The following is a 56,014-nucleotide window of genomic DNA, read 5'->3' as shown; positions in this document are numbered from 1 at the left end:
GAAGAGCCGGTCGACCTCGCGGCACAGGAAGCCGAGGCGAACATGCCCGAAAACCTGCCGCTCAACGGAGACGACGTCGCCGCTGAACCGACTGCGAAGTCGGAAGAGCGTGTTGCGCAAGCGCCGCAGACCGATCAGCCCGATGCCAGCACCGAGACGGCTGCCGTCGCTCCGCGCAAGGTTCGCACCATGGTGGTGAGGCCGGATGGCACGCTGGTGCCGCGCGAAGAACCGGCTCCGGCCGTTGTAGCTGCTGCCGAGCCCACCGATCCGGCACCGCAGCGCGTTGCCGAGCCGGCAAGCGAAGCCACTGGCACCGTACCGGCCCAGCCGGCGCTTGCGCCTGTCGCCAAGCCTGCCCAGTCGGCCAACACGCCGTCGACGGCTCCGATTGCGCCACAGCGCCCATCCGAGCAGCCGGTCGATGTCGTCGGCGAGGTCAAGCCTGATCAGGTCGCGGCTGTCGCACCGACGGCACCGACAACGGCTGCCGCTTCCGGTGCCTGGGCTATGCAGATCGCCTCGCAGCCGAGCGAAGCAGCCGCGAAGTCGACTTATGCCGATCTTGCCCGCCGCTACGGCAGCGTGCTGAACGGCCGCGAAGTCAGCATCGTCAAGGCTGAGATCGCGGGCAAGGGCACGTTCTGGCGCGTTCGCGTGCCGGCCGGCACCCGCAACGATGCGGTCAGCCTCTGCGAAAGCTACAAGGCCGCCGGCGGCAACTGCTTCGTCTCGAAGTAAGCCAATCACACCAAGATCAGAAAACGGCGCAGCCTGGCTGCGCCGTTTTTGTTTTCGGGCCTTCGCAGCGGGCACGATTCTATCGCCGGCCAAAAGGCGCTAAGCTGTCGGCATGACCGAATCACCGCCTGACACGTTGGCGACGCGGCTTTCTGGGGATTACCGGGCAAACACCGCGGCAATCCTTGCGGCGGGAGCCGATCTTGTCCTTCACTGCAAAATCGCCGCCACGTTGCATGCGCTCGCTGAAGACGTGCCGCAGGCGGAATTCGGACATTATTTCGAGGCAGTTGCATAGCCTCGCAAGGAGAAGGCACGGATTTGGCGGAAGCATTGGAAAGCAAGGCGCAAAAGCCAGCACCGATGGACCGTCTGTGGGCTCAGAACGCTGACGACCGCATGACCGACGATCCGTCGCTGGTCGTCGACGTCGCCGGTTTCGAAGGCCCGCTCGATCTCCTGTTGCATCTGGCGCGCAGCCAGCGTGTCGACCTCTCCCGCATTTCGATCCTGGCGCTTGTCGAGCAGTACCTGACCTTCGTCTCGCAGGCGCGGGCGCTTCGGCTGGAGCTTGCCGCGGACTATCTGGTCATGGCGGCCTGGCTCGCTTTCCTCAAGTCTAAGCTGCTGATCCCCAAGCTGCCCGGCGACGAGGGTGAGAGCGGCGAAGAATTGGCCGCCGTCCTGCAGTTCCGGCTGAAGCGTCTGGAAGCCATGCGCGATGCCGCTGCCCGGCTGGTCAACCGCAACCGGCTCGGCCGCGACGTTTTCCAGCGCGGTGCGCCAGAACTGGTGATCGTCGACAAGCGCAACGAATACTCGGCCTCGCTGTTCGACCTGCTGAGCGCCTATGCCGGCCAGCGCCAGCGCCAGGCGATCACCAACGTGCAGATCGCCAAGCGCGGTGTCTGGTCGCTGAAGGCGGCGCGCGAGATACTGACCCGCATGGTCGGCGAACTGAAGGACTGGACGGCGCTCGATCATTTCCTGCTGCGTTACATGACCAGTCCGGAAGAGCGCGCAACGGCGATCGCCAGCTCATTTGCCGCAAGCCTGGAAATGGTCCGCGACGGAACCGTCGAAATCCGTCAGCACGAGCCGTTTGCGCCGATCTACCTGCGCGAGCGCCAGCCGGCGGCACCGCAGACCGAAGGTGCGTCATGACCGAAGGATCAAATGTGGTTCCGTTCAGCCTCGAAGATGAGGACGGCGACACCGTGGAGCACAACCCGGCGGCGCGCTTGCATCTGGCCGAAGCCGTGCGCATGGCGGAAGCCATCGTTTTTGCCAGCGCCGAGCCCGTGAGCGAGCGGCAACTGGTCGCGCGGCTGCCGGAAGGCATAGACGTTCCCGCCGCCATGGCAGAGTTGCAGCGCATCTATGAGCGTCGCGGCGTCAATCTGGTGAAAGTCGCCGATTCCTGGGCATTCCGCACGGCTGGCGACCTTGCCTTCCTGATGAGCCGCGACACCATCCAGCAGAAGAAGCTGTCGCGCGCCGCCCTCGAAGTGCTGTCGGTGATCGCCTACCACCAGCCGGTGACCCGCGCCGAGATCGAGGATATCCGCGGTGTCGAAACGTCGAAGGGCACGCTCGACACGCTGATGGAAACCGAATGGGTGCGCATGCGCGGCCGCCGCAAGACACCGGGCCGGCCCGTGACCTACGGCACGACCGACAAGTTTCTCGACCATTTCGGCCTCGAGGAGATACGCGACCTGCCCGGCATGGAAGAGCTCAAGGGGGCAGGGCTGTTGTCGTCGCGCATGCCGCCCGGCTTCTCGGTCCCGCTGCCGCCATCCGATCCGGACCTGCTCACCGACGACGAGGACCCGTTCACCGACATCGATCTCGAAGAGCTTGGCCTGTTGACACCCCGCGTCACAGATGATTGACCCGCGCCGGTGTGGAACCGGCAGCAGGAGGCCCATCCTGTGACGACAAATCAGGCCCAGACGGCATCGCGTGTTACCGCGGGTGTGACCTTTGCCGCGAGGTTGGCCTTCGAAGAGATTCGCCATTCCTTCGCCAATGGCTCCGAGACGCTGCGCGAGGTCAGCCTCGCCGCCGAGCCGGGCGAGGTGTTGTGCCTGCTCGGACCGTCCGGCTCAGGCAAGACAACGTTGCTTCGGATCGCCGCCGGCATCGAGGCACAGAGCTCGGGGCGTGTGCTGCTGAACGGCAAGGAGATTGCTGGTCCTCAGGTGTTTTTGCCGCCGGAACAGCGCTCGATTGGCCTGGTGTTCCAGGATTTCGCGTTGTTTCCGCATCTGACCATTCTCGACAACGTGCGCTTCGGACTGACCGCCTTGTCACGCGAGGAGAGCCGGAAGGAAGCGCTGATCGCGCTCGCCCGCGTCGGGCTCGAACATTACTCCGACAACTATCCGCATGCGCTCTCCGGTGGCGAACAGCAGCGCGTGGCGCTTGCCCGCGCGCTGGCGCCGCGACCGGCGGTTCTGCTGATGGACGAGCCGTTTTCCGGTCTTGATTCGCGGCTCAAGGATTCGGTGCGTGCCGAAACCCTGGCGATCCTGCGCGAAAGCCGCGCAACGGCCATCGTCGTTACCCATGACGCCGAAGAAGCCATGCGCATGGGCGACCGCATCGCGCTGCTGAAGGATGGCAAGCTGGTGCAGGCGGGCAGGGCGGAGGATCTCTACCTCAGGCCGGCAAATCTTTTCGTTGCCGGCTTCTTCTCCGAGCTCAACGTCTTTCCCGCCAAGGCTGTCGACGGTTATGCGATGACACCGGTGGGCGAGGTCGAAACCGACGCTTCGGAAGGCGCCGACGTGCTCGTGGCTGTGCGCCTGACCGGCATCGACGTCAGCGAGACATCAGGTGAAACCCAGGCCCGCATCATTTCCCGGCGCTATCTCGGCGTGGTCGAATTGCTCGAACTTGCGGTGCCAGGGGCCGAGACGCCGGTGAGGGCGCGCATACGCTGCGGCGCTTTGTCCGCAAAAGCACGTGATATATGGCTGTCGCTTCGGAAAGCGGATGTTCTAGTGTTTGAATCCGGAAGCGAAAGAGCCTAGATCAATCGCAGGGAAACTGTTCAAGAGAGAGTTCAATGGGTTCGTTTTCAATCTGGCACTGGCTGATCGTACTGGTCGTCGTGCTGCTGCTGTTTGGTCGTGGCAAGATCCCTGAGCTGATGGGCGACATGGCCAAGGGCATCAAGAGCTTCAAGAAGGGGATGTCGGACGACGAAGCCGATGACTCCAAGACGGTCGAGCATCGCAACGACGAGACTGTGAACTCGACCAAGGAAAAGGCCAGCAAGAGCTGACCCGCACCTCTTGCTAGCCGGATCGCACCGACATGTTTGAAATCGGCTGGACCGAAATGCTGGTGATCGCGGTCGTCATGATCGTGGTCGTCGGCCCTAAGGATTTGCCCAAGATGCTCCGCACCATGGGGCGGATGACGGCCAAGGCACGTTCCATGGCGGGCGATTTTCAGCGCCAGTTCAATGAGGCGCTGAAGGAAGCCGAGCTCGACGACGTCAAGAAGTCCGTCGACGAGTTGCGCGGCCTCAACCCCGCGCAGCAGATCAGGAAGCAGCTCAATCCCTTCGAGCAGGCCGCCTCCGATGTGCGCGCCGGGCTCGATGCTGCGATGAAGCCTTCGCAGCCGGCACCGCCGGCTGATCCCGCTTCGGACACTGCGCATCCCGCCGTACCGCTGAAGAATGGTGCAACCGTTATGCCAGGCGTTGCCGGTCCGGACGCAATGCCCGCGGCAACACCGGTGTTCCCGGCTGCCGAGGTCAATGCCACGCCGGTTCCCGTGTCGGCAGAGGCAGCAAAGGCCGAAAAGCCGAAAGCGGCGGCCAAGCCGAAGTCAGTAGCCGAAGCCAAGCCTGTCGCAAAGGCCAAGGCGCCGGCCGCAACGGCCAAGGCGCCTTTGACCAAGGCTGCGGTTGTGAAGGCGGCGCCGGCGAAAGCGCCTGTTGCAAAGGCTGCGCCGGCCAAGGCGGCTGTGCCCAAAAAGACCACCAAGACGACCAAAGCAGGAAAAGCCTCGTGAGCGCCGAAGACGACGAAATCGAGAAGTCATCGGCACCGCTGATCGAACATCTGATCGAACTGCGCACCCGGCTGATGTGGTCCATCGGCGGGTTCTTCATCGCCTTCCTCGTCTGCTTCTTCTTTGCCAAGCAGCTTTTCAACCTGCTGGTCATCCCGTTCAAATGGGCGACCAACTGGGCTGGCCTCGACCCGCACAAGGTCGAGCTGATCTACACCGCGCCGCAGGAATTCTTCTTCACCCAGATCAAGCTCGCCATGTTCGGCGGTCTGGTGATCGCGTTTCCTGTGATCGCCTCGCAGATCTACAAGTTCGTTGCACCGGGCCTCTACAAGAACGAGCGCGCGGCCTTCCTGCCGTTCCTGATTGCCTCGCCGGTGCTCTTTCTCATGGGCGCGTCGCTGGTCTACTTCTTCTTCACGCCGATGGTGATGTGGTTCTTCCTCGCCATGCAGCAGGCCGGCACCGACGACCAGGTGCAGATTTCGCTGTTGCCCAAGGTATCGGAATATCTCAGCCTGATCATGACGCTGATCTTCTCCTTCGGCCTGGTGTTCCAGCTGCCGGTCGTGACGACGCTGATGGCGCGGGTGGGCATGGTCACTTCGCAGGGGTTGGCCGACAAGCGCAAATGGGCGATCGTCATTGCCTTCGTGGTGGCAGCCGTACTGACCCCACCCGATCCGGTGAGCCAGATCGGCCTTGCCCTTCCCACGATCCTTCTTTACGAGATTTCCATCTGGACCGCCCGGATGATCGAAAAGAAGCGCGAGCAGGAACGCGTGGCGCGCGAAAAGCAGGATGCGGACGACAGCGCCGCCGACCCGCAATCGCAAGCAGCATCCACTTCGCTCGAAGGCACAGGCAGCGCCGACAAGGCCGGCTGACAGCCCGATCCGCCGGCGCGGTCGTTTCGACAACTGCCGCGACCGGAACCTTTTAAATGCTTGATATCAAATGGATTCGCGAGAACCCTGAAACTCTGATCGAAGCGCTGATGAAGCGCAGTCAGTCAGCGGATGCGGCGAAGTCGACGGTCGAGGATCTGATCGCCAAGGACGAGGCGCGTCGCGCCCACGTCTCGAAGCTGCAGGAGGCGCAAGAGCGCCGCAACGCCGCATCCAAAGAGATCGGCAATGCTATGCGCAACGGTGATTCCGCCCTTGCTGAGAAGCTGAAAGCCGAAGTCGCCGAGATCAAGGGCTTCATCCAGGACGGAGAAGGCCGCGAACGCGAGCTCGACAAGGCGCTCGACGCCGCGCTTGCCGTGATACCGAACGTGCCGCTGGAAGACGTGCCCGTCGGCAAGGACGAAACCGGCAATGTCGTTCTGCGCACTGTCGGCAAGGTGCTGCCGCGCCCGAACTGGGTTAAGGAGCATTTCGAGATCGGCGAGGCGCTCGGCCTGATGGACTTCGAGCGCGCCGCCAAGCTGTCAGGTGCGCGCTTCACCGTACTCAAGGGCCAGCTTGCCCGCCTTGAACGCGCGCTCGGCCAGTTCATGCTTGACCTGCACACGTCGGAACACGGCTACACCGAGGTGCAGCCGCCGCTTCTCGTGCGCGACGAGGTGCTGTTCGGCACCAACCAGTTGCCGAAGTTCGAGGAAGACCTGTTCTTCGTGCCGCATGGCGAGAGCCGGCTCGGCCTGATCCCGACCGCCGAGGTGCCGCTGACAAATCTGGTGCGCGAGGAAATCCTGGCCATTGAGCAACTGCCGCTGCGCATGACCGCGCTGACGCCTTGCTTCCGTTCGGAAGCTGGCTCGGCCGGCCGTGACACACGCGGCATGCTGCGCCAGCACCAGTTCTACAAGGTCGAGCTGGTCTCGATCACCGATGCCGACAGCGCGCTGGCCGAGCACGACCGCATGACCGAATGCGCCGAAGAGGTGCTGAAGCGCCTCGGCCTGCCGTTCCGCACCATGGTTCTGTGCACCGGTGACATGGGCTTCGGCGCGCGCAAGACACACGACATCGAGGTCTGGCTTCCCGGCCAGAACACCTACCGTGAAATCTCGTCCTGCTCGGTCTGCGGCGACTTCCAGGCGCGCCGCATGGATGCCCGCTACCGTCCGAAGGAAGAGAAGGGCACGCGTTTCGTGCACACGCTCAATGGTTCGGGCGTCGCCGTAGGCCGCGCGCTGATCGCCGTCATCGAGAATTACCAGAACGAGGATGGCAGCGTAACGATTCCTGAAGCGCTGCTGCCTTACATGGGTGGCCTGACCAAGATCGAAGCGAAGTGACATGCGCATTCTGCTGACCAACGACGACGGCATCCACGCTGAAGGCCTGGCTGTGCTGGAGCGGATCGCCAACCAGCTGTCGGACGACGTCTGGGTGGTGGCGCCGGAGACCGACCAGTCGGGTTATGCGCATTCGCTGTCGATCTCGGAGCCGCTCAGACTGCGCAAGATCAGCGACAAGCACTACGCGGTGAACGGAACGCCGACCGACTGCGTCATCATGGGCGCACGCAAGATCCTGCCTGGGCCGCCGGATCTGATTCTTTCGGGCATCAATTCGGGACTCAACGTTGCCGACGACGTGACCTATTCGGGCACGGTGGCGGGCGCCATGGAAGGCGCGCTGATCGGCATCCGCTCGATCGCGCTGAGCCAGGCCTACATCTATGAGAACGACGAGCGCATCGTGCCTTACGAGACGGCCGAGGCGCTGGCGCCTGCACTTCTGCGCAAGCTGATCGCAACCGAACTGCCGATCGGCGTGCTGCTCAACGTCAACTTTCCGAATTGCCCGCCAGATGAAGTCACCGGCCCCGTCGTCGCCAGCCAGGGCAAACTTGCCTATGGCATTTGGGTCGAGGAGCGCCGCGACGGTCGCAGCCTGCCATATTACTGGCTGCGCTTCGGTCGCGACGAGCCGGAAGTGAAGCCGGGGACCGACCTGCACGCCGTGCGCAACAAGCAGGTTTCGGTCACGCCGCTCAAGCTCGACATGACGGCGCATGAACTGCGCGATCAATTGGCCAAGGCTATTGCATGAACATGATGCCGGACGACCGTGAGGGCTTCGCTGCCTTTCTTCTTCGCCTGCGCGGCCGCGGTATCGTTCCGAAAAACCTGATCGCGGCGTTCGAGGCAACGCCTCGTCGCGACTTCCTTGCCGGCCAGTTCCATTCCATCGCCTGGTCGGACCGTATGCTGCCGATCGAATGCGGCGAGGCGATCGAGGGCGCCGATCTCCAGGCAGCGGTCATCTCCGCGCTCAACATCGAGCAGGGAAATCGTGTGCTCGAAGTCGGCACGGGTTCCGGCTATACGGCGGCCGTCATGGCGCGGCTTGCCGGTCGTGTCGTCACCGTCGAGCGATTCAAGACCCTGACCGAATTGGCGCGCCAGCGCTTCGAGATGCTCGGCCTTGGCAATGCCCTCGTTCGCCAGGCCGACGGTTCGAATGGTCTGCCGGGCGAGGGGCCGTTTGACCGCATCGTCGTATGGGCTGCTTTCGACAGCCATCCGCGCATGTTCGTCGACCAATTGTCGAGCGGCGGCACCATGATTGCGCCGATCGGCCCGGAAGAGGGCGAGCAGGTGCTATGCAAGCTGACCAAGATCGGAAGCCGCTTCGAGCGCGAAGATCTCGGTGTCGTCCGCCTGCAGCCGCTGGCCCGCGGCGTCGCCGCCGTCATCTAGGTCAACCCCGCCGACATCCAGAGCATTTTGCGTCCGCGCCGGGGGCTCCCATCCTGCCTGTGCGGGCGTCTCGTCGTCAGCTCGCGAAGCTTTTGATTTATTTGATCCTCTTAACCGACCAGTAACATTAACACGCTTTAATCAAGCCTAGTTGGTATCGGGTAAAGCGCGGGTCAGTGCGATGCGTTTCAGTATTTTGAAGGCGAATAAACGCTCTCTGGCGCGCGGTGGCGCCGTTCTGCTGGTTGCCGGCATGGCGGCGGGCTGCAGTTCCGGAGTGTCGCGATTTGGCGGCGGTGGTGTCGACGACATCTTCACCGCATCGACGCCGAACCAGCGTTCGATCATCAATCAGCAGCCGCAGCAGCAGCCATTCCCGGGTGATGCCCAGATGGCGACGCCGGTCGCGTCGGCCAGTGCCGGCTCCGTCAGCCGTGGTAGCCTCCAACCGGTATCATCGCAGCCTCTGCCCGCGCCTGTCGCCCAGGCTCCGGCGCTCGCGCCGGCCCCTGCTCGCATGGCCCAGGCTCCGGCCCAAGCCCCAGCATTGGCGCCCGCGCTGGATAATACGTCCACCGGCACGATAGCGCAGCCGCAGACGGCCCAGGAAAATACGCTCAAGGTACCGGGCAAAAATCCGCAGCCGGCTACCTTGCCGAGTAACAAGGTCGCAGTGCTGCCGCAGCAGCCCAAGACCAAGGAAACGGCAACTGCGCAGCTCGGCTCGCCGACCGACAGCAATGCCAAGCCGGTAGGTGCCGGCGGCGGCTACAAGGTCGTCGAAGGTGACACGCTCAATCGCATCGCCAAGAAGCTCGGCGTGACGACGACGGCGCTCAAGGAAGCCAACAGCCTTCAAGACGGCCGCATCCGCATCGGCCAGACGCTGAAGGTGCCGGCTGGCGGCGCGGCCTCGACCGTTGCCAAGGCCGCACCCGCCGTCGATCCGGTGGTGACCGCAACTGCCGCGACAGCCGCCCCGAAGCCGGCCGTTGCCGCAGCCAAGCCTGCGGCCGAGGCTCCGGCCGTTGCTGCCTACACACCGCCGAAGAAGGACAAGCTGGTGCAGCAGGCCGAGGAATCGGCTGAGGCAGCGCCGAATGCCACCGGCATCGACCGCATGCGTTGGCCGGTGCGTGGCCGGGTCGTTTCCAACTACGGCAAGGGCGGCGGCAAGTCGAATGACGGCATCGACATCTCCGTGCCGGAAGGCACGCCGGTGAAGGCAGCCGAAAATGGCGTCGTCATTTATGCCGGCGACGGGCTCAAGGAATTCGGCAACACCGTTCTGGTGCGTCACGAGAACGGTCTCGTCACCGTCTACGGTCACGCAAGCTCGCTGAAGGTCCAACGCGGCCAGAAGGTCAAGCGTGGCGACGAGATCGCGCTATCGGGCATGAGCGGCTCGACCGATGCGCCGAAGCTGCACTTCGAGGTTCGCAAGAATTCCACGCCGGTCGATCCGAGCGGCTACCTCGAATAGCCTAAAGTTTGCGCATCTTGCTTTCCGAAAATCGAACGTGATTTTCGGGCCCATGCGGTAGCGGGTCGCCTGACCTCCATCAGTCCCGCCAGATCAGCCCGTCCCGACAAGGGGCGGGCTTTTTCGTTTTGAGGCTTCAGTCTTTGAGCGGCCTGCCGAGGCGGCCGGCGAGATCCTGGATGAACTGCCATGCAACGCGCCCCGAGCGGCTGCCGCGGGTCGTCGCCCATTCCAGCGCCTCGGCGCGCAGCGTCTCCGGATCGTTGTCGAAGCCGTGGTAGCTGGCATAGCCGTTGACCATCTCGAGATATTCGTCCTGCGAGCATTTGTGGAAGCCGAGCCACAGGCCGAAGCGGTCGGACAAGGAGACCTTTTCCTCGACGGCTTCCGACGGATTGATCGCTGTCGAGCGCTCGTTGTCGATCATGTCGCGCGGCAGGAGGTGCCTGCGGTTCGACGTGGCGTAGAAGATGACATTCGCTGGCCTTCCTTCGACGCCGCCTTCGAGTGCTGCCTTGAGCGACTTGTAGGAGGTGTCATCATGGTCGAACGACAGGTCGTCGCAAAACAGGATGAAGCGAAAGGGGGCGGCCTTGAGCAGGCTCATCAGCTTTGGCAGCGTGTCGATGTCTTCGCGGTGGATCTCGATCAGCTTGAGCGGCGCCGCCGTCTTGCCCGAGGCATTGATCGTGGCATGGACCGCCTTGACCAGTGATGACTTGCCCATGCCGCGCGCGCCCCACAGAAGCACGTTGTTGGCGGGCAGGCCGGCAGCGAAGCGCTCGGTGTTGTCGACGAGGATGTCGCGCACACGGTCTACGCCCTTGATCAGGCCGATGTCGACGCGGTTGACCCGCTGTACGGGTTCGAGAAAGCCCGGATCGGCCGCCCAGACATAACAGTCGGCGGTGCCAATGTCGGTTTCGGGAACGGACGGAGGCGCAAGCCTGGATACCGCAGCGATCAAAAGATCCAGCTTGGAGTTGAGCGCTTCGATGGTCTTTTCCATGGCCAATCCCGTCAGTCTCTAGATAATACCTGTGCGCGACGCTGTAACACGCTCAAATTGCGCGGAAAAGCGCCGCTGCTTGGGCCAAGCGTAGTTGCATTGGTGGCATGAGCGACTATATTCCGCGCACATTTCCGGGGTCCCGATGTGCGGTATCCCGATACTTTCTCAGGAGACATTCATGTTCGTCACGCCGGCATACGCACAGGCCGCCACCGCAGGAGCGCCCGACGTTCTCGTCAGCATCTTGCCGTTTGTGCTGATCTTCGTGGTCATGTATTTTCTGATCATCCGCCCGCAGCGCACCCAGCTGAAGAAGCGTGGCGAGATGCTCTCGGCGATCCGTCGCGGCGATACCGTCGTCACCGGCGGTGGCTTCGTCGGCAAGGTGAGCAAGGTCATCGACGATCATGAGCTCGAGATCGATCTGGGCAATGGTCTCAAGGTGACGGCGCTGCGCGCGACGATTTCCGACGTTCGGGTCAAGGGCGAGCCGATCGCCAACCAGAACGCCAAGAAATAACCGCAGGCGGGGTGATACCCACCGCTTCCAAGCCTTAACGGACGAGGCCAAATGCTCTATTTCTCGCGCTGGAAGACCATCTCGATCTGGGCCGTCGTGCTCCTCGGGGTGCTCTTCACCATCCCGAACATGCTGACCCAGTCTCAGGTCAATTCCCTTCCGGGGTGGTTTCCCAAGCGCGCGCTGACGCTTGGCCTCGACTTGCAGGGCGGCTCGCACATCCTGCTTTCGATCGACAGGCAGGATCTTGTCGACGAACGCCTGCAGGCGACGCGCGACGACATCCGCACGCTGCTGCGCGATGCCAAGATCGGTTATACCGGTCTCACTGGTACCGGCACCACCGTCCAGGTGCGTATCAGCGATGTCAACGAGATCGATGCGGCAAAAACGGCGCTGGCAGCATTGGTTGCACCGATGTCGTCGAGCATGTTCGGCACCGGCACGGTCAGCGAACTGTCACTTGAGGAACCTGAGCCCGGGCTTCTGCGCTACACGCTGACCGAAGGCGGTATCGACTACCGCGTCAACAATGCCGTGACCCAGTCGATCGAGGTCATTGGCCGCCGTGTCAATGAGCTCGGCACCACCGAACCGATCATCCAGCGCGCAGGCGCCGACCGCATCCTGGTCCAGGTTCCGGGTCTTCAGGACCCGACCCGCCTCAAGGAAATTCTCGGCAAGACCGCCAAGCTGACCTTCCAGATGGTCGACCAGTCGATGTCGCCGCAGGATGCCCTGCAGGGTCGCCCGCCGGCAGGCTCGACTGTGATGTACTCGCAGGACGATCCGCCGGTTCCTTACCTGATCGAAAACCGCGTCATCGTCTCGGGTGAAAACTTGACTGACGCCCAGGCAACCTTCGACCAGCGTACTTCGGAAGCGGTTGTTTCCTTCCGCTTCGACGGCAAGGGCGCGTCGCGCTTCGGCCAGGCCACCCAGCAGAATGTCGGCCGCCTGTTTGCCATCATCCTCGACAACCAGGTGATCTCGGCACCACGTATCAACGAACCGATCCTTGGCGGTTCGGGTCAGATTTCAGGTAGCTTCACCGCCGAAAGCGCCAATGATCTCGCTGTGCTGCTGCGCGCCGGCGCGCTGCCCGCAGATCTCACCATCGTCGAGGAACGCACCGTCGGCCCGAGCCTTGGCGCCGACTCGATCGCTGCAGGCAAGTTCGCCTCGGTGATCGCCGGCATCCTCGTCGTCGGCTTCATGCTGGTCGCCTACGGCACGCTCGGCATCATCGCCAACATCGCCCTTGCCGCCAACGTGGCGCTGATCATCGCGATCCTGTCCATCCTGGGTGCTACGCTGACCATGCCCGGAATCGCCGGCATCGTGCTCACCGTGGGCATGGCCGTGGACTCTAACGTCATCATCTACGAGCGCGTGCGCGAGGAACGGCAACTCGGCCGCTCGCTCGTACAGTCGCTCGATTCAGGTTTTGCACGCGCGCTTGCGACGATCGTCGACGCCAATTTCACCACCTTTATCGCCGCCCTGATCCTGTTCTACCTGGGTTCGGGCCCGGTTCGCGGTTTCGCCGTCACGCTCGCCATCGGTATCGTGACGACTGTGTTCACCGCCTTCACCCTGACCCGCTGGCTGGTTTCGATCTGGCTGCGCCGCGTCAAGCCCAAGGAACTGCCGAAGGGCGTCCGCTTCGTGCCCGACAACACCAGCGCTCCGTTCATGTCGTGGCGGCGCTATGCCTTCACGCTGTCGGCGGCGGCATCGATCCTTGCAACCGTGCTGTTTTTCTCGGTGGAGATGAACTACGGCATCGACTTCCGCGGCGGTACCAGCATCGAGGTGCAGGCAAAGACCGGAACAGCCGATTCGGCCGCCGTTCGCGCACGGCTGAGCGAACTCAACCTGGGCGACGTCCAGGTGCAGGAGTTCGGTGCCAACAATACGCTGCTTATCCGCGTCGAAGGCCAGAACGCCGGCGACAATGCCGAGCAGAGCGTTGTCGAGAAGGTGCGCGGAGAGCTTTCAAGCGAGTATGATTTCCGGCGTGTTGAATCGGTCGGACCGACGGTATCGAGCGAACTTGCCTGGTCGGGAACGTTGGGCGTGCTCGCCGCCATGCTGGCGATGCTGATCTACATCTGGTTCCGCTTCGAATGGCAGTTCGCGCTCGGCGCGATCCTGGCAACGGTGCACGACGTGACGATGATGGTCGGGCTCTATGTCGTCACCGGGATCGAGTTCAATCTGACCAGTATCGCCGCCATCCTGACGGTCGTAGGCTATTCGATCAACGACACCGTCGTCGTCTACGATCGCGTGCGTGAAAACCTGCGCAAATACAAGAAGATGCCGATCGAGCAACTGCTTGACCTGTCGATGAACCAGACGCTGTCGCGTACTGTGCTGACTGGCGTTACGACACTGCTGGCGCTGATTTCGCTCTACCTGTTCGGCGGCGAGGTCATCCAGTCGTTCACACTGGCCATGATCTTCGGCATTCTGGTCGGCACCTACTCGTCGATCTTTATCGCAGGTCCGCTGCTCATCCTGTTCAGGTTGCGGCCGGAGGGCGTCGACGACAAGGACAAGCCGGCAGTTCCGGCCGGCGCGCAGCCGACCAAGTCGTAAGTTATGGCAGGTCTGGTCATCCGCGAGGCGCATTTTCCGGGACGGGCGCCCGTCGACGCTTACGGCGACGGCGGCTTCCGTTTCGCCGATATGTCGCATCGCGGCTCGATCCTGTGCCTGCCGTCTGGCATCTATGGCTGGCAGCCTGTCGATCCGCAGGCGCTGCAGCCGTCCGATTTCGACAGGCTGTTCGCCGAGGCCGGGCAGGTGGAAATCCTGCTTGTCGGCATGGGCAAGGAATTGCGCCGCCTGCCGGAAGGATTGCGTGCGGCGCTGAAGGCCGCCGGGATTTCGGCTGACCCGATGTCGACGGGTGCAGCGGTGCGTACCTACAACGTGCTGCTTGCCGAAGATCGCGCTGTCGCCGCAGCCTTCATTGCTGTCGACTGACGTGCCCGGGGCAAACGACCCTAAGAAAGCCCTGTTGGATGCGGTTCGCGCTGCCGATCGCGACCGTTATCTCGCTGCCCTCTACGCGCCCGAGGACAAGCGCGCGGCGGTTCTGGCGCTCTACGCCTTCAACGCCGAGATTGCGGCCATCCGCGACCGCGTCAGCGAGCCGATGCCCGGCGAGATCAGGCTGCAATGGTGGCGCGACGTCATTGCGTCAGGCAACCGCGAGGCTGGACACCCAGTCGCCACAGCCCTGATCGCAGCGATCGAAACCTATCGTCTGCCTGTAGCTGCCTTCGACAACTATCTCGAAGCTCGCATCTTCGACCTCTATGACGACCCGATGCCGTCGCGGACTGATCTCGAAGGCTATTGCGGCGACACAGCCTCGGCGCTGATCCAACTGGCCGCACTGGTGCTCGATGCCGACGAGGCTCCGAAGCATGCGGAGCTTTCCGGCCATGCGGGTTGCGCTCAGTCGATTGCTGGATTGCTGCGCCTGCTGCCGGTGCATCGCGCGCGCGGGCAATGCTATGTGCCCCGAGACTTACTGGCTGCTGCTGGCCTGACGCCAGCAGAATTCGTCGCCGGCGACGATGCGAAATCGTCCGTTGCGATCCAGGCCATGATCGCCCTGGCACGTGAACATCTCCGAGCCTTCGAGCGTGGTGCCAAGGCGCTGCCGCAGACATTGCGGCCAGCCTTCCTGCCGGTGGCGCTCACGCCTGCCTATCTGGACCGCGTCGAGCGGGGTAAGGACGGCATGTCGGCGCTGCGCAAGCATCTCACCATGGTCGCCACCGCCTCCCGCGGGTGGCGTTAGACTATCGTTGACGTAAACGTCAACGATGCTAGTCTGCCACCGAAATAGCCCCAGAGGGCGGTTTCGGGAGGACATTTGTTATCATGAGTTTGCCAGTTCTGGTGGCGATGGTCGTCGTCGGCATATCAGCCGTGGTCGCCGCCGTGCATCTCAGCGGCGGTAGCGCCATGGCGCGATTGACGGGCACGGATCAGGCGCTCCAGCGATTTGTCGCGGACTTCCCTGATGTCACGGCCCGAGCGGTGGTCCTGACCGAGGATAGCGGCACGGCCTTCCTGCTGCTCGACAGCGGCTCTGTCGGCATCGTTCGCGGTATCGGCGACAAGTTCCTCACCCGCGTGGTGACCGCGGCCGATGTGGCTGACGTGATCACCCGAGATGACAGGATTATCTCGCTCCGCTTGCGCGACTTTACCTGGAAGGGGGGCGATTTCCGATTCGTGGATGCCGAGGCCGCTGACGCCATAACCGCTACACTTTCGGGAAAATCAGGCGCACTTGGCACCAGGGTAAAGGCGTGATGGAGAGCTACGATTTTCCCAAGGTCACCGAGCTTGCGATCCCGTTCTTCGTGGTCGCGATCCTGATCGAGCTCTGGCTGGTGCGCACCGGCAGGGCGAAGGGCGCCTTCGAAACGCGCGACACACTCACCAGCCTGATGATGGGCACCGGCAACGTGGTCGCCGGCCTGCTGCTCGGCGTCGTGTCCTACTGGGCGCTGCTCTGGGTCTGGCAATTCAGGGTCTTCGACCTTGGCCTGTCGCTATGGGTGTTCATCGCCGCCTTCCTGCTCGATGACCTCAGATACTACTGGTACCACCGCATTGCCCACCGCGTGCGCTGGGTCTGGGCCGAGCATGTGAACCACCATTCGAGCCAGCACTACAATCTGTCCACCGCGCTGAGGCAAAGCTGGACGGGGCTGTTCACCGGCATGTTTATGCTGCAGGTGCCGCTGGTGCTGCTCGGCTTTCACCCGGCGGTCATCGCCTTCGTCTTTGGCTTTAACCTCGTCTGGCAGTTCTGGATCCATACGGAGGCCATCGGCAGGATGTGGGCGTGGTTCGAATTCATCTTCAACACGCCGTCGCATCATCGGGTGCACCACGCCACCAACCCACGCTACCTCGACGCCAATTTTGCCGGCACGCTGATCATCTGGGACCGCATGTTCGGCACCTTCGTCGAGGAGCGGGAGGAGGATCTGCCGCGCTACGGCATCGTCCATAACATCGGCACCTTCAATCCGGTCCGCGTCGCCTTCCATGAATGGATCGGCATGTTCAAGGATGCGGCCGCACCCGGGCTCAACCTGCGCCAGCGCCTTGGCTACCTGTTCATGCCGCCGGGCTGGAGCCATGACGGTTCGCGCGAAACCTCGCAGAGCCTGAAAGCCGCCTATGTCAGGCGCAACCCCGAAGAAGCGGGCAAACCCGGATTGCCCGCGGCGCGGCCAATGCCCGGTGAGTGAGTTGGGTTCTATGCCGAGACGTGCTGCTCGCGTCGCGTGAAGAACAGGAAGCGATCAAGCCCGCGGGCGTTGACGTAAGAGCGGACGTCCTGGTGCAGTCGCCGGGCAACGCTTGCCGATGACGCATTGTCGGTGGCGACGATCGAGCCGATCAGGGGCTCGTTGGTCTCCGCGAAGCCGAAGGCCATGGCGGCACGGCCGGCTTCCAGCGCATAGCCGCGTCCGCGCGATTGCGGCGCTATGTGATAGCCGATTTCCAGCACGCGCATGCCGCCGGCATCCTGCCAGGTCGGGCCGCAGTCGCCGATCAGCGCGCCGCTTGCCTTGTCGATGACTGCCCACAGGCCAAAACCGTCGCTCGCGTAGCGAGCGCGGTTGCGCTCGATCCATTCGGCCGCCGCGACCTCGCTCGTCATCTCCGGATAAAATCGGCGGGCATAGTCGTCATCGAAGACCGCAAGGAGCGCGGCTGCGTCGCCGCGTTCCATTTCCCTGAGGACCAGCCGTGGCGTTTCCACAAGCGCCATGGCTGGATGCCTACTCCGCTGCCTGGGCTGCGGGAGCCATGCCAAGCCAGGCGCGACAATCGACGAGCGCGCGCGCCGTCATCGCCTTCTTCTTGGCAACCGTCTTTTCCTTGCCGCGCAGGCGCTTGCCTTCGACTTTCGGGGCTTCCATTACGGGGAACAGGCCGAAATTGACGTTCATCGGCTGGAACGAGCGCTTGCCTGGCTCATCGTCCGAGACGATATGGCCGCCGGTAATGTGATTGAGCAGCGCTCCGAAGGCGGTGGTGACAGGCGGCGCGCTGATCGCCTGGCCGAGGCGCTCGGCAGCGGCAAAGCGGCCGGCCAGCAGGCCTATGGCAGCACTTTCGACATATCCTTCGCAGCCGGTGATCTGGCCGGCGAAACGCAGGCCGGGTCGAGACTTGAGCTGTAGCGTCGAGTCGAGCAGGGTCGGCGAGTTAAGATAGGTGTTGCGGTGCAGGCCGCCAAGACGGGCGAACTCGGCGTTTTCCAGGCCCGGGATCATGCGCAGCACATTGACCTGCTCGCCATGCTTCAGTTTGGTCTGGAAACCGACCATGTTGTAGAGCGTGCCCAGCGCATTGTCCTGACGCAACTGGACAACCGCATAGGCCTTGACCGTCGGGTTATGCGCGTTGGTCAGGCCCATCGGCTTCATCGGACCATGGCGCAAGGTTTCGCGGCCGCGTTCCGCCATCACCTCGATCGGCAGGCAGCCATCGAAATAGGGCGTGCCTTCCCACTCCTTGAATTCGGTCTTCTGGCCGTCGAGCAGCGCCTGGACAAAGGCGTCGTACTGCTCCTTGTCCATCGGGCAGTTGATGTAGTCCTTGCCGGTGCCGCCGGGACCGACCTTGTCGTAGCGCGACTGGAACCAGCAGACACTCATGTCGATGCTGTCGAAATGGACGATCGGCGCAATTGCATCGAAGAAGGCGAGCGCGTCGGCGCCGGTGCTGGCGGCGATCGCCTCGGCGAGCGAAGGTGCTGTCAGCGGGCCGGTGGCGATGATCGTCTTGTCCCAGTCCTCAGGCGGCAGGCCGGTGATTTCCTCTCGGACGATTGATATCAGCGGATGCGCCTCGAGCCGTGCGGTGACGGCATTGGAGAAGCCGTCGCGATCAACGGCGAGCGCGCCGCCTGCAGGAACCTGGTTGGCGTCGCCGGCGCTCATGATCAGCGAACCTGCAAGCCGCATCTCTGCGTGCAGCAGGCCGACGGCGTTGGTTTCGGCATCGTCCGATCGGAACGAGTTGGAGCAGACCAGTTCGGCCAGGCCGTCGGTCTTGTGCGCGTCTGTGCCGCGCACGCCGCGCATTTCATGCAGGATGACAGGTACGCCGGCCGAAGCCACCTGCCATGCCGCTTCCGACCCGGCGAGACCGCCGCCGATGATGTGAATAGGTTTTGTGCTCATGGCGCCGGAATAATCCCTTGGCCGGGGGAATGCAACGATTGGGCGGCTTGCGAGTTGCGCCCGATGCGGGACAGTCACTAGGATATCGCCATGACGAGACGTACGATCATCCTTTTTGCTGGCCTCGTATCGATCATGGCCGGCGGTCCGGTCACGGAGGCCGTGGCCGCGCCGGCAAGAACCATCGACATCTGCCATGGTTATGGCTGCGCGTTTCGTTCGCGCCTCGTTCTTGGCACCAGTGACGACCGGAAGTTTGCAGCGATCATGGCCGCCGGCCGAGCCTCGCCGGAAGCCGAGCGCAAGGCGATCGCCCGGGCGGTCGGCTATTTCGAGAAGCGGGCGCAGCAGGTGACCGGCGTGCGCGACCAGCCACAGTCGGAGTTCGGCGCTTCGAAAATTCGCGGACAGATGGATTGCGTCGATGAGTCGACCAATACCGACGCGCTGCTGCGTTATCTCGCGCGTCGCGGCCTGCTCAAGCATCACAAGGTCGAAGCTAGGGATTCCAGGGGCTTCCTGCTCGACGGCCGCTATCCGCACTGGACGGCGGTGATCCGCGCACCCGACGCCGTCAAATGGGTTGTCGATTCCTGGTATGCGCCGATGGGCGGTGCGCCCGATATCATTCGGCTCGCCGACTGGAAGTCGCGTGGCGTGCTGGAGAGCGGCGCGCTGAACTAGGCGGCTATCTCACGAGATCGAAGGATGGCGCCCAAAACGACAACACCCGCCGGGGGAGGACCGGCGGGTGTTGGTTTTGGTGGTCAGCCTCAGGGAGGAAGAAGCTGACCTATTCGCCTTTGCCGGGGAGGAGGTCGGCGCAGGCTGAATTCTGTTCGCCAATCGAAGAGGGCGAAGCTCTCGGGGTAACAACACCTGCCGGGGGAGGAGGTCCGGCAGGTGTCGTTTTTGGTGGTCAGCTCATCGGGAGGAAGAAGCTGACCTATTCGCCTTTGCCGGGGAGGAGGTCGGCGCAGGCTGAATTCCGTTCGCCAATCGACGAGGGCGAAACTCTTGGGCTAACGACACCCGCCGGGGGAGGAGATCCGGCGGGTGTGTTAAGGTGGTCAGCTCAATGGGAGGAGAAAGCTGACCTGATCCATCTGGGTCGGGGAGGAGGTCGACCCGGACGGAAAGCTTGAATTAGATTGCGCGGCGGGCGATCGACTGGATCTCGCCACGATTGATGCCGAGATCGGCAAGCTGGCGGTTCGACAGACGGCCAAGCTCGTTCACCGTCTCGCGATATGCACGCCAGTTGCGGTAAGTGCGGAGCAAGTTCATTTCAGTTCTCTTTTCGGTTCGGACAGGTAGTTTGGGTAGATCGGCTTCGGTCAGATCGCCTTGCGAGCGACGAAGTGGATGTCGCTGCGGGTGATGCCGAGGTCGGTCAGTTCACGGTTCGACAGGCGGCTCAGCTCGGAGACAGTGTCACGGTAGCGGCGCCAGTTGCGGTAATTGCGGATCAGGTTCATCTTCGTTTTCCGTTCGTCTTCTTTTCTCTTCTGTGTACGGGGCGTAGATAGGACGCCCTTGCCTAAAATTGAAGCGCTATGCTCGCATGGCAGCAATGCGTTTTGTGCATTGCAACATTAATGAGCATTAAGCCTTCGGTCATAATTGTGACCGAATCTGAAATCCGCCATGATGACAACGGCTTGGCCCTGATGTGGTCGGCTCGGGCAGGGGGAAGCGACATATGGCGAGCTATGCCACAAAGGTGAAGAACGACATTGGCCGATGGGTCGCCAGCGGGCTCGTCGACCGCGCGACCGGCGATGCGCTGATCCGCGATGTCGAGGCCAACGAACGAAACGGGCTGAATTTCGGTTCGATCCTCGCCATGATGGCGGCACTGTTGTTCGCTGCGGCGATCCTGATCCTCATCGCCGCCAATTGGGAAGCGATACCGCGCGCGGGGCGCGTTGGTGCGCTGTTTGCCGTGATATTTGCGAGCTATGTCGGCGGAGCCCTGCTCAAGCAGCGTGACCATGGTGGCTTCGCCGAAGCCTTGTGGCTGATCGGGGCCGCGGCCTTCGGCGGCTCCATTGCGCTGATCGGCCAGATGTATCACTTCTCCGGTGACGAGGCGGCGGCGATCGTCACCTGGTCGATAGGCACAGCCATCGCCGCGGCAGCGCTGCGCTCGAATGCACTGACGGTCGCAGCAGTCGGCATCGCCGATGCGTGGCTGGTGACGAAGGGCTTCGAGCTGTTCCGCCGCTCGGAGTTCCCGCATCTCTTCATTGCATTCATGGCCGCGTATTGGGCGCTGTCGTTCTGGACGCAGAGCCGCTCTGCCCGGCATCTGATCGCGCTGTCGGTCATTCTTTATGCAGTGCTGCTCGGCTTTCACTACGAGTCGCTGGAGGTCGGGGTTGTGCTGGCGCTGGTCTCGGCAGCCCTGCTCGCCGTTGCAGCGCTCGCGCCGGCGGCTTCGGAACGTGTTGCCCAGCTTGGCGGGCGATTGTCGCTGCATGCACTGATCGGCTTCCTCTCCGGCATCGGCATGGTTCAACTCGACCAGATCGATGACGGAGGCTTTGTCATCGTTGCCGCCGTGGCGCTGGCGGTTATTGCGGCCGTGATCGTCTTCCTTGGCCGCGAGAGCCGCGGCTTGCGCTGGATCGCCTATATCGGCTTCGCCTTCGAGCTGGCCATCGTCTATATGGTGACGGTCGGCTCCATGCTGGGCACGGCGGGCTTCTTCTTCGCTGCTGCAATAATTCTCGCTGGCCTCGCTTATGCGATCATCCGCATCGAGCGAGGCATGAAATCACAGCCAGTGCAGGGAGCAGCATGATGGCCCGCTACAAGCTCGTTGTCGCCGCCATCGTTCTGGCACTGGCGCAGATCGGTTTTCTAGGCTCGATGATCGTGGGACGCGCAGCGATCCTGCGTGACGGCAAGGAAGTCCTGCTCAAGGTCGAACCCGTCGATCCGCGCGACCTGTTGCGCGGCGATTATGTCAGGTTGGGCTATGACATTTCACGCATAGAGGTGGAGAAGATCGCCAATTTGCCCCAGGGCGAACTGACGAGTGTGGAAGGACCTGTGGTCGTGCGCCTGAAGAAGGATCCCGACGGCTACTGGCGGGCGACATCGGCCTGGCTGGGGTCTGCGGAGACGCCTGCGCCGGGTGACGAGGTCGATATCCTCGGCCACATCTCCAATGGCTGGAGCCTGACGCCGGGCTCGACCGTCAGCGTCGACTATGGCATCGAGCGCTTCTACGTGCCCGAGGGCGAGGGGCTGGCAATCGAGGAGGAGATGCGCAAGCGCAACGCCGATGCCGAGCCCGAATTGCGCAGTTTTGGCATCAAGGTTGCGGTCGACAGCAGCGGCACCGGCCAGATCAAGGCACTGATGGATGGCGACACCATGCTGTTCGAGGAGCCGCTCTATTAGAACAGGACAGCGGTCCCACTGCATTACCAGGGGACGTGCAGCACCTCGATCTTGGGCAACCCGAGCGGCACGACGCCGAGATCGTTGGCAAGGGCGGCAAAGCCCTCGGTTTCGAGCAGGAACTTGTAGGGTATCTCCGGAAAGTTGAGGCCGCCGCGATGCAGCGCTGCGTCGACGAGCAGCATCGTCCCACCGACGCCGTCTAGATTGACGCTGTCGAGGTGACGCAGGTCGCTGAGGTAGAGCCTGGTGTTTTCCTTTGCCGGAGGCTGGTAGAGCCCGCCGCGCAGCGCGCGGTAGTAGCGGTAATCCTTCGGCTTGCGGAGGGTGGCAAAGCTGTTCATGTCGAAGCTGCCGCCGCCCGGCGCCACCGCGCAGTTGGGAACGACGATCCTGCCGCCTGAAGCGATCAGGCGCGAGATGGCGTCTGAGGGATAACGCCAGACGTCGATGTCGATCCACAGCGCCCAGTCGTCGCTGGCATCGAGCCCGTGGCGGATAAGATGGTTACGCACGGCCGCAATCGCTGCGCGGCGCTTGCGTTGAAGCTTGGGCTTCCAGCGCTTCGACCTTTCCATCTTGATGCCAAGGTCTTTCTTGAGCAGCACGACGTCGCGATAGGTACCCTTGAGCGTCGCGGTCGCCTGCGTCAGTCTTTGCCAGCTGTCGTCGCTGCTGTCGCCCTCGCAGAACACCAATTTAATGTGCTTCTTTGGATGATCGATCCGGGCGAGGGCGGCGAGGAATGGTGCGATGTGGTCGGCGGCATCGCGCAGCGGAACAAGTATCGCGATGTTGTTTCCCTGGGGGGGCGGACGTTTGAGGGCAGCAGGATCGACTGCCGCCTGCGCAGTAGTAACATCGAGTTGCTCGCCCTTGGTCAGGATATGCAGTGTTTGGTAATAGCTGTGCCGCAGACGTGCCAGCAGTGACGGTGGCCTGGGCTTGATCCACCATGTGCCGGCCCAGTGATGAACGGACAGTGTCGCGGGCGTCGCGACTTCCATCGAGCTGCCGCCACTGTCTGCCGGGCTGAAAAGTTCATGCGGATGGATCGCAAAGGCTGACTGGTCGGCGAAGCTGAGTTGCGCCGCCGTCAACAGGCACGGGCCGGTGGCATCGAGAACGTCCCGCGCATCCTTGACCAATGGCAAATAGGCGAGCAGGTGCGGCCAGAACGGGTGCCCCTTTGGGCTCGCCATCGTCCCATTGAAGAGAAGATGAGGCAGATTACGCAGGCGTGTCTGTGCGTCCGACTGACTTTTGGGTTCCTTGCACAGGATGACGCGGTTTTCGTCCAGCAGGCCATCGAACGGCGCGACGCATTCGCAATCGAGGTCGGCATAAACCCCGCCGAAATGGTGCAGCAGCATGTATCGTGCGGCATCGGCGCGTTGGACCCCGACACGGTAGCCGCAATAGGTATCGAGATATTCAGGATAATTTTCGGCGACGAAGTCGAGCAGCATTCTGTCGCTCCACAAGATGTGCCGCCAGCCCGGATTGTATTTCGTCCAACTCTTCGACCAGCCGAGGAATTCCTCGGGAATGCTGTCAGTCTTCCAGGTCTGATGAAGAATTTTGGGAATTGTCATGCAATGCCAATCAAACTCGTCTTTCAGTCATCCTGCGAGTCATGGCATTATTAGGCGAGGCTTATCAAGCCGTTATCGAGGGTTTCTCAGCTTACAAGAGGCTGGACCTTACGGCGCTTGCGATGGCTTCTGGACCGTAGCGGCTCGTGACCGTTTCGCGGGCACGAAGCCGCCGCGCCTGGAACCAGCCGGCGTCGTTGCATAGTGCTGCTGCACGCGCGGCGAGATCGTCGTCGGTTTCGGCAAAGTCGATGTCGACGCCGTCGACCAGGCCGAGACCTTCGGCGGCGAGCCTGGTGGCCACGACCGGCAGGCCCCAGGCCATCGCTTCCAGTATCTTCAGCCGCGTGCCGCCGCCGCTGACCAGCGGCACGATCGCCAGATGTGCGTGGCGGTAGAGCACCCCCAGATCGTCGGGATTTGCGATCAGTTCGACATCGGGCAGGGCAGCCACATCAGCCAGGCTGCGGTGGGGGCTGCGTCCGGCGATGATCAGCTTGGCGCCGCCGAGTGCCGTCTGCAGCTGTGGCAGGATCCGGGTGGCCAGCCGCCGCGCCGCTTCGAGGTTCGGGGGATAGTTGAGGTGGCCGACGAACAGTAGTGTCGGCTGGCCCTTGCTCATCGCGGGCTGGTCGGCCAATTGTTCTGGAATGAGGTCAAAGCGGGGGACGCCATTTGGGATGACGTCGGCGAGGGCCCGGCCGCCGGATAGGCTGTGCAGCCTGTCTCGATCCTGTTCCGAACAGACCCAGACCTTGTCCACCATGCGCAGCGACTGCAACTCCATGTCGCGCATGCGTCTGACATGGCGGGTCTTCTTTGAAAACAGCCCGGCCAGCCAGCCGGTTTTCGGCATCATCTGCCTGGCAAGGTCGGACTCGATGTTGTGCATGTCGAGCACGAGCGTCGGCGCCAGTGGGCGCAGGTGCTCGAGGAGAGGAAACAGCGGAATGCCCTCGACGACGATGGCATCGGGCTTGAAGTCGCGTGCCGCCGCCAGGAGGCGTGAAAGTGCTATTTGCGGGATGCGTGTGTCGATCGGGGTCCGGCGCTTGGCGAGACGCGGCGAGGTCGCGGCCTCGGCTGCATTGGCAAGGGCCAGTGTCGTTATCCTGTCGTCGTCGAGCGTCGCGGGTGCCGCCGGTGCATGAACCGATGCCGCCAGCACATCGCCCAGCCTGGCAAGCGCCTGGACATTCTGCCAGTTGCGCAGATCTCCACCCGAAACGGGTGGCCACACCGCATCGGAGGCAACGAGCAGGCTGCGTCGCGACCGGGCCGCGCCATTGCTGTCGGCCGTGGAGGTGGTACCTGAGGCATTTGTCGTTGCGTGCACGGCTGGATCACTCTCGATCAGAGGTTTCAGGTCCGCCGGGCAGAGCGTTTATGGTGCGGATGATAGGAGTCGAACCTACACGCCTCTCGGCACTGGAACCTAAATCCAGGGCGTCTACCAGTTCCGCCACATCCGCATGCGACCGCCAATCACATGTCGCCATCATTCTGTCAATCTCGGAGCGGAATTGACCTCGGCCGGGAGAAACCGCGAAGATAGTTGAAAATTGGCCACGCCTGTGACAAAAGGCCTGTCAAATAGGATGGGACGCAAAGGACCGTCTCTGAAAGATACGATAAGAAGTCGGAAAAACAATAACTTATCGGACTTTCGGAAGATGGCGGAGCCAAATGGGCCGCAACGGCGGGCCGGGATGCCGATTTGCGAACTTGAAGCCACCCCCGGCAAACGAATTCCGGCAGGCTGAACGGCAGGACGCCGTCCAAGCCGCGCCATACGTGAAAACAAAGGTTTGATGATGCAGGTCACCGAAACGCTCAACTCCGGCCTCAAGCGCGAGATCAAGGTCTCGGTCCCTGCCGGCGACATGGAAGCCCGTCTCGAGAAGCGGCTTTCGGCTGCCAAGGACAAGGTCCGCATCAACGGTTTCCGTCCTGGCAAGGTGCCGATGCAGCATATGCGCAAGATGTACGGCAAGTCCTTCATGGCTGAAGTGGTCAACGAGATCCTGACCGACTCGACCCGCACGATCATCGCCGAGCGCGGTGAAAAGGCCGCGATGCAGCCCGACGTCGTGATGACCGAGGACGAGAAGGAAGCCGAGAAGATCCTCGCCGGCGGCGCCGATTTCGAGTTCTCGCTGAGCTACGAAGTCATTCCGGCAATCGAGATCAAGGACTTCACCGACATCAAGGTGTTGCGCCCGGTCTACGACGTTCCGGAAAGCGAGATCGACGAGCAGGTCAACCGCGTCGCCGAATCGGCGCGCACCTATGAGCCGAAGACCGGCAAGGCCAGTGAAGGTGACCGCGTCACCATCGACTATGTCGGCAAGATCGACGGCGTTGCCTTCGACGGCGGTACGGGCGGCGACCAGCCGCTGGTGCTCGGCTCGAAGGAGTTCATCCCCGGCTTCGAGGACCAGCTGATTGGTGCCAAGGCCGGCGACGAGAAGCTCGTCACCGTGACCTTCCCGGAGAACTACCAGGCCGGACATCTGGCCGGCAAGGAAGCCACCTTCGACGTCACCGTCAAGGAAGTTGCTGCCCCCGGCAAGCTTGAGGTCAACGACGAGACCGCGAAGAACCTCGGCCTCGAGTCGCTCGAGAAGCTGCGTGACATCGTTCGCGGCCAGATCGAGAACCAGTTCGGCGCCATGACGCGCCAGAAGGTCAAGCGTCAGCTGCTCGACCAGCTCGATGGCGCCTACCAGTTCGAGGCTCCCTCCAAGCTCGTCGAAGCCGAGTTCGGCAACATCTGGAGCCAGGTGACCCGCGACCTCGAGATCGCCGGCCGCACCTTTGCCGACGAAGAGACGACGGAAGAAGAAGCCCGCGCCGAATACCAGCGCCTCGCCGAGCGCCGCGTGCGCCTCGGCCTGGTTCTCGCCGAGATCGGCGAGAAGTCCGGCGTGACGGTTTCCGACGAGGAGTTGCAGCGCGGCCTGTTCGACACGGTTCGCCGCTACCCGGCCAACCAGCAGCAGGAAGTGTTCGACTTCTATCGCAACAACCCGTCCGCGCTGGTCAACCTGCGCGCGCCGCTGTTCGAGGAAAAGGTCGTCGATCACCTGCTGTCGCAGATCTCCGTCACCGACAAGAAGGTGACCAAGGAAGAACTGCTCGCCGACGACGAGGACGAGACTTCTGCAAAGCCGGCCAAGAAGGCTTCGGCCAAGAAGGCAGACAAGGCTGAGAAGGCAGAGGGCGAAGAGCCCAAGAAGAAGGCCGCTCCGAAGAAGAAGGCCAAGGAAGCCGACGCCGAATAAGGCACTGCTCCTGGAATGAAATTCAAAAGGCCGTCGGCAATCCGGCGGCCTTTTCGATTCTCTCGTCCTTCGGGTGCAGTTCGGGCAGTGTAATTCGAGTCCAGCTGCTGCGCTGTCTAGATCAGCAGCAGGCCCTTCATGCTGGCAAAACCCTTCTTGCCGATGATGACGTGGTCGTGCACGGCGATGCCCAGCGGCTTGGCCGTGTCGATGATCGTCCTGGTCATGTCGATGTCGGCGCGCGACGGCGCGGGATCGCCCGACGGGTGATTGTGCACGAGGATGATTGCGGTGGCTGACAGTTCCAGCGCACGCTTGATCACCTCGCGTGGATAGACCGGCGTGTGATCGACGGTGCCCGTCTGCTGTACCTCGTCGGCAATAAGCACGTTCTTCTTGTCGAGGAACAGGATGCGGAACTGCTCGCGCTCTTCAAAGGCCATGGCCGCCCGGCAATAGTCGAGCACCTGGTTCCACGATGACAGCACCTCGCGACCGCTGATCTCGCCGCGCGTCATGCGTTTTGCCGCAGCTGCAACGATCTTGAGGTCCAGCGCGACCGCTGGTCCTATGCCCTTGACCTCTTGCAGCAGGTTGACAGGTGCGCCCAGCACTTCGGCGAAGGTGCCAAAACGGGCAAGCAGCGCCTTGGCTGCCGGCTTGGTGTCGGCGCGCGGGATCAGCCTGAACAGCAAAAGTTCGAGCAACTCGTAGTCGGCGAATGTGTCGCCGCCGGCTGTCGAGAAACGCTCGCGCAGCCGGTCGCGATGGCCGAGATAATGGGGTTTTTCCTGTGCGGTTTCGCGCTTGGGTTTCGGTAGCGACCGCTCGCCAAAGAAATCGCGCTCGTCGTGTTCTTCGGTCGCCATGCCCGGTATGCCGCCCCCGCCGGCCTCACAGCGCCGCGCGTTCGAACGAACGCACAAGATACGCTCTGACTCCCGGAATCGACACATCGTGCGTTCCGGCAATCGTTGCCGGTTTTCGCGCCGATGTTCGAGCCCGGTATGGCGATACTAAGCGGGCAGGCCCGGACGGTCGAGCCCCTTGGGCGACAGCGTGAAGATCTCGCAGCCGGTGGCCGTGACGCCGACAGTGTGCTCGTATTGGGCTGACAGCGAGCGGTCGCGGGTGACCGCCGTCCAGCCGTCTGACAACACCTTCACATGCGGCCGGCCAAGATTGATCATCGGCTCGATGGTAAAGATCATGCCCTGGCGCATCTCGACGCCTTCATTGGCGTTGCCATAGTGCAGGATGTTGGGCGCGTCGTGGAACAGCGCGCCGACGCCGTGGCCGCAGAAGTCGCGCACCACCGAGCAGCGCTCGGCTTCGGCAAAGGTCTGGATGGCCGCACCAATGGCGCCGGTACGCGCGCCCGGACGGACGGCGGCGATGCCGCGCATCAGGCACTCATGGGTGACTTCGAGCAGCCGCTCGGCGGCGCGCTTGATGGTGCCGACCGGATACATCCGGCTCGAATCGCCGTGCCAGCCGTCCAGAATATAGGTGACGTCGATGTTGACGACGTCGCCGTCCTTGAGCGGCTTGTTGTCGGGAATGCCGTGGCAGACGACGTGATTGATCGAGGTGCAGGACGACTTGGTGTAGCCACGATAGTTCAGCGTCGCCGGCAGCGCGCCGTGGTCCATGCCGTATTCGAAGACGAAGCGGTCGATGGCGTCGGTCGTAACCCCTGGTGCGACGCGGTCTACCAGCTCGTCGAGGCAACTGGCTGTGAGCTGGCATGCCTTGCGCATGCCTTCGAAAGCCTCGGCGCCGTAAAGACGAATCTGGCCGGTGTTCCTGAGGGGCGCCGTGGCGGCGTCGAGATAGCTGACCATTGACCTCTACCGGGTAACCTCTGTGTGCCCGCAACATCTGCGAGCCGAGCCGCAGATTTGGCACCGGACGCGTCCGGTTTCAACCGGCAAAGCCCCGTCAGGCGCGATATTGGTTGTTTAGGTAGCGAATTTGGGCGAGGTCAGCCGGGCGTGGTGGTGTTGGCGGTGTGGCCGAGGGTCTGTTTCGGGCGCGGAGCGGCAGGGTCTGCCGGCCGCAGCAACTCGCCATGCACCCAGCCCTTGCGCCCGGAGGCCGAGACCAGCGTCCATTTGCCGTCACGCGCGAACACTCGGACGCTCTCACCCTGCTTGAGGCTCGAAGTGACGGGGGCGGAAACGCTTGGACGCTGGCGCAGATAGACCGCGGTGCTGGTGTAGAGCACGTTGAGGGCGGCCGCACCGGCGCTCGCGGATTTGGGTGCTGCTTCGGCAGCGGTTGATTTCGGCCGTGGCAACGGCGTAGGCGGACGTGTGATCGAGGCGGTCTCGATCTCGCCGGCCGGCTTGCGCGGAGCACGTTCTCTGGCCGCAGGTGTTGCAGCTGCCACCTTTCGGGCCGGAATGTCGGCTTTGGGCTTCGGTACGGCAGCCAGCTTGCGCGGCGCGACATCAGCCTTCGGACGTGCCACGTCAGCTTGCGGGCGTGGCGCTACATTGACCTTCGGCCGTGTGACGGCGACATCCTTTCGCTCGGCGTTTTCCGTCTTGTACTTGTTTGCTGCCCGGGCCGGGCGATCGTCGAAGCGCGCTTTGCTGGGCAGATCCTGCGTCATGGCCCAACCGCCGGCGGCCAGTGCGCCGAGCACTAGCCATCTCAATTTGGGAAGGGCGAATCCAGACATGTCGTGAGTCTGGACTTCAGAGCTTAAAACCGCGTTGACGGAGCGCGGGGCGGTCGGCTCAGGCCTTCTTCACAAACTCGGTCCTCAGCACCAGCCCCTTGACCTGCTTGGTGTTGCATTCGATCTCACCAGCATTGCCGTTCAGGCGGATGTTCTTGACCAGCGTGCCGCGCTTTATCGTCTCGGACGTCCCCTTGACCTTCAGGTCCTTGATCAATGTGACGGAATCGCCCTCATTGAGCTGAGCGCCGTTGCTGTCTTTGACGATGATGTCGGACATGTCTCTTCCTTCCGTTGCCACGTCGCTGTGTCCGGTCGCAGTAGGTCGTCAAAGCGATGGCGTAAAGGGCCCCGTGCCTTTTAAGGCTTGGGCGCGGTGGCTGCTGCAGGATCGCAGGGTGGCTGGCCTTTGAAGTCGCGGGCCAGGCAGCCATATTTGTCGAATGTCTGGCCGCCGGTTCTTGCCGCTTTCGCCATGCCGCATGCCGTTACGGTCAGGCAGGCGAGCAGGGCGATCGTTACTCTTGTGGCATGCATCGCACTTCTTCCGGTTGGGCTGTTTAACGAATTAACGAATCGCAGGTCGCGGATGACTGTCGGCAACGGTATGGCAAAGCCCCTGCCGCCGCCACGAGCGAGGCTTGCAGTTGAACTGTAAGTGAATGGAAGATCCGGCGCACCAGGGGGAGCCAAGCGCTTAGAGCCAGCATCGAGCATTTCTGCTGTTTGCAGTCGTATGCCGTCGGTCGCGCCCCGGATCACTCGAACTGCAGATTTTCCTTGAGCAGGACTTCGATGCGGATGCGTTCCTGCGAGGCGAGGGGCTCGCGGTGGTCGGAGCGGGCGCGCATGATGCGCAGCGCGCTACGGACGGCATGGCCGGGATCCTGGGCGATCACGGCGTCGATACGATCGTCCATCAGCGCCTGTTCGCTGAACGGGGTGCGCTCGTGGGCGACGATGGTGAGCGCGCGGGCGCCTTGCGTGTTCCAGACCGCCGTCAGCGGCACGCGCGCTTCCGAACTCAGCACATAGACGGCGACTGTGTCGGGGTTGTGCTGCAGGTTACGCTTGATGATGAGGTCGGCACGCTTTTCGTCGCCGTAGGTTTCCAGCGACGGCAGCGTCTCGAGATGCGGGAACTGGGCATTGATGATGCTGTCGAAGCCGAGGCGGCGCTGAATGCTGTCGAGTGCCATCATTGTTTCGGCGACGACCATGATTTTGCCCGAGCGGCCGCCGATGAAGCGGCCGGCGATCTTGCCGGCGGTCGCACCCGCGGCAAAATTGTCGACGCCGACATAGTCGGCGCTCTCCAGTCGCTCCTGGCCCGACAGGAACTGCACGGCCTTGACGCCGCGCTCGACGAGCCGCACCAGCGCGTCACGCACCTGCGGCGATTCCGGAGCCATGACGGCGACGCCGTCCATCGTGTCGTGGTCGATGCCGGTGAGGTACTTCGCGACCTGGTGTGGGTCGCCCATCGCGATCTGGGCTACCTCGACCTCGGTGGAATCGGCGCGCAGCGCCTCCTTTGCCTCGGTGACGCGGGCGATGAGTTCGGCGAGATATTGATCCCCCGAGGTCGGAAGGACGAAGCGGAAGCGGTAGGTCTTGTTGCGAGCCAGAGCAACGGCAGCCGGGTTGCGCACGAAGCCGATGCGCTCGATGGCTTCCGCGACCTTTGTCGCCACCTTGTTGCTGACGTTCGGGCGCTCGTTCAACACGCGGTCGACAGTTGCCAGGCTGACGCCCGCGGCTTCCGCCAGGTCTTTTGTGGTTGGCCGCACGCTTTGATCCCGGTTTTCAATTCTGAACCAGATTTCTCCAACAAAAGCAGATTAAAAGCAAGTTTTGAGGTGCGCACCTCAAAAATCGCTTGCTTTGAGGTGCGCACCTCAATTATAACTCTGTTCGTGGTCGCTAGGAGGATTTGAGCGAGCCACGCAGGCGGCGCGGAGGAGACTGGCCCGCCGGGAAGATCATTCCGCGTCAGGTGCCCGACAAGGGCGTTTTCACCTTCCGATGGAGGTCGGAAGGATGGGAGGGAGGTCCCAGCCATGACATTTCGCCATGTTAGATCATTGGCTGCATTCGGCGCCGTTTTGGCCGCCGGCGTAGCCGCAACGAGCCAGGCCAGCGCAAAGGACCTGACTCTGTGCTGGGCCGCCTGGGATCCGGCCAACGCGCTCGTCGAGCTCAGCAAGGATTTCGAATCCAAGAGCGGCGTCAAGATGAAGTTCGAGTTCGTGCCGTGGCCGAATTTTGCCGACCGCATGCTCAACGAGCTGAATTCCGGCGGCAAGCTGTGCGATCTGATGATCGGTGACAGTCAGTGGATCGGCGGCGCCGCCGAGAACGGCCAATACGTAAAGCTCAACGATTTCTTCGACAAGGAAGGAATCAAGATGGACGACTTTATCCCGGCGACCGTCGTCGGTTACGCCGAATGGCCGAAGAATTCGCCGAATTACTGGGCGCTGCCGGCCTTTGGCGACGTGGTCGGCTGGAGCTACCGCAAGGACTGGTTCGCCCGCCCTGAACTGCAGGCTGAGTTCAAGCAGAAATACGGCCGCGACCTCGCGGTGCCGAAGACCTTCGCCGAACTCAAGGACATCGCTGAATTCTTCCAGAAGCGCGAGATCGATGGCAAGACTGTCTATGGCGCTGCGATCTACACCGAGCGCGGTTCCGAAGGCATCACCATGGGGGTGATGGATGTGCTCTACAGCTTCGGCTTCCAGTACGAGAACCCCGACAAGCCCTACGAGCTCGACGGCTTTGTGAACTCCGCCAAGGCGGTGCAGGGTCTGGAGTTCTACAAGCAGCTCTATGATTGCTGCACGCCGCCAGGTCATTCCGACGCTTACATGTCGGAGGACATCGACGCCTACAAGTCGGGCCAGGTCGCACTGCACATGAACTTCGCCTTTACCTGGCCCGGCATCAATGCCGATGCCAATGTCGGTGGCGACAAGTCAGGCTACTTCCCCAATCCGGCAGGCCCCGACGGCAAGGCCTTCGCCCAGCTTGGCGGGCAGGGCATCTCGGTTGTCTCCGCCTCGGAGAAGAAGGACGATGCGCTCGCCTATATCAAGTGGTTCGCCCAGCCCGAGATCCAGCAGAAATGGTGGCAGATGGGCGGCTATTCGGCGCTGCGCAAGGTCGTCGAAGACCCGGGTTTTGCCACCAGCCAGCCCTATGCGCAGACCTTCCTCGACTCCATGGCGATCGTGAAGGACTTCTGGGCCGAGCCGTCCTATGCCTCGTTGCTGCAGGCGGCACAGAAGCGCTTCCACGACTATGTCGTCGCCGGCCAGGGCTCTGCCCAGGATGCGCTCGACGGCCTCGCCAAGGATTGGACCCAGGTCTTCGACGACGAAGGCAAGTACTGACGGCCACAAAGGCGTGTCCCGCATCCTCCCAGCGGGCCATGGTACGGTACGGAGCCGGACGAAGCCGGCTCCGTCGCCGCACAGTTGATAATCAGGGGAATATCAATGCTGCATTCACCGGTGGATCGGGTCGCCGAAGCGACGCCGCACGCCATTGCCAGACGGTTCAGGGGCCTGTCCGATCGCGCGCTCGCCTGGCTTTTCGTCGCTCCCTCGATCGTGCTGCTGCTGGCGGTCAACATCTTTCCGCTGATCTGGACGATCCGGCTGAGCTTCACCAATTTCCGCGTCAACCGACCCAATGCCGAGGTCGAGTTCGTCGGCCTGAAAAACTACATCAGCATCCTGTCCGACAAGGACATCTGGCTGACCATGCAGGCGACGGCTCATTTCCTGATCTGGACGCTGGTGCTGCAGGTGCTGATCGGCTTCTCGCTCGCTTATCTGATCAACAAGAAGTTCCGCGGCAACGATCTCTGGACGACGATCATCGTGTTGCCGATGATGCTGAGCCCGGCGGTCGTCGGCAATTTCTGGACCTTCCTCTACCAGCCGCAGATCGGCCTGTTCAACTATTCCATAGGCTTCCTGACGGGTGCCGATCCGTCCAGCTTCTCGATGATCGGCGACGTGAAACTGGCGCCCTGGGCGATCGTCATCGTCGACACCTGGATGTGGACGCCCTTCGTCATGCTGATCTGCCTGGCCGGTCTGCGCTCCATCCCCGACAGCATCTATGAAGCGGCCGAATGCGACCGCGCCAGCAAATGGCGGCAATTCTGGACCATCACCATTCCGCTGGTGCTGCCGTTCCTGATGCTCGCCGTGCTTTTCCGCGGCATCGAGAACTTCAAGATGTTCGACCTCGTCGTCCAGCTCACCGGCGGCGGTCCGGGTTCGATCACCGAGCTCACCTCGATCAACCTCAAGCGCGAGGCCTTCGAGAAGTGGCGCACCGGCTATGCCTCTGCCTACGCCGTCATCCTCTTCGTGACCGTCTTCGGCCTGGCCTCGATCTACGTCAAAGCCCTGAACAAGGTGAAGCAGCGATGAGCAGCTATTCCGTCACCGAGCCGTCACGCCGGCAGAAATGGTTCGCCGGGGTGCTTGTCGTCCTCTACGCGCTGATCACAATCCTGCCGCTGGTCTGGATCATCGGCACCAGCTTCAAGTCCCCGTCCGACGCCATTGCCTATCCACCGAAGACGTTCTTCACGCCGACTGTCGAAGGCTATGTCAACGTCTTCACGACGCGCACTCGTCTCACCGAGGAGCAGTTGCAGCAGGTCGGCGAACCCCAGACCTGGTACGACCGGCTGGTGCGCAAGGACGGCCTGGTGATTTCGGGTCCGTCGCGCTTTGCCGAGCGCTTCACCAATTCGGTCATCATCGGCTTCGGCTCGACGGTGCTCTGCATCGTGCTGGGCACGGCAGCCGCCTATGCCTTTTCGCGTTTCAAGGTGCCGCTGAAGGACGACCTGCTGTTCTTCATCCTGTCGACGCGCATGATGCCGCCGATCGCGGTCGCCATCCCGATCTTCCTGATGTTCCGCTCGCTCGGCCTCAGCGACACCCATGCCGGCATGATCCTGCTTTATACCGCGGTGAACCTGTCGCTCTCGGTCTGGCTACTCAAGGGCTTCATCGACGAAATCCCGATCGAATATGAGGAGGCGGCGCTGATCGACGGCTACACGCGCTTTCAGGCCTTCTACAAGGTCGTGTTGCCCCAGGCGGCAACGGGCATCGCCTCGACTGCGATCTTCTGCCTGATCTTTGCCTGGAACGAATACGCCTTCGCCGTGCTGCTGACGTCAGGCAATGCCCAGACCGCGCCGCCCTTCATCCCGACCATCATCGGCGTCAGCGGCCAGGACTGGCCGGCTGTTGCCGCGGGCGCGACCCTGTTCCTCGTGCCGGTCATGGTCTTCACCATCCTCCTGCGCAAGCATCTCCTGCGTGGAATCACCTTCGGAGCGGTACGCAAATGACCAGGTTCTTCGACGGATTGCTTCATTTCCGGCGCGGCGCCTGGGAGATGCTGGCCTCGGTGCTGATTGCCGCCGGCGTCTTCATGCTCATGCAGCCCTTCGCCCTGGTGCTCTATTCCTGGTCTTTCCTCGTAACCCTGCTGGGCACGGTGATGTTCATCATCGTCAGCCATCTTCCGGAGTAGGCCCGTGGCGCAGATCAGAATCCAGAATGTGCGCAAGGAGTTCGGCGCCTTCACCGCAGTCCGCTCCTCGACCTTCACCATCGAGGACGGCGAGTTCTTCATGCTGCTCGGACCTTCCGGCTGCGGCAAGACGACGACGCTCAGAATGATGGCCGGGCTCGAACTTCCGACCTCGGGCGAGATCTTCATCGATGGCGAGGAGGTCGGCATGAAGCCGGCCAGCAAGCGCGACATCGCCTTCGTGTTCCAGATGTTTGCGCTCTACCCGCACATGAACGTGCGCAAGAACATCTCCTATCCGCTGGTCAGTCAGGGGATGAAACGCGAGGAGGTGAAGACGCGTGTCCAAGAGGTTGCCCGCATCCTCAAGATCGAGAATATCCTGGACAGGCCGGTGGGCGGGCTGTCGGGCGGCGACCGCCAGCGCGTGGCTCTGGGCCGGGCGATCGTGCGTCGTCCCAAGGCCTTCTTTATGGACGAGCCGCTCGGCGCACTCGATGCCGAGTTCCGCGAACACATGGCGGAGGAACTGCGCGCGCTGCACGACCGCATGGGCGCAACCACAGTCTATGTCACGCATGACCAGTTAGAGGCCATGCAGATGGGCGACAAGATCGTCGTCATGAACCATGGCGTTGTCGAGCAATTCGGCAAGCCGCAGCAGATCTACGACTGGCCGGCGACCAAGTTCGTCGCCCAGTTCATCGGCTCGCCATCCATGAACTTCCTCGACTTCGAGGGCATGATCGGCATTGGCGGCAAGTCGGTCGATCTCGGCGAAGCGAAGATCGAGGTGCCGGCCGCGCGGGAGGGCCGGGCCGGGAAGCTGACGCTTGGCGTACGGCCCGAGCATGTCAGCTTCGTCACCGAGTCGGCATACAGGGGACGGGTAAGCGCGGTCGAATATCTCGGCACCACCCAGATCGTGACGCTGCGCTCGAGCCACGGCGACCTCAAGGCGCGTATTCCATCGGACCAGTTGGTTCGCGAGGACGAGTTGGTCGGTCTCGAGTTCGACCCGAGGACGCTGTCGGTGTTCGACGCCGAAACCGGCAAGGCCCTGCGGTCGGACGCCAATGACGGAGTGCTGGGACATGGCTGAGATTGTCCTCGAAAACGTGACCAAGACCTTTGGCAGCGTGGCCGCACTCGACAATGTTTCGCTGACGATCCCCGACGGTTCCTTCGTCGTGCTGCTTGGCCCGACGGGTGCCGGCAAGACGACGACTTTACGGATGGTCTCCGGCCTCGATACTCCCGACAGCGGGGAAGTCTATATCAGCGGCCGGCCGATGAAGGGGCTGTCGCCGGCCGAGCGCAACGTGGCGATGGTCTTCCAGCAATACTCGCTCTATCCGCATCTGACCGTCCGGCAGAACCTCGAGTTTCCGCTGAAATCGCCACTGCTCAGGACACCGCGGGACCTGATCGACCGGACCGTCAAGGAGGTCGCCGAGGTCCTGCAGATCGCCCACAAGCTCGACAACAAGGCGACCGCCTTGTCAGGCGGCGAGATGCAGCGCGTCTCCATCGGCCGCGCACTCGTACGCAACCCGCAGATTTTCCTGATGGACGAGCCGCTGAGTTCGCTCGACGCCAAGCTTCGCGCCGACCTGCGCATCGAGTTGAAGCGTATCCAGGCGAAATTGGGGGCGACGCTACTCTATGTCACCCACGACCAGATCGAGGCGATGACGATGGCGACTCATGTCGGCGTGTTGAACGATGGCAAGCTTGTTCAGTTCGGCGCGCCGCGCGAAGTCTATGAGCATCCCGTCAGCGTCTACGCCGCGACTCGGCTCGGCCAGCCGCGCATTAATGTGCTGCCTGCCGATCTCTTCGCCGGTGCGCCGGCCGCCGCCAAGAGCATCGGACTTCGCCCCGAGCACATCGTGCAGGGCGAGGGAGAGGAGGCGCTGGTCAAGCGTGTCGAGCATCTCGGCGACCAGACGCGCCTGCATCTGACCTTGAAGCGGCACGACCTCGTTACCGTCACCGACGCCCACACACCTTTGCGGGGCGGTGAAACCATCAGAATCCAACCGTCGCGGCCGCTTTATTTCGATGCGGCCGGCATGCGTTTAGCTTAGGGAGCAAGAATCCATGGCGCAATTCATCAACCGGCGTGAGGACGTCGTCACCGAGGCCATCGACGGCGTGTTGGCGCTGTCGGGCGGCGCGCTCACCCGCCTCGACGGCTATCCGCATATCCGCGTCGTGCTGCGCAGCGACTGGGACAAGTCGAAAGTGGCGATCGTGTCGGGCGGCGGCTCAGGCCACGAACCGGCGCATGTCGGCTTCGTCGGCAAGGGCATGCTGACGGCTGCGGTCTGCGGCGACGTCTTTGCCTCGCCCAGCGTCGATGCCGTGCTCGCCGGCATCCTGGCGGTTACAGGGACGGCCGGATGCCTGCTGATCGTCAAGAACTACACCGGCGATCGGCTGAATTTTGGTCTCGCCGCCGAGCGGGCGCGCGCCTTCGGGCTCAATGTCTCGATGGTGATCGTCGGAGACGACATCGCATTGCCCGATTTGCCGCAAGCGCGTGGCGTCGCCGGAACCTTGTTCGTGCATAAGATTGCTGGCGCGCTCGCCGAACGCGGCGCCGACCTGGAAACGGTGACGGCGGCGGCGAAGCACGTCATTGCAGGCACCCGTTCCATAGGCATGTCGCTCGACACCTGCAGCGTACCGGGCTCGCCCAAGGAAGACCGGATCGCCGCAGGGAAAGCCGAGCTGGGCCTCGGCATCCACGGCGAAGCCGGCGTCGAGCAGATCGACTTTGCCGGCGCGCGCGCCTCCGTCGCCACCATGGTCGAGCGGCTGGCGGCCGTGATGGGCGAGGGGCCGCATGTCGCGCTCGTCAACAATCTCGGCGGCACCTCGGTGCTCGAAATGTCGGTGCTCGCCCATGACCTCCTCCAGTCGTCCATAGGCGAGAGGATCACCCATTCCATCGGGCCTTCGCCGGTGATGACCTCGCTCGACATGCAGGGCTTTTCCATCTCGGTCTTTCCAGCCGACACAGCCGAGTTGGAGCTTCTCAAGACGCCTGTCGCGATCCCTGCCTGGCCGGGCGTCTCGCGAGTGCGACCGATCACGGTTGCTCCCATGCCCGACGGCCTGACGCCGATCACGCCGATGCCGTCGAACCATGCGGCGACGCGCGCCTTCGTGATCAGCTGCTGCAACGTGCTGATCGCGGCCGAGCAGGATCTCAATGCGCTCGACGCCAAGTCGGGCGATGGCGACACCGGCTCGACGCTGGCGGGTGCCGCCCGTGCCCTGATCAACGCCATCGACCGCCTGCCGCTGTCGGATCACACCCAACTGCTGCGTGCCATAGGCCAAGAATTGAGCCAGACGATGGGCGGCTCCTCGGGCGTGCTGCTCGCCATCTTCTTCGCCGCCGCCGGCGACGGGGCATCTAGCGGCCTGCCGATGCGGGAGGCACTGCGGGCGGGGCTGGCGCGCATGCAGGAGATCGGCGGCGCCAAGATCGGCGACCGTACAATGGTAGATGCCCTTTCCCCAGCCCTCGTGGCTCTCGACGAGAGCCTCGCAGCCGCAGCCGCGGCGGCCCGCGGGGGCGCCAACTTCACCGCGACCCTGACCCGCGCCAAGGCCGGTCGCGCCGCCTATATCAACGCCAAGCAACTCGAAGGGCACGTTGACCCGGGCGCTGAAGCCGTAGCGCGGTTGTTCGAGCATCTGGCGCGCTGACGGTATTTGTTCCAGGCTGGATTTGACTCGGAAACGGGCCGGCATAAGATCGAAAAGCGTCGTGTCAATCTGCAGGCAGGTTCACCGAGGACCCAGAGACAGGACGTCTGAGAGGAAGCGGGGCGGTGGAAACACTGAGCCAGGACGCATGGGATGCGCCAGCTTTTGCCGAGGATTTCGGCGGGGGCGTCTTTGCCACGCAGCGACGGTTGCGTTCCCGGCTTCTTGACCGTGGGGTGATCCGCGACGTCCACGCACGCGATCTTGCAGCGCATATGCTTCTGCGTCTTGACGATCTGCCAGGCTGTTGGTCGATTGCCACCAATTGGCTACGTTCCGCGCTCGGATGCCAGCGTGTGGATGCCGGTTTCGGAATACGCGAGGCCAAAGACTACTTTCCCGGATTCGCCGAAGCCAAGGACGTGAATTACGACGTGCCGTCGTTCGGCTGCGGCAGGGCTGTCGATAATCGCGATGCCGCTATGCAGGCGATGTGGCTGGAGCCCCGCCCGCTGATCTTCGCCGATATCAAGCAGGACAGCCGCGTAACGATGCGGTTGCGGCAAAGGATGTCCGGGGCCAGGACGAAATCGAAACTCGCCTGGGCGCTGCGCACCGAACGTGGTGGTTACGGCCTGATCTGCGCCGATTGGACGGAGCACCTGGTGCCCTGGGAATCCGCTCTCTATGATTGCTTCGAGCAGACGGTGACGGATGTGCTGAGTCCGATCATCGCCGCGGCCAAGCAGATCACCGAACAAGACCTTCGGAGTGAGCCCGGGAAGTCGCTGGCGTCCCTTGCCCAGAACGCGCCTCTTTCGGGTACTGCCCCACTGGCAACGCTGACAGCTTCGGAGCTGGACGTAGCCCGGCTGGTTGCGAAGGGCATGAGCTACAAGGCAATCGCGCGGGTTCGCGACCGGTCTCTTTCGACGATCGATCATCAGCTTAGAAGCATCCGGCAGAAGACCGGCGCCGCGAGCACTTCGGCTTTGGTCAGTCTGCTTGCGCGGGCGGACCTGCTCTGAGCCGTGGGGTTGCCGCGCGGCGCGCGCCTGCCCTTTCTCGCGACTAGGCGCCATCGGACATTCAGCATTGTCAATTAGATATGCCGACGACATCATCCACCGTCGAACCTGATCGACATCGCGAATGTTCGCGATAGATGGCCCCCAACGTTTCTTCGTAGGCTCCCCTAGAGCTGAAGCACCCAGATGGGCGACCCGGCCGAGGGAGGAGACGAGATGACCAAACGATTGCTCGGGGCAACGGCGCTGTTGGCCTGCCTGCCAACGCTCGGCGCGGCCGAGGGCGTGGCCAAGCCTGCACTCGGATACGAGTGGGCCTTGCGAATGATTGCAGCTTGCTTTGCTGAACAGGCGGCTGCCGGCCACGCCAAGGTCAATGTCGTGGTGGTCGATGATGGCGGTCGCCTTGTCGCTGCCGCGCGACAGGATGGGGCCTGCAAGGCTTGCACCGAAATTGCCGAGAACAAGGCGATCACCTCTGCGCTCTATGCCGCTCCGACCCGGACCATGGCTGATCTGTCGTTTGGCGTGAAGCGCGATGGCGTGAATGCCGGATTGCCGGGCGCGGCGTTTGTCCCAGGCCTTGTCGCGTTTGCGGGCGGCCTGCCCATCAAGACAGCCGCTGGAGATGTCATCGGCGGGATCGGTGTCAGCGGCGCCAGCGAGAATCAGGACGAAAGCTGCGCGCAGGCCGGCCTCGCCGCTGTCTCGAAAAGCCTCGACTGAGGGCCTCACGATGATCGACAATCCGTTTTACGGCCCTGAAACGCAGGGCGCGTTCCAGCTTTACGATCTCGGAGACCTGATCCTGGAAAGTGGCGAAACGCTGCGGCGCGCAAAGCTCGCCTACCGCACCTTCGGTCAACTGAATGCGGAGAAGTCCAACGCCATCCTGGTGACCACCTGGTTCTCCGGCACAGGCAAGGTGATGGAGGATGTTTATGTCGGCCGCGATCATGCGCTGAACCCCGACGAGTACTTCATCATCGTCATCGACCAGATCGGCAGTGGCGTGTCGTCATCGCCGCAGAACACGCCGGCACCGCAATCCATGGCCAAGTTTCCTAAGGTGCGGATCGAAGACGACGTGCGAGCTCAGCACAGACTGATTATCGAGCATTTCGGCATCGAACGGCTTGCGCTGGTTGTCGGCGGGTCGATGGGTGGGCAGCAGGTCTATGAATGGTCAGTGCGCTACCCCGAGATGGTCGTTCGCGCCGCCCCGATCGCGGCAACGGCTCGCATCTCGCATCATCAGGTCATTTTCGTCGACGCCTGCGCCGAAGCGCTGATGTCCGACCCGGCCTGGAACGGCGGCTGGTATCAAAACAGCCACGATGTCCGCAACGGCATGGATCGGCTGTCCAGGATCGTTTCAACACAAGGCTGGTCTCCGCAGTTCTACCAGCAAGAACGCTGGAGGGCCGTGCTCGGCATGTCATCCATCGACGACTTCATCAATGGGGTGATGAAGGCGTATTTCGAGCCTATGGATCCCAACGTCCTGCTTTGCGAGATGTGGAAGTGGCAGCGGGCCGACGTTTCTCGGCACGTGGGTGGGGACCTCTCAGCGGCGCTCAAACGGATCACGGCAAAGACATACGTCATGCCGATCAGCCACGACATGTTTTTCCCGCCGCATGAATGCGAGGCCGATTGCGCGCTGATCGAGGGTGCAGAACTGAAAGTCATCCACTCGCCCGAAGGCCATATGGGGCTCAACGGATTTGAGCGCGGCTACATGCGCCAGGTGGACGAGCATTTGAGAGCTCTTCTGAGGAGCTGAGATCAACAACCGGGACGTACTCCTTGGCTCGCGCCGGTGGCGCGGGAACGGGAGTGGCATGTTCCAGACAGGGAGGAGGGGATGGGAGACCATACCCACGAGGCGCTGCGCATCCGCGGCGCGACCAAGACTTATGCAGCGCAATCAGGTGTGGTCCACGCGCTGCAGGACGTGGACATGATCGTCGAGGCTGGCGAGTTCATCTCTGTCGTCGGACCATCCGGCTGCGGCAAGACGACCTTGCTCTGGTCCATTGCTGGCCTCCACCAGCTGAGCGGCGGCCGGATCCACCTGGGCGACGATGAGATCAAGCAGCCGCATCCCAGCATCGGCATGATGTTCCAGGAAGCGAACCTGCTGCCCTGGCGCACCATCGACCAAAACATCTCATTGCCGTTCGAATTGCGCCGGATCAGGCCGGATAAGTACAGGGTCGAGACCTTGCTCGACCGTGTTGGCCTCGGCGGCTTCGGCGAGAAGATGCCGCGCGAGCTCTCCGGCGGCATGCAACAGCGCGCCTCGATCGTGCGCGCACTCGCCAGCAACCCTGACGTTCTCCTGATGGACGAGCCCTTCGGCGCGCTGGATGCCTTCACACGCGATGAGATGAACAAGCTTGTCGAGGAGATCTGGATCGAGGCGCGCAAGACAGTGATCCTGATCACGCACTCCATCGCCGAAGCGGTGTTTCTCTCCGACAAGGTCTACGTGATGAGCGCCCGCCCGGGACGCATCTCCAGGATTGTCGATGTTCCCTTCGAACGCCCGCGACCGCTGGAACTCATGGAGACGCGCGAGTTCTTTGATCTCGTCAATGACATCAAATCCGACATCAAGCATCAGGCGCCGCCCAAGCGCGACGCCTCTGCGAGGTAACCATGACAGATATGACCCACAGCACAAATCTGCCAACCGGAGGCACAAGCCTTTCCGGCGCGACGGGAATTGTCAGCGGTATGGGCGGGCAAGGTGCGCGCGAAATCATTGCGATCCTTGCCGTCGCGATCCTCGTCATCGGCGGCGGCGAATTTCTGCTGCGCTGGTTCAACGTACCCCAGTTCATCCTGCCAGCGCCGTCGACAATTGCCGCGGTCTTCGGCTCGCCCGAGATCGCAACAATCTCGCTGCACTATGGCTACACGCTGTTCGAGTTGTTTTCCGGTTACGCCATTGGCGCCTCGATCGGGTTGGTGCTTGCGGCCGTCATCACCCAATTCCCTTTCGTCGAGAAGGTGATCACCCCTTACATCTTGCTGCTGGTGACCACGCCGATGCTGGCGCTGGTACCGTTGCTGATCCTGAATTTCGGCTTCGGCTACACGCCGCGCGTCATTGCCGTCGCCCTGGCTTCAGGACCGATGGTGATGATCAATGCGGCGACAGGGTTCAGGCGGGTTGATACGGGCAAGATCGCGCTCGCGCGCTCCTATGGAGCCAACACGCTGCAAATCTTCACGAAGATCCGGATCCCGATGGCGATGCCGATGGTCATCGTCGGGCTGATGATCGGCGCGATCTTTGGCATGATCACCGCGGTTGGTGCTGAGATGTCGGGTGGCGGATTTGGCATTGGCAGCCGCCTGACCACCTATTCCTCGACGCTGCGCATGCCCGAGTTCTTCGCCTGTATCCTGATCCTCGCGGTCACGGGGATCGCGATCTACGCATTCTTCTTCTGGCTCGGCAGGAAACTCGCGGGCTGGGAAAGCTGATCGGCCGGGCGGGGAATGACCGCGCCCCGCCGGCGCTAGCTGAAAGCGGTCTTTCTGCGAAGGGAGGACATGCAATGACAACGACCAATATTTCGCGCCGCAGGCTGCTCCAAGTGGGGGCGGGCGGCCTGGTTACGAGCACAGTACTGGGAGGAAGCCTGTTCAAGCCAGGCATCGCGTTCGCCAAGCCTTATGGCTCGCCCTTTAACTGGATCTCGCCGCGCGGAACCATCGAAGTGATGGACGACTATCCCTATTGGGTGGCGAAGGAGATGGGCTACTTCGGCGATCCGGGCATAGAGACGGCGATGCAGCCAGGTCCATCTGACGGCACAGCCGTTGTGAAGTTCCTGGCCGTTGAACAGGCCGACATCGGTTTCCCTTCGCCGGGTGTGCTGTCCTATGCCGTCAACAGCGGGATGGATCTGGTCTCGGTTTTCGGAAGCGGCAATCTCGACCTCTTCAACTTTGCCTTCCGCAAAGGAGAGGGCGTCCAGGATCTTGCCAAGCTCGAGGGCAAGACGGTGCTGCTCGGGTCGGCCGCCTGGCAATCGATCTGCGACCCGATGTTTGCGGCTGTCGGCGTTGATCCGAAGTCGATCAAATATGTCGAGGCGGGCTGGCCGACCTGGACCACGGCGCTGGCGAGCGGGCAAGGCGATGCCTGTCTGGCTTGGGAAGGTTTGCGCGCCGACCTCTCGGCCAAGGGGCTCGACTTCGACTACTGGCTCGGCATGCGCGGCTCGCCATTGCCGTCCAATTCACTGGTCGTGCGGCGCGCCGACATCGAAGACCAGGATCGTCGCCGCTTCCTTGCCAACTATCTCAAGGGCTGGGCCATGGGCAGCGCGTTTGCCGACCGCAATCCGCGTGCCGCTGCCGACATCGTCTTCAAGGCACTGCCTACGACCAAGGCGAACTACGGCCCGCGCTATGGCACGGAGAGCCTCATGCAGATCCACCGCACCTTCAAGGGCTACATGGCAAAGCGGAAAGGATGGGGCGAGCACGACATTCCGAGCTGGGACAGCTTCTTCAAAATACTGAAGAAGATCGGTCAGTCCGCGATAGATATCGACACGGAACGATTTGTGACCAACGCCTTCATCGCCGATGCCAACAATTTCGATGTCGCGAAGGTGCATGCCGATGCCGACAAATATGCCTTGCCTGAGGATCTTGCCTCTATCGACATGACCAAGCTCGAGGCCAGCTTCTACGGCAACGTCATCAACTGATCTCGATTGAGCGCCCGCGGCGGCCCTGACCCGTGCCAGGGACGGCCGCGCCGCCTATTGCAAGCGCCAGGCAACTCGAAGGCCACATCGGCCCCGGAGCCGAGGCGGTGGCGCTGCTATTCGAGCATCTGGCGCACTGACGGCGCCGTGCGCCTTATGTCGGGCTGCGTTGGGAGGTTTCTGCGGCAGCCCGATTTGATTCTCGTCGTCCCAGCCACAACGGCTTTGCGCCTCAGCACGATCGCGAGAGGGCGAGGCCATAGCCATTCCCGGCCTGTCCGATTCTTGTTTCGGTAGCGGCGTAAAGTGAATGTCAGGCGGTCAGCCGGGCCTGACAGAAATACCGACATGTGCAGTTGCGCAGCGTCGAGGGCGACACCACGAGCGCAAGAAATGCAGCTGCAGCGTGCACCGGTACAGGCCCGAAACGCTCTGAAAATGTTGAGAAAACCTGGTACGCCCAAGGGGAATCGAACCCCTGTTACCGCCGTGAAAGGGCGGTGTCCTAACCGCTAGACGATGGGCGCGCTCAGGTGAGGCGGTGTATAATTGGCTTGTTCGCGACAGGCAACCCGTCTTTTTGCTGCGTCGCGAAATTTTTTCGACTTATCCACGGCGACGGCCGCAACGCCAGTTCCAGTCGCGTTCAGGGCCGACGTCGATGTGGACGGAATTGGTGTGGCAATAGGTGCCGACGCCGCCGCGGCCGGGCATGGCGCGCAGGTACGTCGCCAGTTCCCACTTGCCGACGCCGGGAATCTGGATGTCGGCTGCTGCGCAATACATATGCTGCGAATTCTTGGCGCCGCGGGCGCGACGGTTGCGTTCGGGATTGCGATAGCCCGACGTGACGACCATCTTCTTGCCGTAGTGCTGTTCGGCCGCCTTCAGGATGCGTACCAGCGACGGCTTCAGGCAGGCGACATCGACGCTTTCGGTCTGCTTGAGCAGGCCGTTCGGAGCGAGTCGCGCCATGCCCGCGGCGGATGCCAACTTGAGGCCAGGATCCTCGTCCTCGTGCAGATCGACGTCGCTGTCGTCGTTGAGGCCGGATTTGCGTTTGATCTCGAACAGGTCGGTGGTGCGCACGCCGGGCAGCGCCCAGTTCGAATCTCCACCCGACGAGCCGCCCAGCGACGCAAGCTCCACCGGCTTCGATTCGGCTTTCGCCGAGGCCAGCGTGATGATCGGCTTGGCTTTTTCCTCAGGGGCCTCCGGCTTGGCGTCGGAGGCTTCGTCGCCCATCGCGATCAGCGGCTTTGCCTTCTGTTCGGCTGGCGCAGGTGCTGCCTTGGCGGATGACGAGCCGAACAACGAGGCAAACAGCCCCTTCTTCTTGGGTGCTTCGGGCTCGGCTGCCGGACCGTTGGTCAGTATGAAGCCGGTGTCCTGCTGCACAGGCTGCTTGGCCGTTTTCGCCTCCGCGGTCTGGGGCGCTTCAGCTTCGGTCTTTGCTTGTTCTGCCGCTGTCGCAGGCTGCTGCGGCTGTTCAGCACTGGCGATGGCGACTTCCGCGGCGTTTTCGCTTCCCGGCTTGATCAGTGGAACATAACCGACCTGGTCGGGCAGGGCGGTGTCGCCTGTCGGGCTCATCGCTGCCTGGGCAACGGATGTGGCAGGGGCGCCTGCGGCGGTCGCGGATTGGGCAGTGGTTGTTTCGGTGGTCGTTGCGGCGTTGGCCGCGGGATTTGTCAGGTCGAAATTGGGCTCGCCCGTCGATGAACAGGACACACTAAGCAGCGAAACCAGCACGGTCAGCGCAACGCCGCATCGCCGGTCTGCGAATCGCAGTCGTCCTGACGTCAAAGCGGTCCCCTCTCATGCACTGCAGGCCAACGACTAGCTTGGCGATTGAAATCGAACGTTTACACAACCATGCTTCGATACGAGAAGCGGCACTCAAATTTGTGGCAATGATCCCCCATCTAGCGGGCTAGGCGCCAATTAAGGCGAGATCATGATAGGCGCCATGTTTTCGCCCTCTTGGTAAAAGGCGTCAATTCACTGCCTGTGACAGCTGGTTACACGCGCACCTTCACATAGCTGCCGGGGGCATCCTCTAGCACCCGCCCGCTTATGCCAGGCTTGCGTGCCGCAACGCGGGTATCGTCCTTGGCCTCGATCCAGCGCTGCCAGTGCGGCCACCACGAGCCAGGCGTCTCCGCAGCACCCTTGAGCCATTCGTCGAAATCGCCGACCGGCTTGCCTCCCGACCAGAACTGATACTTGCCGGCGGCGGGCGGATTGACCACGCCGGCGATATGTCCAGAGCCGCCGACGACATAGTCGACATCGCCGCCGAAATACTGGCAGCCGAGGAAGACCGAGCGGGCCGGGGCGATATGGTCCTCGCGCGCAGCGAGGTTGTAGACCGGGATGGTGACGTCGGCGAGCGAGATGGTTCGGCCGGCCAGCTCCATCCTGCCTTGCGACAGGTTGTTCTCCAGATAGCAGTTGCGCAGGTAGAAGGAGTGATTGGCTGCTGCCATGCGCGTCGAATCGGCATTCCAGTAGAGCAGGTCGAACGGCGTCGGCTCCTTGCCGCGCATGTAGTTGTTGATGACATAGGGCCAGATCAGGTCGCCCGAGCGCAGCATGTTGAAGGCCGTCGCCATCTTGGTGCCGTCGAGATAGCCCTTGTCCTTCATCGCTCCCTCGAGAGCCTTGATCTGATCCTCGTCGACGAACACCTTGAGGTCACCGGCATAGGTGAAATCGACCTGCGTCGTGAAGAAGGTGACCGACTGGATGCGGTGGTCACCTTCCTGTGCCAGCAGCGCCAGGGCTGCCGCCAGCAACGTGCCGCCAACGCAGTAGCCGATGGCGTTGACCTTGGTTTCTCCCGTCGCCTGCTCGACGGTGTCGAGCCCATATTGCAGGCCTTCGCGGATATAGGCTTCCCAATCCTTCAGGCCGTGGCGCTGGTCTGGATTGATCCAGGAGATGACGAAGACCGTGTGGCCCTGTTCGACGGCCCAGCGGATGAAGGACTTCTGCGGGTTGAGGTCGAGGATGTAGAACTTGTTGATCCATGGCGGGCAGATCAGCAGCGGCCGCTTCAGCACCTTGTCGGTGGTCGGCGTGTACTGGATGATTTCCGCGACGTCGCTGCGGCCGACGACCTTGCCCGGCGTGGTGGCGATGTTCTTGCCGATTTCAAAACCGCTATAGTCGGCCTGCCGGAGCTTGAGGTCGCCCTTGCCGGCCGAAATGTCCTCGGCAAACATCTTCATGCCGCGCACGAGGTTCTCGCCATTGCTGGCGACAGTTTCGCGAAACAGCTCCGGATTGGTCAGGATGAAATTGGACGGCGAGATCGCGTTGGCGACCTGCTTGACGTAGAAGCCGGCCTTATGGCGGGTGTGCTCGTCGAGGCCGTCGGCATGGTCGACGAGGTCGCCGGCCCAGCGCGCAGTCACCAGATAGGCCTGCTTGAGGAAATCGAAGAAGGCGTTGCGGCCCCATTCCGGGTCGAGGAAGCGCTTGTCGCCGCGTTCTGGCTTGACGGCGTCGTCGACCTCGTCGCCCCCCATGCGCTGGATCGACTTGCTCCACACGTCGAGATATCCGGAGAACAATCGGGTCTGCGCTTCCAGCGCGCGTTGCGGGTCGGACAGCCAGTATTCGCTAAGCTTTGAGAAGGTCTTGACCATGTCGGCCATCGGCTCGGCGACGGTGTCGCGCACCTCGCCCTTCTCGCGCGGTTCGGCCCAGGCGGAGGCTGCCTTCCCTGCCTGCTCGATCATGCGGGCCATGTTGAGCGCAAAACGTTCCGGATCTTTGACGAGGTACTGCTCGACGGAGGAGGGGGAATCGCCACTCGGCTTGTCCGAATCGTCTACCTTCGCCATGGTTCTTGCTGGTCCTCCCAAAGCGCCCATTGTTGACATAGTATCATGTGACGTCTTACCGGGTCCAACGCGCTCTACCGCGCCTGTCGGGGAAACTTTATGACATATAGTGTTGGTCGGAATGTTTTTTTCTGCTCCCGCGTGATGTTGTCAGCGGGTGTGCTGGCATTGGCACTTGCCGCCGGCGGCTGCACCAGCACGACCAGCGCCGACAGCACTGCTGCGCCGGTAACCGGGCGCGGCGCTCAGGACACCGGCACTTATCCCAATCTCAACATTGCGCCCAAGGTGGCCGCTGCCCAGTTCACCGAGGACCAGAAGGCCGCCAAGCTGGCCGAACTCCAGGCTGCCAAACAGCGCCAGGGCGCCAAGGCCGGGACCGGCGGTGGCAACTCGGCGGCTATGACCACGCTTGCCAGAAAGCACGGCGACGACACGCTCAAGGCCATCGAAGGCAAGTGCGAGACTATCGACCCCGCCTGCAATTGAGTGTATATCGCGCACGCATCGCCGAGCCCCCGTTTACCTGGAACTGACATGGAAGAATTTCACAAGGTCCGCCGCCTTCCGCCCTATGTCTTCGAGCAGGTCAATCGGCTGAAGGCCAGCGCCCGTTCGCGTGGCGCCGATATCATCGATCTCGGCATGGGCAATCCGGACCTGCCGACCCCGACCGCCATCGTCGACAAGCTGTGCGAAGTGGTTCGTGACCCGCGCACCCATCGCTACTCGTCGTCGCGCGGCATTCCCGGGCTGCGCCGCGCCCAGGCCAATTATTATGCCCGCCGCTTTGGCGTGAAGCTCAATCCCGATACCCAGGTCGTTGCGACACTGGGCTCGAAGGAAGGCTTCGCCAACATGGCGCAGGCGATCACCGCGCCTGGCGACGTCGTGCTGTGCCCGGATCCGACCTACCCGATCCACGCCTTCGGCTTCATCATGTCGGGCGGCGTCATTCGCTCGCTGCAGGCCAAGCCGGATGACGGCTTCATCCCGGCGCTCGAACGCGGCGTCCGCCATTCGATCCCGAAGCCCTTGGCACTGATCCTCAACTACCCGTCGAACCCGACGGCGCATGTCGCTTCGCTCGACTTCTACAAGGACGTCGTCGCCTTCGCGAAGAAGAACGACATCATCATCCTGTCGGACCTTGCCTATTCGGAGATCTACTTCGACGGCAATCCGCCGCCTTCGGTTCTTCAGGTGCCGGGAGCGATCGACGTCACTGTCGAATTCACCTCGATGTCGAAGACGTTCTCGATGCCGGGCTGGCGCATGGGCTTTGCCGTCGGCAACGAGCGCCTGATCGCTGCCTTGACCCGGGTGAAGTCGTATCTCGACTATGGCGCGTTCACGCCGATCCAGGTGGCCGCGACCGCAGCGCTGAACGGCGACGGCACCGACATCGCGGAAGTGCGCGAGGTCTACCACAAGCGCCGCGACGTGATGGTCGACTCGTTCACCCGAGCAGGCTGGGAAATCCCGGCGCCGGCGGCGACGATGTTTGCCTGGGCGCCGATACCTGAGCCGTTCAAGCATCTTGGTTCGCTCGAATTCTCCAAGCTGCTCATCGAGCATGCCGATGTGGCTGTCGCTCCGGGCGTCGGCTTCGGCGAACATGGCGACGATTATGTGCGTCTGGCGCTGGTCGAGAACGAGCACCGCATCCGCCAGGCTGCGCGCAGCATCAAGCGCTTCCTGCAGACCACCGCCAAACATCCCAACAACGTGGTTCCGCTCGCAGCCCATCGCTGAGCGGCGCCACGGCCACATTCCCAGAACGACTGAAGTAAGAGGCGCCGCGACCATGGCTGAAGCATTGCGTGTTGGAATTGCCGGTCTCGGCACGGTCGGTGCTTCGGTGGCGCGCGTGCTGCGCGACAAGGGTGCCGAACTCACCCGGCAGTGCGGCCGCGAGATCGTCGTCACGGCTGTTTCCGCCCGCGACCGAACGCGTGACCGCGGCGTCGACCTGAGCGGCGCCCAGTGGTTCGACGATCCGATCGAACTGGCCGAGAAAGCCGATATCGACGTCTTCATCGAGCTGATCGGTGGCGACGAGGGGGCCGCGCGCGCTTGCGTGCGTGCCGCCCTGGACGCCGGCCGTCACGTCGTGACCGCCAACAAGGCGCTGCTCGCCAAGCATGGCGTGGCACTGGCCGAGGTCGCCGAGAAGAAAGGCGTGCTGCTCAACTACGAAGCGGCGGTCGCCGGCGGCATCCCTGTCATCAAGACGATGCGCGAGGCGATGGCCGGCAATAGCGTCACCCGCGTCTTTGGCATTCTCAACGGCACCTGCAACTACATCTTGACGCGCATGGAAGCCGAGGGCTTGACCTTCGAGGCCTGCCTCGCCGACGCCCAGCGCCTGGGTTACGCCGAGGCCGACCCGACCTTCGACATCGAGGGCAACGACACGGCGCACAAGCTTGCCATCCTGACCAGCCTGGCATTCGGCTCGAAGATCGCGGCCGACGACATCTATCTCGAAGGCATTTCCAACATCACCCAGGCTGACATTCGCGCAGCGGCTGAGCTCGGCTACCGCATCAAGCTGCTTGGCGTTGCCCAGCGTACTGAAAGCGGCATCGAGCAGCGCGTGCACCCGACCATGGTGCCGACCGCCTCGGTCATCGCCCAGGTTCACGGGGTCACCAATGCAGTGGCGATCGAAACCGACATTCTGGGCGAATTGCTGCTGTCCGGCCCCGGCGCCGGCGGCAACGCCACGGCGTCGGCCGTCGTCGGCGACATTGCCGACATCGCCAAGAGCCGGCCAGGATTCCAGCATGGTCCGGTGTTCGGCCGCCCGGCCAAGGAGCTTAAGCCCTACAAGAAAGCGCAGATGCGCAGCCATGCCGGCGGCTACTTCATCCGCCTGACCGTGCATGATCGCATCGGCGTCTTCGCAGCGATCGCCAAGCGCATGGCCGACAACGACATTTCGCTGGAATCGATCGTCCAGCACGCCAATGGCACCGAAGGCGGCATCGCCCAGAAGACCGTCATCCTGGTGACTCACGAGACCACGGAAGCTGCCGTGCGCAAGGCCGTCGACGGCGTGACCAAGGATGGTCACCTGACCGACAAGCCGCAGGTCATCCGCATCGAGCGCGCCGGCTAAGCAGGCGCCTGTTCTAGGGGGCGCAAATGTGCCCCCGCCCAGGCAGTAAAGCGCCATTACCTTTCAATCGATTGATATTGTTTCGCTTTCGATAAAGCGGGCAACAGGTCTTGCCGTTGTCATGCGGGTTTGACAATAAGAGCCGGCCCGGTTTGGGCGCTCCGAACTCATCGACTTCAGGACCCAGTATTATGGCGAAAAGCGTTGTAGCCGGCCTCGACCGGATTCTCACCATGGAACTCGTGCGTGTCACCGAGCGGGCCGCCGTGGCTGCAGCCAGGCTGCGCGGACGTGGCGACGAGAAGGCCGCCGACCAGGTCGCGGTCGACGCCATGCGCCAGGAGCTGAACCGCCTCGCCATCAACGGCACCGTCGTCATCGGCGAAGGCGAACGCGACGAAGCCCCGATGCTCTACATCGGCGAGGAAGTAGGCTCTGGCGGCCCTGACGTGGACATCGCGCTCGACCCGCTTGAAGGCACCACCATCTGCGCCAAGAACCTGCCCAACGCGCTTGCCGTCATCGCTATTGCCGAAAAGGGCAGCCTGCTGTTTGCGCCCGACGTCTATATGGACAAGATCGCCGTCGGCCCGGGTTATCCCGAGGGCGTCATCGACATCGACGCTTCGCCGGCCGACAACATCGCCAGCGTTGCCAAGGCCAAGGGCGTGCCGGTTGAAGAAATCACCGCCTGCATCCTCGACCGTCCGCGCCATTCCAAGCTGATCGAGGCCGTGCGCGAGACCGGTGCTGCCATCCGCCTGATCGGCGACGGCGACGTTGCCGGTGTGATCCATACCACCGATCCCGAGGAAACCGGCATCGACATATATCTCGGCACCGGCGGTGCGCCCGAGGGCGTGCTGGCTGCGGCAGCGCTGCGCTGCACCGGCGGCCAGATGCTTGGCCGCCTGATGCTCGACACCCCCGAGAAGGTCGCGCGCGCCGCCACCATGGGCATCACCGACCCCAAGAAGGTCTACCGCGTCGAGGAAATGGCGCGCGGCGACGTGCTGTTCGCTGCCACCGGCGTCACCGACGGCAACATGCTTGCCGGCGTCAAGTTTGGCCGTGACTCGATCACCACCCACACGATCGTGCTGCGCTCGTCGTCCAAGACGGTGCGTGAGATCAAGGCACGTCACCAGGATCTGGAAAAATTCTGATTACGCGCCTGTTGCGGTCGCCTATTGTCGATCCGAAGCGGGTGGACCTCAACTGAATGGCGACTGAAAAGCGTAACTTTCTCGGCGTAAGGCGTTCGGCCACCGGTGTTTCCTGGGAGCATCGCCTGACCGAACGCCAGGACATGCTGGCGCTCGCCATCGCCCAGGGGCATGGCGTGCCCGACATCGTCGCCCGTGTGCTTGCCGGGCGCGGCGTGCTGCCCGAGGACACCGAGCGTTTCCTCGACCCGACGATCCGCGACCTGTTGCCCGATCCGGCCTCGCTGACCGACATGGACAAGGCGGCATCGCGCCTTACCGATGCCGTGCTGCGCAACGAGAAGGTGGCGATCTTCGGCGACTACGACGTCGACGGCGCCTGTTCGTCGGCGCTGGTAAAACGCTTTCTCACCCATTTCGGTATCGAGTCCGAGATCTACATTCCCGACCGCATCTTCGAAGGTTACGGCCCGAACCCTGATGCCATGCGTGAGCTTATCGGGCGCGGCGCGAGCCTGATCGTCACTGTCGACTGTGGCACCAACAGCGCCGCCTCCATCGACGCGGCCAACGAGGCCGGCGCCGATGTCGTGGTGCTCGACCATCACCAGGTTGGCGGGGCGCTGCCGAATGCCGTTGCCGTGGTCAATCCGAACCGCGACGACGATCTCTCCGGCCAGGGACATCTCTGCGCCGCCGGCGTCACCTTCCTGGCCCTGGTGCAGACGGCCAAGGTGATGCGCGAGGCAATGCCTGGCGCGCCGCGTCCCGATCTGCTCAAGCTGCTCGATCTCACAGCGCTTGCGACAGTTGCCGACGTCGTGCCGCTGACCGGCGTGAACAGGGCGTTCGTCGTCAAGGGTCTGCAGGCCATGCGCCAGCAGAACAATGTCGGGCTGACGGCACTTGCCCGGGTGGCACGCATAGGCGAGCCGCTCAACACTTTCCACCTGTCGTTCCTGCTCGGGCCGCGTATCAATGCCGGCGGGCGCATCGGCGATGCGGCCCTGGGCAGCAAGCTGCTTGCCACCGACGATCCGGTCGAAGCCGGAACGATTGCCGAAACGCTCGACCGCCTGAACCAGGAGCGGCAGACGATGGAAACGGAGATGCTGGCCGAGGCGCGCGCCGAGGCCGATGCCGAGATTGGCGCCGGGCCGGGGCCGGCTGTGCTTGTCACAGCGAACACCACATGGCACCCAGGCATCGTCGGCCTGCTGGCCTCGCGGCTCAAGGACCACGCGCGCCGCCCGGCTTTTGCAATTGCCTTCAACCCGAATGGCGTTGGCACAGGCTCCGGTCGCTCGGTTTCAGGGTTCGACCTTGGCCGACTGGTGCGCGAGGCCGTCGATGCCGGACTGTTGGTCAAGGGCGGCGGCCACGCCATGGCGGCCGGCATCACAGTCGAGCGCGCCAAGCTGGGCGAATTGCGCGCCTTCTTCGAGCAGCGCGCCGCAGCGGACGTGTTCCGCCTGCAGGATGAGGAAAGCCTGAAGATCGACGGTGCGCTGGCCGCGGAAGGCGCGACGCTGAACCTCGTCGACGCGCTGGAGAAGGCCGGACCGTTCGGGGCAGGGCATGTCCCGCCCGTTTTTGTTCTGCCAAGGCACCGCATCGCCGATGCCCGGCTGGTCGGCAACGCGCATATCCGCATCGATCTGCGTTCGGAAAGCGGCGGCAAGGTGCAGGCGATGGCGTTCAGAGCGGCGGAGACGCCGCTCGGCGATTTCCTGTTCCGGAACCGCGACCGTGCGATCCACGTCGCCGGCTCGATTTCGGTCAATCATTGGAATGGCAGTCGTACCGCCCAGTTCAGGATCGTCGACGCGTCGCTGGCCGGTCCTTGACCGAGAATTGGTCTTAGCCGAGAACCGCCTGAAGCCTCAGGATCTCTTCCATCTGCGCCTTGGTCGCCTCGTAACCGAGGCGGATGGCCTCGTCGGCGCGGTGGAACTCGGACAGGCCGATCAGGCCAAGCTTGGGCTGGATCGACAGATCAGGCGGATCGCCGGCGAGGCGTGCGCGGGAAATGCGATCCTGGATGATGTTGAAAGCTTCGACCATGACACCCGTAATGCCGAGCCGTGCCTCGCGCTCGCTTTGAGTGGAGTTCTCTCCCGGTGCTGCCGGACGCTCGACCACCAGTTCGCCAGCGCTGTGCTTGATCACTGCCGCGCGGCCGAACAGGTCGTAATGCAGGTTGACCGCAACGACCAAGGGTTGCTCGTTGGCACGGCAGACCGAAACCGGCACCGGATTGACGAGCGCGCCGTCGACGAGCACGCGGCCGTTGCAGGTGACAGGCTCGAACACACCGGGCAGGGCGTAGGACGCCCGCATCGCCTTGATCAGTGAACCGCTCGAAAGCCAGATTTCATGGCCGGTGCGGATCTCGGTCGCGACGCAGACGAAAGGCTTGGGCAAATCCTCGAAAGTGACGCTGCCCATATGCTGCTGCATACGCGAATCGAGCTTCATGCCGCCGAACAGCCCGCTGCCGCCGAGCTTGAAGTCGAACAGGCCGAAGATACGGCGCTTGGTCAGGCTGCGGGCGAATTCCTCGAGCTGGTCAAGCTTTCCGGCGAGATAGCAGCCACCGACCAGGGCGCCGATCGAAGTGCCGGCGATCATGTTGATGCGGATGCCGGCTTCATCAAGAGCGCGCAGCACGCCGATATGAGCCCAGCCGCGCGCCGCACCGCCGCCGAGCGCTAGTGAAATTCCGTTCTGCCTTGCTGGTTCAGGAACGTTCGAACTCGTGCCGGAAGAAAAGCCGTTGGCCTCCCGGACATTCTGGCGCGCATAAAACGACGCCCATTCGAGCATCACACACTCCCTGTTCCCAAATACAGACTACTCCCGACCCGTATTAAAATCGTGAATCTCTGTGTTCTGGAACAGGTAGCCGGTTCACGTTTTCTTGCGGTAGGTCTCGTCGACATCGAACAGTGGATTGCTGCCATCCGCACTGAGTATCGCTATGCCGTTTTCGTGCACCACTGTCCGATAGAAACAGGAACGCCTGCCGGTGTGACAGGTTGCGTCGTGGCCGCTGACTTTTACCTTGAGCCACACCGCGTCCTGGTCGCAGTCAGTGCGAATCTCCTGGACGTGCTGCAGATTTCCCGAAGTTTCGCCTTTTTTCCAAAGCGCGT

Annotated in this window: 57 protein-coding genes and 2 tRNA genes (2 of these 59 running past the window's edge); 40 read left to right on the top strand and 19 right to left on the bottom strand. The window is 62.8% G+C overall.

From position 1 onward, the window contains the following. From DY201_RS17180 to DY201_RS17130, 12 genes are all read left to right on the top strand, one after another. Window positions 1-741 carry the final stretch of an SPOR domain-containing protein gene (locus tag DY201_RS17180; RefSeq protein ID WP_115732241.1) on the top strand. Its footprint begins 2,493 nt before the window's first position, so 741 of the gene's 3,234 nt are visible here — the last part of the coding sequence; its start codon lies off the left edge, out of view; the stop codon is at window positions 739-741. A gap of 112 nt (window positions 742-853) precedes the next feature. Beyond that, window positions 854-1,039 carry a hypothetical protein gene (locus tag DY201_RS28765; RefSeq protein ID WP_131922363.1) on the top strand — a complete coding sequence of 62 codons (186 nt, stop codon included), beginning with the start codon at window positions 854-856 and terminating at the stop codon, window positions 1,037-1,039. 65 nt (window positions 1,040-1,104) lie between these two features. Then, on the top strand, window positions 1,105-1,905 hold the full coding sequence (locus tag DY201_RS17175) for a segregation and condensation protein A (RefSeq protein ID WP_115732240.1): 801 nt from the start codon (window positions 1,105-1,107) through the stop codon (window positions 1,903-1,905). Continuing rightward, window positions 1,902-2,636 (top strand): SMC-Scp complex subunit ScpB, encoded by a 735-nt coding sequence (scpB, locus tag DY201_RS17170; RefSeq protein WP_115732239.1) that lies wholly within the window; start codon window positions 1,902-1,904, stop codon window positions 2,634-2,636. The genes DY201_RS17175 and scpB overlap by 4 nt, the downstream gene beginning before the upstream one ends. Window positions 2,637-2,675: 39 nt before the next feature. Further along, window positions 2,676-3,779, top strand: a complete 1,104-nt coding sequence (locus tag DY201_RS17165; RefSeq protein ID WP_115732238.1) for an ABC transporter ATP-binding protein — start codon at window positions 2,676-2,678, stop codon at window positions 3,777-3,779. 35 nt (window positions 3,780-3,814) lie between these two features. Next, window positions 3,815-4,033, top strand: coding sequence for a twin-arginine translocase TatA/TatE family subunit (locus tag DY201_RS17160; protein ID WP_115732237.1), 219 nt, complete (start codon window positions 3,815-3,817; stop codon window positions 4,031-4,033). Between the two features lie 32 nt (window positions 4,034-4,065). Beyond that, window positions 4,066-4,773, top strand: coding sequence for a Sec-independent protein translocase protein TatB (gene tatB / locus DY201_RS17155; RefSeq protein ID WP_115732236.1), 708 nt, complete (start codon window positions 4,066-4,068; stop codon window positions 4,771-4,773). Continuing rightward, entirely contained in the window at window positions 4,770-5,660 is an 891-nt protein-coding gene (tatC, locus tag DY201_RS17150) for a twin-arginine translocase subunit TatC (RefSeq protein ID WP_115732235.1), read from the top strand. Before tatB ends, tatC begins: the two co-directional genes overlap by 4 nt. A gap of 56 nt (window positions 5,661-5,716) precedes the next feature. After that, entirely contained in the window at window positions 5,717-7,021 is a 1,305-nt protein-coding gene (serS, locus tag DY201_RS17145) for a serine--tRNA ligase (RefSeq protein ID WP_115732234.1), read from the top strand. A 1-nt stretch (window position 7,022) separates the two neighbouring features. Beyond that, entirely contained in the window at window positions 7,023-7,781 is a 759-nt protein-coding gene (surE, locus tag DY201_RS17140; RefSeq protein ID WP_115732233.1) for a 5'/3'-nucleotidase SurE, read from the top strand. After that, window positions 7,778-8,431 (top strand): protein-L-isoaspartate(D-aspartate) O-methyltransferase, encoded by a 654-nt coding sequence (locus DY201_RS17135; protein ID WP_115732232.1) that lies wholly within the window; start codon window positions 7,778-7,780, stop codon window positions 8,429-8,431. The genes surE and DY201_RS17135 overlap by 4 nt, the downstream gene beginning before the upstream one ends. Before the next feature lie 181 nt (window positions 8,432-8,612). Then, window positions 8,613-9,914, top strand: a complete 1,302-nt coding sequence (locus tag DY201_RS17130) for a peptidoglycan DD-metalloendopeptidase family protein (RefSeq protein WP_115732231.1) — start codon at window positions 8,613-8,615, stop codon at window positions 9,912-9,914. A 136-nt stretch (window positions 9,915-10,050) separates the two neighbouring features. On the opposite strand, the gene DY201_RS17125 is transcribed toward DY201_RS17130, so the two are convergent. After that, a complete protein-coding gene (locus DY201_RS17125) occupies window positions 10,051-10,923 on the bottom strand; it encodes an ATP-binding protein (protein ID WP_115732230.1) in 873 nt (290 codons plus the stop codon). A 181-nt stretch (window positions 10,924-11,104) separates the two neighbouring features. Here DY201_RS17125 and yajC point away from each other — a divergent pair, with 181 nt between their 5' ends. From yajC to DY201_RS17095, 6 genes are all read left to right on the top strand, one after another. Then, window positions 11,105-11,446: a preprotein translocase subunit YajC gene (yajC, locus tag DY201_RS17120; protein WP_115732229.1), complete on the top strand. Its 342-nt coding sequence runs from the start codon at window positions 11,105-11,107 to the stop codon at window positions 11,444-11,446. Window positions 11,447-11,497: 51 nt separating this feature from the next. After that, complete coding sequence (secDF, locus tag DY201_RS17115) at window positions 11,498-14,050, top strand: protein translocase subunit SecDF (protein WP_115732228.1); 2,553 nt, start codon at window positions 11,498-11,500, stop codon at window positions 14,048-14,050. 3 nt (window positions 14,051-14,053) lie between these two features. Next, the gene (locus DY201_RS17110; RefSeq protein ID WP_115732227.1) at window positions 14,054-14,440 is read left to right on the top strand and encodes an Mth938-like domain-containing protein; all 387 of its coding nucleotides are present in this window, start codon (window positions 14,054-14,056) and stop codon (window positions 14,438-14,440) included. Window positions 14,441-14,474: 34 nt separating this feature from the next. Next, the gene (locus tag DY201_RS17105; RefSeq protein ID WP_115732226.1) at window positions 14,475-15,266 is read left to right on the top strand and encodes a phytoene/squalene synthase family protein; all 792 of its coding nucleotides are present in this window, start codon (window positions 14,475-14,477) and stop codon (window positions 15,264-15,266) included. Between the two features lie 83 nt (window positions 15,267-15,349). Further along, a complete protein-coding gene (locus DY201_RS17100; RefSeq protein ID WP_115732225.1) occupies window positions 15,350-15,787 on the top strand; it encodes a hypothetical protein in 438 nt (145 codons plus the stop codon). Then, on the top strand, window positions 15,787-16,737 hold the full coding sequence (locus tag DY201_RS17095; protein ID WP_172582934.1) for a sterol desaturase family protein: 951 nt from the start codon (window positions 15,787-15,789) through the stop codon (window positions 16,735-16,737). Before DY201_RS17100 ends, DY201_RS17095 begins: the two co-directional genes overlap by 1 nt. Before the next feature lie 8 nt (window positions 16,738-16,745). On the opposite strand, the gene DY201_RS17090 is transcribed toward DY201_RS17095, so the two are convergent. Next, window positions 16,746-17,264 carry a GNAT family N-acetyltransferase gene (locus DY201_RS17090; RefSeq protein WP_115732223.1) on the bottom strand — a complete coding sequence of 173 codons (519 nt, stop codon included), beginning with the start codon at window positions 17,262-17,264 and terminating at the stop codon, window positions 16,746-16,748. 10 nt (window positions 17,265-17,274) lie between these two features. Beyond that, window positions 17,275-18,684 carry a methylenetetrahydrofolate--tRNA-(uracil(54)-C(5))-methyltransferase (FADH(2)-oxidizing) TrmFO gene (gene trmFO, locus DY201_RS17085; RefSeq protein WP_115732222.1) on the bottom strand — a complete coding sequence of 470 codons (1,410 nt, stop codon included), beginning with the start codon at window positions 18,682-18,684 and terminating at the stop codon, window positions 17,275-17,277. 90 nt (window positions 18,685-18,774) lie between these two features. Between trmFO and DY201_RS17080 the strand changes: the two genes are divergently transcribed. Next, window positions 18,775-19,368: a hypothetical protein gene (locus DY201_RS17080; protein WP_115732221.1), complete on the top strand. Its 594-nt coding sequence runs from the start codon at window positions 18,775-18,777 to the stop codon at window positions 19,366-19,368. Window positions 19,369-19,830: 462 nt separating this feature from the next. Here the strand turns inward: DY201_RS17080 and DY201_RS17075 are convergent, their stop codons facing one another. Next, complete coding sequence (locus DY201_RS17075) at window positions 19,831-19,971, bottom strand: DUF1127 domain-containing protein (RefSeq protein ID WP_018427695.1); 141 nt, start codon at window positions 19,969-19,971, stop codon at window positions 19,831-19,833. A 50-nt stretch (window positions 19,972-20,021) separates the two neighbouring features. Next, window positions 20,022-20,162, bottom strand: a complete 141-nt coding sequence (locus DY201_RS17070) for a DUF1127 domain-containing protein (protein WP_082496386.1) — start codon at window positions 20,160-20,162, stop codon at window positions 20,022-20,024. Window positions 20,163-20,386: 224 nt separating this feature from the next. Here DY201_RS17070 and DY201_RS17065 point away from each other — a divergent pair, with 224 nt between their 5' ends. Further along, on the top strand, window positions 20,387-21,490 hold the full coding sequence (locus DY201_RS17065) for a DUF2157 domain-containing protein (RefSeq protein ID WP_115732220.1): 1,104 nt from the start codon (window positions 20,387-20,389) through the stop codon (window positions 21,488-21,490). Continuing rightward, the gene (locus tag DY201_RS17060; protein ID WP_115732219.1) at window positions 21,487-22,095 is read left to right on the top strand and encodes a GDYXXLXY domain-containing protein; all 609 of its coding nucleotides are present in this window, start codon (window positions 21,487-21,489) and stop codon (window positions 22,093-22,095) included. Before DY201_RS17065 ends, DY201_RS17060 begins: the two co-directional genes overlap by 4 nt. A gap of 23 nt (window positions 22,096-22,118) precedes the next feature. Here the strand turns inward: DY201_RS17060 and DY201_RS17055 are convergent, their stop codons facing one another. The 3 genes from DY201_RS17055 to DY201_RS17045 all read right to left on the bottom strand — a co-directional run bounded on the left by DY201_RS17055 (window position 22,119) and on the right by DY201_RS17045 (window position 25,162). Further along, a complete protein-coding gene (locus tag DY201_RS17055; RefSeq protein WP_115732218.1) occupies window positions 22,119-23,690 on the bottom strand; it encodes a glycosyltransferase in 1,572 nt (523 codons plus the stop codon). A 91-nt stretch (window positions 23,691-23,781) separates the two neighbouring features. Beyond that, a complete protein-coding gene (locus DY201_RS17050) occupies window positions 23,782-25,026 on the bottom strand; it encodes a glycosyltransferase family 4 protein (protein WP_115732217.1) in 1,245 nt (414 codons plus the stop codon). Between the two features lie 51 nt (window positions 25,027-25,077). Then, window positions 25,078-25,162, bottom strand: a tRNA-Leu gene (locus tag DY201_RS17045). Window positions 25,163-25,504: 342 nt separating this feature from the next. Here DY201_RS17045 and tig point away from each other — a divergent pair. Beyond that, entirely contained in the window at window positions 25,505-26,974 is a 1,470-nt protein-coding gene (gene tig / locus DY201_RS17040; protein WP_115733839.1) for a trigger factor, read from the top strand. 116 nt (window positions 26,975-27,090) lie between these two features. Here tig and radC read toward each other — a convergent pair whose 3' ends face one another. The 6 genes from radC to DY201_RS17015 form a co-directional block, all read right to left on the bottom strand. Continuing rightward, window positions 27,091-27,843 (bottom strand): RadC family protein, encoded by a 753-nt coding sequence (gene radC, locus DY201_RS17035; protein WP_115732216.1) that lies wholly within the window; start codon window positions 27,841-27,843, stop codon window positions 27,091-27,093. A gap of 147 nt (window positions 27,844-27,990) precedes the next feature. Next, on the bottom strand, window positions 27,991-28,818 hold the full coding sequence (gene map, locus DY201_RS17030) for a type I methionyl aminopeptidase (RefSeq protein WP_115732215.1): 828 nt from the start codon (window positions 28,816-28,818) through the stop codon (window positions 27,991-27,993). Window positions 28,819-28,958: 140 nt separating this feature from the next. Beyond that, window positions 28,959-29,591, bottom strand: coding sequence for an SH3 domain-containing protein (locus DY201_RS17025; RefSeq protein ID WP_165915951.1), 633 nt, complete (start codon window positions 29,589-29,591; stop codon window positions 28,959-28,961). A gap of 127 nt (window positions 29,592-29,718) precedes the next feature. Continuing rightward, window positions 29,719-29,940: an alkylphosphonate utilization protein gene (locus tag DY201_RS17020; protein WP_115732213.1), complete on the bottom strand. Its 222-nt coding sequence runs from the start codon at window positions 29,938-29,940 to the stop codon at window positions 29,719-29,721. 80 nt (window positions 29,941-30,020) lie between these two features. Continuing rightward, on the bottom strand, window positions 30,021-30,197 hold the full coding sequence (locus tag DY201_RS29095; protein WP_165915952.1) for a hypothetical protein: 177 nt from the start codon (window positions 30,195-30,197) through the stop codon (window positions 30,021-30,023). Between the two features lie 221 nt (window positions 30,198-30,418). Beyond that, the gene (locus tag DY201_RS17015) at window positions 30,419-31,450 is read right to left on the bottom strand and encodes a LacI family DNA-binding transcriptional regulator (RefSeq protein ID WP_115732212.1); all 1,032 of its coding nucleotides are present in this window, start codon (window positions 31,448-31,450) and stop codon (window positions 30,419-30,421) included. A gap of 270 nt (window positions 31,451-31,720) precedes the next feature. Here DY201_RS17015 and DY201_RS17010 point away from each other — a divergent pair, with 270 nt between their 5' ends. The 13 genes from DY201_RS17010 (at window position 31,721) to DY201_RS16950 (ending at window position 44,718) form a co-directional block, all read left to right on the top strand. After that, on the top strand, window positions 31,721-33,055 hold the full coding sequence (locus DY201_RS17010; RefSeq protein WP_115732211.1) for an ABC transporter substrate-binding protein: 1,335 nt from the start codon (window positions 31,721-31,723) through the stop codon (window positions 33,053-33,055). A gap of 105 nt (window positions 33,056-33,160) precedes the next feature. Continuing rightward, on the top strand, window positions 33,161-34,108 hold the full coding sequence (locus DY201_RS17005; RefSeq protein WP_115732210.1) for a carbohydrate ABC transporter permease: 948 nt from the start codon (window positions 33,161-33,163) through the stop codon (window positions 34,106-34,108). Beyond that, window positions 34,105-35,046, top strand: coding sequence for a carbohydrate ABC transporter permease (locus DY201_RS17000; RefSeq protein ID WP_115732209.1), 942 nt, complete (start codon window positions 34,105-34,107; stop codon window positions 35,044-35,046). The genes DY201_RS17005 and DY201_RS17000 overlap by 4 nt, the downstream gene beginning before the upstream one ends. Then, window positions 35,043-35,231, top strand: a complete 189-nt coding sequence (locus DY201_RS16995; RefSeq protein WP_115732208.1) for a hypothetical protein — start codon at window positions 35,043-35,045, stop codon at window positions 35,229-35,231. The genes DY201_RS17000 and DY201_RS16995 overlap by 4 nt, the downstream gene beginning before the upstream one ends. Window positions 35,232-35,235: 4 nt before the next feature. Continuing rightward, a complete protein-coding gene (locus DY201_RS16990) occupies window positions 35,236-36,333 on the top strand; it encodes an ABC transporter ATP-binding protein (protein WP_115732207.1) in 1,098 nt (365 codons plus the stop codon). Continuing rightward, a complete protein-coding gene (locus DY201_RS16985) occupies window positions 36,326-37,321 on the top strand; it encodes an ABC transporter ATP-binding protein (RefSeq protein ID WP_115732206.1) in 996 nt (331 codons plus the stop codon). The genes DY201_RS16990 and DY201_RS16985 overlap by 8 nt, the downstream gene beginning before the upstream one ends. A 13-nt stretch (window positions 37,322-37,334) precedes the next feature. Then, window positions 37,335-38,954 (top strand): dihydroxyacetone kinase subunit DhaK, encoded by a 1,620-nt coding sequence (locus tag DY201_RS16980; protein WP_115732205.1) that lies wholly within the window; start codon window positions 37,335-37,337, stop codon window positions 38,952-38,954. A gap of 125 nt (window positions 38,955-39,079) precedes the next feature. Then, window positions 39,080-39,982, top strand: coding sequence for a helix-turn-helix transcriptional regulator (locus tag DY201_RS16975; protein ID WP_115732204.1), 903 nt, complete (start codon window positions 39,080-39,082; stop codon window positions 39,980-39,982). 216 nt (window positions 39,983-40,198) lie between these two features. Continuing rightward, entirely contained in the window at window positions 40,199-40,708 is a 510-nt protein-coding gene (locus DY201_RS16970) for a GlcG/HbpS family heme-binding protein (RefSeq protein ID WP_165915953.1), read from the top strand. A 10-nt stretch (window positions 40,709-40,718) separates the two neighbouring features. Continuing rightward, a complete protein-coding gene (locus tag DY201_RS16965; RefSeq protein ID WP_115732202.1) occupies window positions 40,719-41,768 on the top strand; it encodes an alpha/beta fold hydrolase in 1,050 nt (349 codons plus the stop codon). 81 nt (window positions 41,769-41,849) lie between these two features. Beyond that, window positions 41,850-42,644: an ABC transporter ATP-binding protein gene (locus tag DY201_RS16960; protein WP_115732201.1), complete on the top strand. Its 795-nt coding sequence runs from the start codon at window positions 41,850-41,852 to the stop codon at window positions 42,642-42,644. Window positions 42,645-42,646: 2 nt separating this feature from the next. Beyond that, window positions 42,647-43,480 carry an ABC transporter permease gene (locus tag DY201_RS16955; protein WP_115732200.1) on the top strand — a complete coding sequence of 278 codons (834 nt, stop codon included), beginning with the start codon at window positions 42,647-42,649 and terminating at the stop codon, window positions 43,478-43,480. A 74-nt stretch (window positions 43,481-43,554) separates the two neighbouring features. After that, window positions 43,555-44,718, top strand: coding sequence for an ABC transporter substrate-binding protein (locus tag DY201_RS16950; protein WP_115732199.1), 1,164 nt, complete (start codon window positions 43,555-43,557; stop codon window positions 44,716-44,718). A gap of 452 nt (window positions 44,719-45,170) precedes the next feature. On the opposite strand, the gene DY201_RS16945 is transcribed toward DY201_RS16950, so the two are convergent. The 3 genes from DY201_RS16945 to DY201_RS16935 all read right to left on the bottom strand — a co-directional run bounded on the left by DY201_RS16945 (window position 45,171) and on the right by DY201_RS16935 (window position 48,569). Next, window positions 45,171-45,245 (bottom strand) — tRNA-Glu (locus DY201_RS16945). A gap of 79 nt (window positions 45,246-45,324) precedes the next feature. Further along, on the bottom strand, window positions 45,325-46,311 hold the full coding sequence (locus tag DY201_RS16940) for a YcbK family protein (protein ID WP_245432022.1): 987 nt from the start codon (window positions 46,309-46,311) through the stop codon (window positions 45,325-45,327). 428 nt (window positions 46,312-46,739) lie between these two features. Continuing rightward, window positions 46,740-48,569 carry a PHA/PHB synthase family protein gene (locus DY201_RS16935; RefSeq protein WP_115732197.1) on the bottom strand — a complete coding sequence of 610 codons (1,830 nt, stop codon included), beginning with the start codon at window positions 48,567-48,569 and terminating at the stop codon, window positions 46,740-46,742. Window positions 48,570-48,713: 144 nt separating this feature from the next. On the opposite strand from DY201_RS16935, the gene DY201_RS16930 reads away from it, so the two are divergent. The 5 genes from DY201_RS16930 to recJ all read left to right on the top strand — a co-directional run bounded on the left by DY201_RS16930 (window position 48,714) and on the right by recJ (window position 54,706). Continuing rightward, complete coding sequence (locus DY201_RS16930; RefSeq protein ID WP_245432135.1) at window positions 48,714-49,058, top strand: hypothetical protein; 345 nt, start codon at window positions 48,714-48,716, stop codon at window positions 49,056-49,058. Window positions 49,059-49,106: 48 nt separating this feature from the next. Continuing rightward, the gene (locus DY201_RS16925; protein WP_115732195.1) at window positions 49,107-50,324 is read left to right on the top strand and encodes an LL-diaminopimelate aminotransferase; all 1,218 of its coding nucleotides are present in this window, start codon (window positions 49,107-49,109) and stop codon (window positions 50,322-50,324) included. Window positions 50,325-50,376: 52 nt separating this feature from the next. Next, window positions 50,377-51,693 carry a homoserine dehydrogenase gene (locus DY201_RS16920; protein WP_115732194.1) on the top strand — a complete coding sequence of 439 codons (1,317 nt, stop codon included), beginning with the start codon at window positions 50,377-50,379 and terminating at the stop codon, window positions 51,691-51,693. A gap of 191 nt (window positions 51,694-51,884) precedes the next feature. Beyond that, entirely contained in the window at window positions 51,885-52,859 is a 975-nt protein-coding gene (gene glpX, locus DY201_RS16915) for a class II fructose-bisphosphatase (RefSeq protein WP_067961708.1), read from the top strand. A gap of 56 nt (window positions 52,860-52,915) precedes the next feature. Next, a complete protein-coding gene (gene recJ / locus DY201_RS16910; RefSeq protein ID WP_115732193.1) occupies window positions 52,916-54,706 on the top strand; it encodes a single-stranded-DNA-specific exonuclease RecJ in 1,791 nt (596 codons plus the stop codon). Between the two features lie 13 nt (window positions 54,707-54,719). On the opposite strand, the gene DY201_RS16905 is transcribed toward recJ, so the two are convergent. Next, window positions 54,720-55,685, bottom strand: a complete 966-nt coding sequence (locus DY201_RS16905) for a patatin family protein (RefSeq protein WP_115732192.1) — start codon at window positions 55,683-55,685, stop codon at window positions 54,720-54,722. An 84-nt stretch (window positions 55,686-55,769) separates the two neighbouring features. Further along, window positions 55,770-56,014, bottom strand: partial view of a phosphoribosyl-AMP cyclohydrolase gene (gene hisI, locus DY201_RS16900; RefSeq protein ID WP_115732191.1) — the 3' portion only. It continues 211 nt past the right edge of the window; only the last 245 of its 456 coding nucleotides appear in the window; its start codon lies off the right edge, out of view; the stop codon is at window positions 55,770-55,772.

The sequence above is a fragment of the Aminobacter aminovorans genome (assembly GCF_900445235.1).
In the GTDB taxonomy this organism is placed as follows: domain Bacteria; phylum Pseudomonadota; class Alphaproteobacteria; order Rhizobiales; family Rhizobiaceae; genus Aminobacter; species Aminobacter aminovorans.
The sequence above is the reverse complement of the archived record's forward strand: the minus strand, read 5'-3'. Positions and strand labels throughout refer to the sequence as shown.

Coding starts and splice junctions, on each gene's coding strand:
- DY201_RS17075 (WP_018427695.1), bottom strand. CDS start 19,971: ATGAACTTGCTCCGCACTTACCGCAACTGGCGTGCATATCGCGAGACG.
- secDF (WP_115732228.1), top strand. CDS start 11,498: ATGCTCTATTTCTCGCGCTGGAAGACCATCTCGATCTGGGCCGTCGTG.
- DY201_RS16980 (WP_115732205.1), top strand. CDS start 37,335: ATGGCGCAATTCATCAACCGGCGTGAGGACGTCGTCACCGAGGCCATC.
- DY201_RS17160 (WP_115732237.1), top strand. CDS start 3,815: ATGGGTTCGTTTTCAATCTGGCACTGGCTGATCGTACTGGTCGTCGTG.
- DY201_RS16965 (WP_115732202.1), top strand. CDS start 40,719: ATGATCGACAATCCGTTTTACGGCCCTGAAACGCAGGGCGCGTTCCAG.
- DY201_RS17175 (WP_115732240.1), top strand. CDS start 1,105: ATGGACCGTCTGTGGGCTCAGAACGCTGACGACCGCATGACCGACGAT.
- DY201_RS17135 (WP_115732232.1), top strand. CDS start 7,778: ATGAACATGATGCCGGACGACCGTGAGGGCTTCGCTGCCTTTCTTCTT.
- DY201_RS16995 (WP_115732208.1), top strand. CDS start 35,043: ATGACCAGGTTCTTCGACGGATTGCTTCATTTCCGGCGCGGCGCCTGG.
- DY201_RS16985 (WP_115732206.1), top strand. CDS start 36,326: ATGGCTGAGATTGTCCTCGAAAACGTGACCAAGACCTTTGGCAGCGTG.
- surE (WP_115732233.1), top strand. CDS start 7,023: ATGCGCATTCTGCTGACCAACGACGACGGCATCCACGCTGAAGGCCTG.
- DY201_RS16925 (WP_115732195.1), top strand. CDS start 49,107: ATGGAAGAATTTCACAAGGTCCGCCGCCTTCCGCCCTATGTCTTCGAG.
- DY201_RS29095 (WP_165915952.1), bottom strand. CDS start 30,197: ATGCATGCCACAAGAGTAACGATCGCCCTGCTCGCCTGCCTGACCGTA.
- trmFO (WP_115732222.1), bottom strand. CDS start 18,684: ATGAGCACAAAACCTATTCACATCATCGGCGGCGGTCTCGCCGGGTCG.
- DY201_RS17055 (WP_115732218.1), bottom strand. CDS start 23,690: ATGACAATTCCCAAAATTCTTCATCAGACCTGGAAGACTGACAGCATT.
- DY201_RS16940 (WP_245432022.1), bottom strand. CDS start 46,311: ATGAGCCCGACAGGCGACACCGCCCTGCCCGACCAGGTCGGTTATGTT.
- scpB (WP_115732239.1), top strand. CDS start 1,902: ATGACCGAAGGATCAAATGTGGTTCCGTTCAGCCTCGAAGATGAGGAC.
- DY201_RS17080 (WP_115732221.1), top strand. CDS start 18,775: ATGACGAGACGTACGATCATCCTTTTTGCTGGCCTCGTATCGATCATG.
- tatB (WP_115732236.1), top strand. CDS start 4,066: ATGTTTGAAATCGGCTGGACCGAAATGCTGGTGATCGCGGTCGTCATG.
- DY201_RS16930 (WP_245432135.1), top strand. CDS start 48,714: ATGTTGTCAGCGGGTGTGCTGGCATTGGCACTTGCCGCCGGCGGCTGC.
- DY201_RS16960 (WP_115732201.1), top strand. CDS start 41,850: ATGGGAGACCATACCCACGAGGCGCTGCGCATCCGCGGCGCGACCAAG.
- radC (WP_115732216.1), bottom strand. CDS start 27,843: ATGGCGACCGAAGAACACGACGAGCGCGATTTCTTTGGCGAGCGGTCG.
- recJ (WP_115732193.1), top strand. CDS start 52,916: ATGGCGACTGAAAAGCGTAACTTTCTCGGCGTAAGGCGTTCGGCCACC.
- DY201_RS17110 (WP_115732227.1), top strand. CDS start 14,054: ATGGCAGGTCTGGTCATCCGCGAGGCGCATTTTCCGGGACGGGCGCCC.
- tig (WP_115733839.1), top strand. CDS start 25,505: ATGCAGGTCACCGAAACGCTCAACTCCGGCCTCAAGCGCGAGATCAAG.
- DY201_RS16950 (WP_115732199.1), top strand. CDS start 43,555: ATGACAACGACCAATATTTCGCGCCGCAGGCTGCTCCAAGTGGGGGCG.
- DY201_RS17130 (WP_115732231.1), top strand. CDS start 8,613: ATGCGTTTCAGTATTTTGAAGGCGAATAAACGCTCTCTGGCGCGCGGT.
- yajC (WP_115732229.1), top strand. CDS start 11,105: ATGTTCGTCACGCCGGCATACGCACAGGCCGCCACCGCAGGAGCGCCC.
- DY201_RS17005 (WP_115732210.1), top strand. CDS start 33,161: ATGCTGCATTCACCGGTGGATCGGGTCGCCGAAGCGACGCCGCACGCC.
- DY201_RS17020 (WP_115732213.1), bottom strand. CDS start 29,940: ATGTCCGACATCATCGTCAAAGACAGCAACGGCGCTCAGCTCAATGAG.
- map (WP_115732215.1), bottom strand. CDS start 28,818: ATGGTCAGCTATCTCGACGCCGCCACGGCGCCCCTCAGGAACACCGGC.
- DY201_RS16955 (WP_115732200.1), top strand. CDS start 42,647: ATGACAGATATGACCCACAGCACAAATCTGCCAACCGGAGGCACAAGC.
- DY201_RS16920 (WP_115732194.1), top strand. CDS start 50,377: ATGGCTGAAGCATTGCGTGTTGGAATTGCCGGTCTCGGCACGGTCGGT.
- DY201_RS16905 (WP_115732192.1), bottom strand. CDS start 55,685: ATGCTCGAATGGGCGTCGTTTTATGCGCGCCAGAATGTCCGGGAGGCC.
- DY201_RS17070 (WP_082496386.1), bottom strand. CDS start 20,162: ATGAACCTGATCCGCAATTACCGCAACTGGCGCCGCTACCGTGACACT.
- DY201_RS16970 (WP_165915953.1), top strand. CDS start 40,199: ATGACCAAACGATTGCTCGGGGCAACGGCGCTGTTGGCCTGCCTGCCA.
- DY201_RS17000 (WP_115732209.1), top strand. CDS start 34,105: ATGAGCAGCTATTCCGTCACCGAGCCGTCACGCCGGCAGAAATGGTTC.
- DY201_RS17095 (WP_172582934.1), top strand. CDS start 15,787: ATGGAGAGCTACGATTTTCCCAAGGTCACCGAGCTTGCGATCCCGTTC.
- DY201_RS17010 (WP_115732211.1), top strand. CDS start 31,721: ATGACATTTCGCCATGTTAGATCATTGGCTGCATTCGGCGCCGTTTTG.
- serS (WP_115732234.1), top strand. CDS start 5,717: ATGCTTGATATCAAATGGATTCGCGAGAACCCTGAAACTCTGATCGAA.
- DY201_RS17100 (WP_115732225.1), top strand. CDS start 15,350: ATGAGTTTGCCAGTTCTGGTGGCGATGGTCGTCGTCGGCATATCAGCC.
- DY201_RS17065 (WP_115732220.1), top strand. CDS start 20,387: ATGGCGAGCTATGCCACAAAGGTGAAGAACGACATTGGCCGATGGGTC.
- DY201_RS17125 (WP_115732230.1), bottom strand. CDS start 10,923: ATGGAAAAGACCATCGAAGCGCTCAACTCCAAGCTGGATCTTTTGATC.
- glpX (WP_067961708.1), top strand. CDS start 51,885: ATGGCGAAAAGCGTTGTAGCCGGCCTCGACCGGATTCTCACCATGGAA.
- DY201_RS17090 (WP_115732223.1), bottom strand. CDS start 17,264: ATGGCGCTTGTGGAAACGCCACGGCTGGTCCTCAGGGAAATGGAACGC.
- DY201_RS17025 (WP_165915951.1), bottom strand. CDS start 29,591: ATGACGCAGGATCTGCCCAGCAAAGCGCGCTTCGACGATCGCCCGGCC.
- DY201_RS16935 (WP_115732197.1), bottom strand. CDS start 48,569: ATGGCGAAGGTAGACGATTCGGACAAGCCGAGTGGCGATTCCCCCTCC.
- DY201_RS28765 (WP_131922363.1), top strand. CDS start 854: ATGACCGAATCACCGCCTGACACGTTGGCGACGCGGCTTTCTGGGGAT.
- DY201_RS17060 (WP_115732219.1), top strand. CDS start 21,487: ATGATGGCCCGCTACAAGCTCGTTGTCGCCGCCATCGTTCTGGCACTG.